This window comes from Aliikangiella sp. G2MR2-5 (assembly GCF_015687155.1).
Classification (GTDB): domain Bacteria; phylum Pseudomonadota; class Gammaproteobacteria; order Enterobacterales; family Kangiellaceae; genus Aliikangiella.
This window is the reverse complement of the sequence record NZ_JADPQF010000002.1, coordinates 634,387-692,057: the sequence shown is the minus strand read 5'-3', so window position 1 is coordinate 692,057 and position 57,671 is coordinate 634,387. Positions and strand designations below refer to the sequence as shown.

The 57,671-nt window shown below is 41.3% G+C and carries 50 protein-coding genes and 1 riboswitch (2 of these 51 only partly in view); of the genes, 26 read left to right on the top strand and 24 right to left on the bottom strand.

The features are described from left to right. Positions 1 to 961 carry the 5' portion of a ribonucleotide-diphosphate reductase subunit beta gene (locus IYN84_RS10310; protein WP_196139113.1) on the bottom strand. 176 nt of this gene lie to the left of the window's left edge, so the window shows 961 of its 1,137 coding nt (coding positions 1–961); it begins with the start codon at positions 959 to 961; its stop codon lies beyond the left edge, outside the window. Positions 962 to 972: 11 nt separating this feature from the next. Continuing rightward, positions 973 to 3,750, bottom strand: coding sequence for a ribonucleoside-diphosphate reductase subunit alpha (locus tag IYN84_RS10305; RefSeq protein WP_196139112.1), 2,778 nt, complete (start codon positions 3,748 to 3,750; stop codon positions 973 to 975). A 159-nt stretch (positions 3,751 to 3,909) separates the two neighbouring features. Beyond that, positions 3,910 to 4,177, bottom strand: a riboswitch (cobalamin riboswitch). A 336-nt stretch (positions 4,178 to 4,513) separates the two neighbouring features. Between IYN84_RS10305 and IYN84_RS10300 the strand changes: the two genes are divergently transcribed. The 6 genes from IYN84_RS10300 (at position 4,514) to IYN84_RS10275 (ending at position 14,315) form a co-directional block, all read left to right on the top strand. Continuing rightward, the gene (locus IYN84_RS10300) at positions 4,514 to 5,596 is read left to right on the top strand and encodes an efflux RND transporter periplasmic adaptor subunit (RefSeq protein ID WP_196139111.1); all 1,083 of its coding nucleotides are present in this window, start codon (positions 4,514 to 4,516) and stop codon (positions 5,594 to 5,596) included. Positions 5,597 to 5,787: 191 nt separating this feature from the next. Further along, entirely contained in the window at positions 5,788 to 8,868 is a 3,081-nt protein-coding gene (locus IYN84_RS10295; protein ID WP_196139110.1) for an efflux RND transporter permease subunit, read from the top strand. Between the two features lie 50 nt (positions 8,869 to 8,918). After that, positions 8,919 to 11,393, top strand: a complete 2,475-nt coding sequence (locus tag IYN84_RS10290) for a S9 family peptidase (protein ID WP_196139109.1) — start codon at positions 8,919 to 8,921, stop codon at positions 11,391 to 11,393. Between the two features lie 156 nt (positions 11,394 to 11,549). Next, positions 11,550 to 12,383: an SIMPL domain-containing protein gene (locus IYN84_RS10285; RefSeq protein ID WP_196139108.1), complete on the top strand. Its 834-nt coding sequence runs from the start codon at positions 11,550 to 11,552 to the stop codon at positions 12,381 to 12,383. 54 nt (positions 12,384 to 12,437) lie between these two features. After that, positions 12,438 to 13,562, top strand: a complete 1,125-nt coding sequence (locus IYN84_RS10280) for a serine hydrolase (protein ID WP_196139107.1) — start codon at positions 12,438 to 12,440, stop codon at positions 13,560 to 13,562. Between the two features lie 306 nt (positions 13,563 to 13,868). Next, positions 13,869 to 14,315, top strand: a complete 447-nt coding sequence (locus tag IYN84_RS10275; RefSeq protein WP_196139106.1) for a hypothetical protein — start codon at positions 13,869 to 13,871, stop codon at positions 14,313 to 14,315. A gap of 238 nt (positions 14,316 to 14,553) precedes the next feature. Here IYN84_RS10275 and rep read toward each other — a convergent pair whose 3' ends face one another. From rep to IYN84_RS10260, 3 genes are all read right to left on the bottom strand, one after another. Beyond that, positions 14,554 to 16,575 (bottom strand): DNA helicase Rep, encoded by a 2,022-nt coding sequence (gene rep / locus IYN84_RS10270; RefSeq protein ID WP_210330375.1) that lies wholly within the window; start codon positions 16,573 to 16,575, stop codon positions 14,554 to 14,556. Positions 16,576 to 16,776: 201 nt separating this feature from the next. Continuing rightward, positions 16,777 to 16,965, bottom strand: coding sequence for a hypothetical protein (locus IYN84_RS10265; RefSeq protein ID WP_196139105.1), 189 nt, complete (start codon positions 16,963 to 16,965; stop codon positions 16,777 to 16,779). Positions 16,966 to 17,154: 189 nt separating this feature from the next. Then, positions 17,155 to 18,678, bottom strand: a complete 1,524-nt coding sequence (locus tag IYN84_RS10260) for a YifB family Mg chelatase-like AAA ATPase (RefSeq protein WP_196139104.1) — start codon at positions 18,676 to 18,678, stop codon at positions 17,155 to 17,157. 167 nt (positions 18,679 to 18,845) lie between these two features. On the opposite strand from IYN84_RS10260, the gene IYN84_RS10255 reads away from it, so the two are divergent. Together IYN84_RS10255 and IYN84_RS10250 are read left to right on the top strand one after the other, a co-directional pair. Next, positions 18,846 to 19,058 (top strand): CPXCG motif-containing cysteine-rich protein, encoded by a 213-nt coding sequence (locus IYN84_RS10255; protein ID WP_196139103.1) that lies wholly within the window; start codon positions 18,846 to 18,848, stop codon positions 19,056 to 19,058. After that, on the top strand, positions 19,055 to 19,462 hold the full coding sequence (locus tag IYN84_RS10250; RefSeq protein ID WP_196139102.1) for a GFA family protein: 408 nt from the start codon (positions 19,055 to 19,057) through the stop codon (positions 19,460 to 19,462). The genes IYN84_RS10255 and IYN84_RS10250 overlap by 4 nt, the downstream gene beginning before the upstream one ends. A 4-nt stretch (positions 19,463 to 19,466) precedes the next feature. On the opposite strand, the gene IYN84_RS10245 is transcribed toward IYN84_RS10250, so the two are convergent. Genes IYN84_RS10245 through IYN84_RS10235 form a run of 3 tightly spaced genes read right to left on the bottom strand, consistent with a single transcriptional unit; the run spans position 19,467 to position 22,111 of the window. Beyond that, entirely contained in the window at positions 19,467 to 20,030 is a 564-nt protein-coding gene (locus IYN84_RS10245; protein WP_210330374.1) for a DUF1415 domain-containing protein, read from the bottom strand. Positions 20,031 to 20,053: 23 nt separating this feature from the next. Continuing rightward, entirely contained in the window at positions 20,054 to 20,671 is a 618-nt protein-coding gene (locus IYN84_RS10240; RefSeq protein WP_210330373.1) for a glutathione S-transferase family protein, read from the bottom strand. A gap of 51 nt (positions 20,672 to 20,722) precedes the next feature. Then, entirely contained in the window at positions 20,723 to 22,111 is a 1,389-nt protein-coding gene (locus IYN84_RS10235; RefSeq protein ID WP_196139101.1) for a DUF445 family protein, read from the bottom strand. Between the two features lie 255 nt (positions 22,112 to 22,366). On the opposite strand from IYN84_RS10235, the gene IYN84_RS10230 reads away from it, so the two are divergent. From IYN84_RS10230 to IYN84_RS10210, 5 genes are all read left to right on the top strand, one after another. Next, on the top strand, positions 22,367 to 22,879 hold the full coding sequence (locus IYN84_RS10230) for a thioesterase family protein (RefSeq protein WP_246722772.1): 513 nt from the start codon (positions 22,367 to 22,369) through the stop codon (positions 22,877 to 22,879). A gap of 126 nt (positions 22,880 to 23,005) precedes the next feature. Then, positions 23,006 to 23,584, top strand: coding sequence for a flavodoxin family protein (locus IYN84_RS10225; RefSeq protein WP_196139100.1), 579 nt, complete (start codon positions 23,006 to 23,008; stop codon positions 23,582 to 23,584). A 16-nt stretch (positions 23,585 to 23,600) separates the two neighbouring features. Then, positions 23,601 to 24,503: an EamA family transporter RarD gene (gene rarD / locus IYN84_RS10220; protein ID WP_196139099.1), complete on the top strand. Its 903-nt coding sequence runs from the start codon at positions 23,601 to 23,603 to the stop codon at positions 24,501 to 24,503. A gap of 85 nt (positions 24,504 to 24,588) precedes the next feature. Continuing rightward, positions 24,589 to 24,780 carry a DUF3185 family protein gene (locus IYN84_RS10215; protein WP_196139098.1) on the top strand — a complete coding sequence of 64 codons (192 nt, stop codon included), beginning with the start codon at positions 24,589 to 24,591 and terminating at the stop codon, positions 24,778 to 24,780. Between the two features lies 1 nt (position 24,781). Then, positions 24,782 to 24,940: a YqaE/Pmp3 family membrane protein gene (locus IYN84_RS10210; RefSeq protein ID WP_196139097.1), complete on the top strand. Its 159-nt coding sequence runs from the start codon at positions 24,782 to 24,784 to the stop codon at positions 24,938 to 24,940. A 120-nt stretch (positions 24,941 to 25,060) separates the two neighbouring features. On the opposite strand, the gene IYN84_RS10205 is transcribed toward IYN84_RS10210, so the two are convergent. The 6 genes from IYN84_RS10205 to IYN84_RS10180 all read right to left on the bottom strand — a co-directional run bounded on the left by IYN84_RS10205 (position 25,061) and on the right by IYN84_RS10180 (position 29,451). Beyond that, the gene (locus IYN84_RS10205; RefSeq protein WP_196139096.1) at positions 25,061 to 25,384 is read right to left on the bottom strand and encodes a hypothetical protein; all 324 of its coding nucleotides are present in this window, start codon (positions 25,382 to 25,384) and stop codon (positions 25,061 to 25,063) included. A gap of 109 nt (positions 25,385 to 25,493) precedes the next feature. Then, on the bottom strand, positions 25,494 to 26,276 hold the full coding sequence (locus IYN84_RS10200; protein ID WP_196139095.1) for a hypothetical protein: 783 nt from the start codon (positions 26,274 to 26,276) through the stop codon (positions 25,494 to 25,496). 67 nt (positions 26,277 to 26,343) lie between these two features. Next, a complete protein-coding gene (locus IYN84_RS10195; protein ID WP_196139094.1) occupies positions 26,344 to 26,646 on the bottom strand; it encodes a hypothetical protein in 303 nt (100 codons plus the stop codon). 216 nt (positions 26,647 to 26,862) lie between these two features. Then, positions 26,863 to 27,693: an acetylglutamate kinase gene (gene argB / locus IYN84_RS10190; protein WP_196139093.1), complete on the bottom strand. Its 831-nt coding sequence runs from the start codon at positions 27,691 to 27,693 to the stop codon at positions 26,863 to 26,865. 66 nt (positions 27,694 to 27,759) lie between these two features. Next, complete coding sequence (argC, locus tag IYN84_RS10185; protein ID WP_196139092.1) at positions 27,760 to 28,818, bottom strand: N-acetyl-gamma-glutamyl-phosphate reductase; 1,059 nt, start codon at positions 28,816 to 28,818, stop codon at positions 27,760 to 27,762. A 285-nt stretch (positions 28,819 to 29,103) separates the two neighbouring features. Continuing rightward, the gene (locus tag IYN84_RS10180; RefSeq protein ID WP_196139091.1) at positions 29,104 to 29,451 is read right to left on the bottom strand and encodes a TraR/DksA family transcriptional regulator; all 348 of its coding nucleotides are present in this window, start codon (positions 29,449 to 29,451) and stop codon (positions 29,104 to 29,106) included. A 269-nt stretch (positions 29,452 to 29,720) separates the two neighbouring features. Here IYN84_RS10180 and IYN84_RS10175 point away from each other — a divergent pair, with 269 nt between their 5' ends. Then, positions 29,721 to 30,446 carry a HisA/HisF-related TIM barrel protein gene (locus IYN84_RS10175; protein ID WP_196139090.1) on the top strand — a complete coding sequence of 242 codons (726 nt, stop codon included), beginning with the start codon at positions 29,721 to 29,723 and terminating at the stop codon, positions 30,444 to 30,446. A gap of 20 nt (positions 30,447 to 30,466) precedes the next feature. On the opposite strand, the gene IYN84_RS10170 is transcribed toward IYN84_RS10175, so the two are convergent. Beyond that, a complete protein-coding gene (locus IYN84_RS10170) occupies positions 30,467 to 31,117 on the bottom strand; it encodes a Crp/Fnr family transcriptional regulator (protein WP_196139089.1) in 651 nt (216 codons plus the stop codon). A gap of 222 nt (positions 31,118 to 31,339) precedes the next feature. Here IYN84_RS10170 and IYN84_RS10165 point away from each other — a divergent pair, with 222 nt between their 5' ends. Beyond that, positions 31,340 to 31,885, top strand: a complete 546-nt coding sequence (locus IYN84_RS10165; RefSeq protein WP_196139088.1) for a tetratricopeptide repeat protein — start codon at positions 31,340 to 31,342, stop codon at positions 31,883 to 31,885. Between the two features lie 145 nt (positions 31,886 to 32,030). Here IYN84_RS10165 and IYN84_RS10160 read toward each other — a convergent pair whose 3' ends face one another. Both IYN84_RS10160 and IYN84_RS10155 read right to left on the bottom strand, forming a co-directional pair. After that, positions 32,031 to 32,897, bottom strand: a complete 867-nt coding sequence (locus IYN84_RS10160; RefSeq protein WP_196139087.1) for a DMT family transporter — start codon at positions 32,895 to 32,897, stop codon at positions 32,031 to 32,033. Positions 32,898 to 33,048: 151 nt separating this feature from the next. After that, on the bottom strand, positions 33,049 to 33,408 hold the full coding sequence (locus IYN84_RS10155) for a DUF3192 domain-containing protein (RefSeq protein WP_196139086.1): 360 nt from the start codon (positions 33,406 to 33,408) through the stop codon (positions 33,049 to 33,051). 423 nt (positions 33,409 to 33,831) lie between these two features. Between IYN84_RS10155 and aroE the strand changes: the two genes are divergently transcribed. Next, the gene (gene aroE / locus IYN84_RS10150) at positions 33,832 to 34,620 is read left to right on the top strand and encodes a shikimate dehydrogenase (RefSeq protein ID WP_196139085.1); all 789 of its coding nucleotides are present in this window, start codon (positions 33,832 to 33,834) and stop codon (positions 34,618 to 34,620) included. Between the two features lie 31 nt (positions 34,621 to 34,651). Here the strand turns inward: aroE and IYN84_RS21170 are convergent, their stop codons facing one another. The 3 genes from IYN84_RS21170 to gorA all read right to left on the bottom strand — a co-directional run bounded on the left by IYN84_RS21170 (position 34,652) and on the right by gorA (position 38,127). Continuing rightward, a complete protein-coding gene (locus IYN84_RS21170; protein WP_305852096.1) occupies positions 34,652 to 35,827 on the bottom strand; it encodes a methyl-accepting chemotaxis protein in 1,176 nt (391 codons plus the stop codon). A gap of 146 nt (positions 35,828 to 35,973) precedes the next feature. Further along, positions 35,974 to 36,504 carry a gamma carbonic anhydrase family protein gene (locus tag IYN84_RS10140; RefSeq protein ID WP_196139083.1) on the bottom strand — a complete coding sequence of 177 codons (531 nt, stop codon included), beginning with the start codon at positions 36,502 to 36,504 and terminating at the stop codon, positions 35,974 to 35,976. 255 nt (positions 36,505 to 36,759) lie between these two features. Continuing rightward, a complete protein-coding gene (gorA, locus tag IYN84_RS10135; protein WP_196139082.1) occupies positions 36,760 to 38,127 on the bottom strand; it encodes a glutathione-disulfide reductase in 1,368 nt (455 codons plus the stop codon). Positions 38,128 to 38,249: 122 nt separating this feature from the next. Here gorA and IYN84_RS10130 point away from each other — a divergent pair, with 122 nt between their 5' ends. Then, positions 38,250 to 40,286 carry a M3 family metallopeptidase gene (locus IYN84_RS10130; RefSeq protein ID WP_196139081.1) on the top strand — a complete coding sequence of 679 codons (2,037 nt, stop codon included), beginning with the start codon at positions 38,250 to 38,252 and terminating at the stop codon, positions 40,284 to 40,286. Further along, on the top strand, positions 40,287 to 41,060 hold the full coding sequence (locus tag IYN84_RS10125) for a class I SAM-dependent methyltransferase (RefSeq protein WP_196139080.1): 774 nt from the start codon (positions 40,287 to 40,289) through the stop codon (positions 41,058 to 41,060). Positions 41,061 to 41,071: 11 nt separating this feature from the next. Here the strand turns inward: IYN84_RS10125 and IYN84_RS10120 are convergent, their stop codons facing one another. After that, the gene (locus tag IYN84_RS10120; RefSeq protein ID WP_196139079.1) at positions 41,072 to 41,572 is read right to left on the bottom strand and encodes a prolyl-tRNA synthetase associated domain-containing protein; all 501 of its coding nucleotides are present in this window, start codon (positions 41,570 to 41,572) and stop codon (positions 41,072 to 41,074) included. A gap of 243 nt (positions 41,573 to 41,815) precedes the next feature. Between IYN84_RS10120 and IYN84_RS10115 the strand changes: the two genes are divergently transcribed. Both IYN84_RS10115 and IYN84_RS10110 read left to right on the top strand, forming a co-directional pair. Further along, positions 41,816 to 43,657: a hypothetical protein gene (locus tag IYN84_RS10115; protein WP_196139078.1), complete on the top strand. Its 1,842-nt coding sequence runs from the start codon at positions 41,816 to 41,818 to the stop codon at positions 43,655 to 43,657. Between the two features lie 622 nt (positions 43,658 to 44,279). After that, entirely contained in the window at positions 44,280 to 44,654 is a 375-nt protein-coding gene (locus IYN84_RS10110) for a hypothetical protein (protein ID WP_196139077.1), read from the top strand. Positions 44,655 to 45,011: 357 nt separating this feature from the next. Here IYN84_RS10110 and IYN84_RS10105 read toward each other — a convergent pair whose 3' ends face one another. Then, positions 45,012 to 46,070 (bottom strand): DMT family transporter, encoded by a 1,059-nt coding sequence (locus tag IYN84_RS10105; RefSeq protein WP_196139076.1) that lies wholly within the window; start codon positions 46,068 to 46,070, stop codon positions 45,012 to 45,014. A gap of 95 nt (positions 46,071 to 46,165) precedes the next feature. On the opposite strand from IYN84_RS10105, the gene IYN84_RS10100 reads away from it, so the two are divergent. The 4 genes from IYN84_RS10100 to IYN84_RS10085 all read left to right on the top strand — a co-directional run bounded on the left by IYN84_RS10100 (position 46,166) and on the right by IYN84_RS10085 (position 49,499). Then, positions 46,166 to 47,080: a LysR substrate-binding domain-containing protein gene (locus tag IYN84_RS10100; RefSeq protein WP_196139075.1), complete on the top strand. Its 915-nt coding sequence runs from the start codon at positions 46,166 to 46,168 to the stop codon at positions 47,078 to 47,080. A 196-nt stretch (positions 47,081 to 47,276) separates the two neighbouring features. Continuing rightward, positions 47,277 to 47,861, top strand: coding sequence for an RNA polymerase sigma factor (locus IYN84_RS10095; protein ID WP_196139074.1), 585 nt, complete (start codon positions 47,277 to 47,279; stop codon positions 47,859 to 47,861). Then, the gene (locus IYN84_RS10090) at positions 47,848 to 48,507 is read left to right on the top strand and encodes a hypothetical protein (protein WP_196139073.1); all 660 of its coding nucleotides are present in this window, start codon (positions 47,848 to 47,850) and stop codon (positions 48,505 to 48,507) included. Before IYN84_RS10095 ends, IYN84_RS10090 begins: the two co-directional genes overlap by 14 nt. Before the next feature lie 41 nt (positions 48,508 to 48,548). After that, the gene (locus IYN84_RS10085; RefSeq protein ID WP_196139072.1) at positions 48,549 to 49,499 is read left to right on the top strand and encodes a PDZ domain-containing protein; all 951 of its coding nucleotides are present in this window, start codon (positions 48,549 to 48,551) and stop codon (positions 49,497 to 49,499) included. A gap of 2 nt (positions 49,500 to 49,501) precedes the next feature. Here the strand turns inward: IYN84_RS10085 and rsmD are convergent, their stop codons facing one another. Next, positions 49,502 to 50,110: a 16S rRNA (guanine(966)-N(2))-methyltransferase RsmD gene (rsmD, locus tag IYN84_RS10080; protein ID WP_196139071.1), complete on the bottom strand. Its 609-nt coding sequence runs from the start codon at positions 50,108 to 50,110 to the stop codon at positions 49,502 to 49,504. A 320-nt stretch (positions 50,111 to 50,430) separates the two neighbouring features. Between rsmD and IYN84_RS10075 the strand changes: the two genes are divergently transcribed. Together IYN84_RS10075 and IYN84_RS10070 are read left to right on the top strand one after the other, a co-directional pair. Beyond that, positions 50,431 to 56,595 carry a GAF domain-containing protein gene (locus tag IYN84_RS10075; protein ID WP_196139070.1) on the top strand — a complete coding sequence of 2,055 codons (6,165 nt, stop codon included), beginning with the start codon at positions 50,431 to 50,433 and terminating at the stop codon, positions 56,593 to 56,595. 394 nt (positions 56,596 to 56,989) lie between these two features. Then, a complete protein-coding gene (locus IYN84_RS10070; protein ID WP_196139069.1) occupies positions 56,990 to 57,376 on the top strand; it encodes a hypothetical protein in 387 nt (128 codons plus the stop codon). A gap of 156 nt (positions 57,377 to 57,532) precedes the next feature. Here the strand turns inward: IYN84_RS10070 and IYN84_RS10065 are convergent, their stop codons facing one another. Beyond that, positions 57,533 to 57,671: the 3' end of a hypothetical protein gene (locus IYN84_RS10065; protein WP_196139068.1), read on the bottom strand. 794 nt of this gene lie beyond the right edge of the window; 139 of the gene's 933 nt are visible here — the last part of the coding sequence; its start codon lies beyond the right edge, outside the window — the gene reads right to left on this strand; it ends in the stop codon at positions 57,533 to 57,535.

Sequence of the window (57,671 nt, the reverse complement as noted above, 5' to 3'; positions counted from 1 at the left end):
GCTCGTTATGATTTTTTGCTGAATAGCCGAGAACCGGCTCGGGTAATAAATATTCGGCATAGGCCGATTCAACTGCTTCTGCTTCCTGCCACATAAGTTGCACCCTGTTTTCATCGAGTCGGATATTTTCTTCTTGCAGAATATTTTTAACTACTTTGATTCCGAAGGATATATGCATCACTTCGTCACGCATAATATATTGAAGTTGTTCACCAGTTCCTTTCATTAAGCCTCGTCGTTGTAACGAAAAAATCGGGCTAAATCCGTTATAGAACCAGCAGCCTTCAAATACAGCGGCAAAAAACAGGTAGGACTCGATAAATTGTTCCAGATTATCTCGTTTATTAAGATCCAGATCACTACGCATGATGGCGTCGAGACGACGATTTGCCATTTTTATTTTTGCATGGATTTGCGGAACCACCCGATAGCGGTTATAGATTTCAGACTGCGTGAGTCCAATAGTCTCGATACAATGCTGATAAGTCCATGTATGTAGTGACTCTTCGTAAACTTGACGAGCTTGATATATTTGCAATTCAGGCGCGCTCATTTTCTCCATCACTGCCAGTCCAATATTGCGCATGGCAAGAATATCCGAGGTGGTCAGATAGGAGAGCACATTATCGTAAAGGTGTTTTTCCGCCCTGGATAATTTGTGATGATAATCCTGTACATCCTGAGTCATGTTTACATCTAATGGCGTCCAGTGGTTTTTGTTCGCATTGAGGAAGTAATTCCAGGCCCAGGGATATTTGAAAGGTGCGAGCTGATTGATATCGGCTGAGCCATTGACTATCCGTTTGTCATCAGCATTAACCGGTTTTAAGGCTGATAGCACCTCTGCTTTAATTTGAATTTGTGAAGCGCTTTTATTTTTTTTAATTTTAGCTTCAGCTTTTTCCATTTTTAATGGTTCGATCGCTACTTTCAGGGGATTATCCCAGTTCAGTTGATTCATTTATTTTTCTCCTACTGACAGGCTTCACATTCAGGTTCCAGAATTGAGCAGACTTTAGGTGCTTCGTCGGAAATCTGGGTTTTAGTTTTATCTTTTTCAGCGACAGTGACTTTTTCGACTTTGGTTGCGCCCAGAGAACGCAAGTAATAGGTCGTTTTCAATCCGCGCGACCAGGCCATTTTGTATAGGTTGTCGAGTGTCTTGCCGGAAGGTTCCGCCAGATAAAGGTTAAGACTTTGCGCCTGATCCAGCCATTTTTGTCGACGACTGGCGGCCTCCACCAACCAGCGCGAATCCATTTCAAAAGCAGTGGCGTAGACCGCTTTAATATACTCGGGGATGCGCTCGATCGGTTGAACTGAACCATCAAAATATTTTAGGTCATTGATCATCACCTGATCCCAAAGCCCTAATGCTTTTAGCTCATTGACCAAAGCCTGGTTGATCACCATAAACTCGCCGGAGAGATTAGATTTGACGTAGAGGTTCTGGTAGGTGGGCTCGATTGATTGGGAAACTCCTACTATGTTGGAGATTGTTGCGGTGGGTGCTATCGCCATGATATTGGAATTGCGAATTCCGAATTGTTTGAGCTGTTGCCGGATCGACTCCCAGTTGAGTTGGGAGATGAAATCAAAGCTACAAAAATCTTCACCACGTTCTTTTTGTAATGTTTTTAATGAGTCAATCGGTAATTGTCCCTTGTCCCACAGAGAGTTCTTAAAGCTGGGATAGTGGCCGCGTTCTTTGGCCAGGTTGATAGAGGCTTCAATCGCATAGAAAGAAATAAGCTCCATCGAATGATCGGCAAATTGAACTGCATCGACACTGGCATAGGGCATTCGTAGTTGATATAAAACATCCTGGAATCCCATTAGGCCCAAACCAATAGGGCGGTGTTTTAAATTAGATGTTTTTGCTTTTTCTACAGGGTAAAAATTCAAATCGATCACATTGTCAAGCAATCTGATTGCAGTCGATATTGTTTTCTGCAAATGTTCCTGATCGATTTGTCCATTCTTTATATGTCGTGCCAGGTTTACCGAACCAAGGTTACAAACGGCGATCTCATTTTCATTTGTATTTAAAGTAATTTCCGTACACAGATTCGAGGAATGAACCACACCACAGTGTTGTTGCGGAGAGCGAATATTGCACGGGTCTTTAAAAGTAATCCAGGGATGACCCGTTTCGTACAGCATGGAAAGCATTTTTTGCCATAGTTGCTTAGCTGGTATTTTTTTAAAGAGTTTGATTTCTCCAGTTTGAATTTTTTCTTCGTATGCCAGATAACGTTCCTCAAAAGCTTTACCGTAGATATCATGAAGGTCGGAAACATCATGTGGAGAAAAAAGAGTCCATTCCTGATCAGTGATGACGCGTTTCATAAAAAGATCCGGTATCCAGCTGGCCGAGTTCATATCATGGGTACGACGTCTTTCATCGCCGGTATTTTTTCTCAGCTCCAGAAAATCTTCAATGTCGATATGCCAGGACTCAAGATAAGCACACACTGCGCCTTTTCGCTTGCCGCCCTGGTTAACGGCAACAGCAGTATCATTAACAACCTTTAAAAATGGAATGACACCTTGTGATTTTCCTTTGGTGCCCTCTATTCGAGCCCCCAGCCCCCTCACTCTGGTCCAGTCGTTACCAAGGCCTCCGGCCCATTTTGAAAGTTGTGCATTGTCAGCAATGGATTGATAAATGGCAGCCAGATCATCATCAACCGTGGTTAAATAACAACTGGACAATTGTGGACGCAAGGTTCCTGAATTAAACAGAGTCGGAGTTGAACACATGTAATCAAAACTGGAGATCAGATGGTAGAACTCGATTGCTCGCTCGGTCGGATTATCCTCTAGTAAAGACAAGCCCATGGCGACCCGCATAAAAAAGATCTGCGGCATTTCGATGCGTTTTTCCTTATGCTGCAGGAAGTAACGATCAAAAAGCGTTTGCAACCCCAGATAGTTAAACTGGCGGTCACGTTCAGGTTTGATTGTTTTCGCTAGCACGGGCAAGTCGAACCTGGCCAGACGTTCATCGAGTAATTTAAGGCGAATTCCCTGCGCTATAGTTTTTTCAAAAGCATTAATATAGAAGTTTTTATCTTCAACGGACAGTTCCAGAAAATGGGAGACTTGGCGTTGCAGTTTTTTCAACAAGAGTTGGGCACAGACGAAAGCATAGTTGGGTTCTTGTTCAACCATAGGACGAACTGTCATTAACAATGCGGTATCAATATCTTCCAGCTGCATTCCCTGATATAAACTGTGTTTACATTGTTCAATAATCGACTCGGGGACAACCGAATCAAAACCGGTACATGCAGAATGAATGCGCCTGCTTAGCTCTGCGTAGCTAAAGAAAGTATCCTTTCCGTGAGGATCCAAAGTTATGATTCCGCTGGCATCATCAGCAACAAGCTTTTCCTGACGACGTTGTTTGGCGTGTTCTTCGCGGTACAAAACATATGCGTGGGCAACTTTTTGGTGACCTAGTCGCATTAATCCCAGTTCTACTTGATCTTGAATATCCTCGATAAATATTTTTCCTCCCTGGGGAAACTGACGGTGAAAACGTTGCAGTAAATCATCGGTAATGGTGTGGGCTATTTGCTGAATTCGCAACGAGCCACTAGCAGCGTCTCCTTCGACAGCAAGTATGGCCTTGCTAATGGCATCGAATATTTTGTTTGCTTCAAAGCTTACCGCTTGACCGTTGCGTTTAATGACATGCAAGGATGCGGTAAAAATATCGGGTACTGAATATGAAGTGGTTACCATTTTCTCTATCTCAAAATGAAAGTTTCCACTTCGCAGATCAAGGAGAAGGAGGTAACACCATCAACAAACTCCTAACTTCCAATGAAGCGGAATTTTGATGGTATTGTGACTCGAACATAACCTTAAATCGCGAAGGTGCCGATCCATAATCGCCGTTGGCTATTATGAAATTTCTCTGGCAGGTCTTCGGACTTAAGAGCAGGTTAATCCATAGAGGATTAACGCCTAGAGCGATTGCTTCCCACCCCTGTCAGGGCAGTGCATTGGTTGTTCGACAAATTCAGATTTTCTCGAAGTTGGTATCGCTTTCGTTCTCTCTTACCGCTGCGCGTCAGTTCTGGATTCTCACCAGATTCCCTCTTAGCAACATTTCTCAGACTGAAGTAAATCAATCTATGGTAGCTGAACCAAAGTTTGACTACTATATATAGTAAAATACTTCCAGGCAATCAGTATTTGCTTTATGAGCAGGAGGTTAAGACATTAAGCCGCGCTAAATGGTATAGAATACTGATAGAACTATTTCTTGTTGAGAAGCTAAACTATCAGTCATGCTAATCGATAAGAATCAAGAAGGCTGTTTCTTGATTGACCTTGTATATTATTAATCAATGGTAACAGATTGGCATTTGTAACAATCTTGTACACTGTTTAAAATACTTTTCGGCCGCACAAAATCTCGTAAAAACTAGTAGTCTGTGTTTTATCATTATTTCGATGAGAGGGGTGATATCACACACTAATAATGCAGAGTTCAGCAATCATGAAAATTAACTTTCACAGTCTTTCAAGTTTTTTTGTTGTGTTCCTCTTGTTATCTCAACAAGTTAAAGCACAACAAATGCCGCCTGCGAGTGTTAATGTTGAGAAGGCGCAAATGAAATTACTCGCCCCCGTTGCCTGGGTCTCGGGTAGTGTAGTTAGCCGAAATAACTCACAAATTGCTGCAGAGGTTAATGGTCGTCTGGTTGATCTGGCTGAGTTAGGTGAATTGGTCGAGCAGGGACAGGTGATCGCAAAAATTGATGACACGCGACTAAAAATTCAGCGACGCGAAGCCAGCGCCAATGTTGAGAATGCAATTTCACGACTAAGTTATCTAGAGTCGGAGGTTAACAGAAAATCTGCGCTTGCAAAGAGAAACCTATCTGCCAAAACAGATCTGGATGAAACAGTTTCTGATCGAGATGTTGCGAAAGGAGATCTGGCTGCTGCAAGAGCAAGGCTCGCACAGGTAGAGCAGCAGTTGGCTGATTCTCAAGTTAAAGCGCCTTTTTCGGGCATCGTAGCACAGCGCCTGAGTAGTCAGGGGGAAATGGTAAATTCAGGAACACCAATAATTCGTCTTGTAGAAACTGCTAACCTGGAGGCTTCTGTTTATGCACCGCTAACCGCCTACCAATTTTTGACCCGTAGTCAAACACTTAATGTTGAATCTGCGCTGGGTAAGGCAACGGTTCCAATCAAAACACTGGTTCCAATTGCGGATAGTCGTTCTCATCTGATGGAAGTTAGACTGGATATGTCCTCGATTAACTGGCCTGTCGGTTTGAGTATAAAAGCGGGAGTTGCCAGTGGCGAGCAGCGGGAAGTGCTGGCGGTACCAAGAGATGCTCTTGTATTACGCAGAGAAGGCACCAGTATTTTTAAAGTTAACGAGCAAAGTCTGGCGGAACAAATTCAGGTTGAACTTGGAATCGGAGCCGGTGCATGGATTCAGGTAATTGGTAAGGTTGAGGCTGGCGACAAAATAATTATACGAGGCGCCGAAAGATTGCGTAGTGGCCAGCCTGTGTTAATAAAGCCGGATAACAGGAACCTGATCTCAGGTGCGGCGACAGACTAGTATAGACAGCTACTCAAAAGAAAATTTGTCACTTTTAAGCTTTAAACAATTAACGATATTGAAGTATTTTTCGCAAGGTATAGTTCAAGTAGTGTGCCTGTCTTGAATAAATTGATTGCTACAAATCGATAGACTGCCGTAAGTCGATACACCGCAAGAAATAGATACTAAAAAATTATTCGGAACTTTATATGACGCTCACTTCGGCTTCACTCAAAAACCCCACTGCAGTTATCGTAGCGATTTTACTGGCAGGTTTGTTCGGCGTTATCAGTTTATTTAAACTCCCTGTTCAACTAACTCCAGATGTTAGCCAACCGATGATCCAGATTGCGACCAGCTGGCGCGGCGCTGCTCCTGAAGAAATGGAGTCAGAAATTATCGAGCGTCAGGAAGATGTTCTCAAAGGGCTTCAAGGACTAGTTTCGTTAGAATCAACTTCGAGTCAGGCGAACGGGCAAATTACCTTGCGCTATAAAACAGGAGTTAATCTGGAACGCGCATTAATCGATGTAATGAATGCACTTAATCAGGTTCCCAGCTACCCTGCTGATGCGAGTGAGCCGGTAATTGCGGTTGGTGGTGCCAGTGTTTTTAACGCAATCGCGTGGTTTGCATTAAAGCCCGCGGAAGGGAATGAAAGAGATATTGCCAGTTATCAGGATTTTGTAGAAGAAGCAGTGCAAACTAGGCTTGAACGGGTAGAAGGTATTTCTCAAACCAATGCCTTTGGTGGTTTGCAATCTGAATTGCGGATTACTTTCAATCCATATAAAGCCGCTGCGCTGGGCTTAAATATTCCTGCACTTGCTGCAACATTGAGCAATAACACAGACTCTTCCGGTGGTTTTAATGAAGTTGGACGACGCAAATATACCTTGCGTTTTTCCGGAAAGTACGGCGTTGAAGAGTTACAGCAAATGGTGCTCGATTGGAGAGATGGCCAGCCAGTGTTGTTGCGAGATGTAGCGATAGTGGAGCTACGTCACCAGGATAGAACCGGGATTTTAACGCTGGATGGCGAGCCTGCCATCGCAATGAATGCCCAGGCTGAACAGGGTGTTAATGTGGTAGAGGTTATGCAAAACCTTAAAGCGGCGGTTGAAGAATTAAATGCTGGCGTACTCAAACGAGAGAAATTGCGTTTATTTCAGATGTATGATCAATCGATTTATATTGATCGTTCCATGAGCTTGGTAAAAAATAATTTGATGCTCGGGATATTTTTGGCGATTGCTGTTCTTTGGTGGTTCTTGAGAAAGTTCCGTGCAACTTTAATTGTCGCAGTAGCCATTCCTATTTCAATAATTGTCACTCTAATCGTGATGTATGCCAGCGGTCGTACGCTCAATATTATTTCCATGGCGGGACTAGCGTTTGCGGTGGGAATGGTTCTCGATGCTGCTATCGTCGTGCTGGAAAATATCGTTCGATTACGAGAAAACGGTGAAACACCACACGATGCATCCTTTAAAGGTGCAGCACAGGTTTGGGGGGCATTGCTTGCCTCAACGGCTACTACCGTGGCGATTTTTTTGCCCATCGCCTTTCTGGAAGAAGTTTCAGGTCAGCTTTTTGCAGATTTGGCAATCACCATTGCCGTCGCCATTATTGCCTCTCTTTTGATCGCGGTAACTGTTTTACCGACGGCAGCACGAAAATTACTGACGAAAGTAAACGAAGAAGATCCACATGAACATTGGTGGCAAGGGATCACTGACGGCATAATGAAAATTACTTCGACGCCCGCCAAGCGTTATAGCTGGGTTCTCGGGCTAATGGCGGCATCATTTATTGGGAGTTGGTTACTATTTCCCAAAGTAGATTACCTGCCCAAAGGTAATCAAAATCAATTTCGAGCTTTTATAATGCCTCCGCCGGGACAAAGCTATCTCGCAGCACGTTTTGAAATGAGTGATGAAATCAATCGGCGTCTTATGCCTTATTTACAAGGCGAAAAAGAACCTAAAATTCGTCATACCTGGATGGGCTTTTTTGGTAACTTTGGTTTTATGGGGGGCAGAGCAGAGGATCCGAATGATATTCAAAAGGTGGTTGGCATAGTTAATAGTGATTTACTGCGCGGATTTCCTGATACCATGGCTTTTGCATCGCAAGCTCAACTATTTGAAAACCTCGGAGGAGGACGACGAATAGATGTAGATATTCAGGGCAATCAGGTTGAGGAAATTCTACAGGCCGCACGTGTTGGTTACGGGTTGATCAGTCAGGCTTTACCTGGAGCCAGTATTCAACCGACCCCTGGATTAACGCTAGCTGAGCCTGAGCTAAGAATGGTTCCCAACGAAAGACGAGTCGCTGAGGCTGGCTGGACACGACAACAGGTCGCAGCTTTATCAAGAGCATTGGGTACCGGTCTGTATGTTGGTGAATTCTTTAATGGTCAAAAGCGATTGAATGTTTTTCTTCGTTCTACAGACTGGGAATCGCCAGAGGAATTGGCTGCTATTCCTCTTTTTACTCCGCAAGCTGGCGTGCAACCGGTAGGAGAGCTGGTAGACATAGTGCGCACGGCCGGTCCAAGTTCAATTCGCCGGGTGGATCGCAAACGAACCATAACTTTGCAGGTGACACCTCCTGATAATCTTAGTCTTGAAGAAGCCATTGAGTTGATTCAGGAAAAAGCTGAGCCGGCCATTCTATCGAGTCTGACTGACAATGGAAGCATTGCCTATCGCGGCAGTGCTGAAGCATTAACTCAAGCGTTGGCTAATATGAGCCAGAGTTTTATTCTTGCGTTGGCTATTCTTTACTTGTTGATGTCCGCGCTATTTCGATCTTTCAAAGATAGCTTGCTTGTGGTTTTAACTATCCCTCTGGCGACCATCGGCGGATTTGGTATGCTGGGAATTACCAATGAAATTATTTTTCAACCACTCGATCTTCTGACGATGATCGGTTTTATTATTTTGTTGGGATTGGTCGTTAATAATGCCATCCTGCTGGTTTACCAAACACGTATTGGTGAAAGTGAAGGCTTATCCCGTCGTGAAGCCGTTCGACAGGCCGTACGTTTGAGGCTGCGGCCTATTTTAATGAGTACACTGACAAGTATCTGTGGCATGTTGCCTTTGTTATTAGTTCCTGGAGCGGGAGCAGAGCTTTATCGAGGTATCGCGGCGGTCATTGTTGGCGGTATGAGTGTTAGTACTATTTTTACATTAATCTTTTTACCGAGCCTTCTTCAGTTTGGCAAGACCAATGAAAATCAGATTATGTCAGATAAAACCTTGTTGACGAAAAACAGATAAAAGTTGAAAACAAACAAAAGATAACAAGACAAAAATATTTGGGAATAGAAATGAAAAAACGTTTTACCTGTATTGCTTCTCTATTGCTAGCAACTTCTCTGGTTAGTGCCGAACCCGTGGATGGTCGTTATATTCGAATTCTGGACGCATTTGATTCGGGAACTTCGATTCAACTTTCAGATAACAACTTTAAAGATTTAATCACTGATAACCTTGTTCGCCAAGTTAATCTGGCGCTTGAACAGCGATCTGATGTTGAAATATTTAATCAGAAAAAAGAATGGATTGATCTTGATGAAGTCGAATCTTCATCACAATCTCGACTGGTCCGCTTTGGTATGTCAACCTCAAAATTTGCTAAAGGAACGTTAATAATTGAAGGCGCTAACAACTCTTCTCTTTACTTAAATGGTACTCAAATCAAGGGCAATAATAAGTTCAAGCTGGAATTAGTTAATGGCGATTACCGAGTATTACTTTTAGTCGAAGGTGTTAAGGACTGGAAGCAATTTAAAGTCGACTGGAATCCTGATAATAAAGATTCAAAACTGATTTTTAATCGAGATAGTGAGAAAACTCGAGTATCAATGCAACAGTTTTTTGATGCAGAATCGGTTATGGCGTTAAATCTTTCTCCTGATGGCAAAAGAGTTTTATGGAGCAAGGCAAAATACTCGGAAGAAACAAAAGATAAGCGAGAGGTTGTTTCTGAAATATATGATCTGGATAAGCGGCAATTAGTCTATCGCTGGCAAGGTAGCGTTCCCAGTTCTGCCAGGTGGTCTCCCGATGGTCAATTTTTGGCATTTGTGGATAAGGATGCTATTTATAGCCTTTCAGTTGAAACATTGTTACTGAAAGAAATTGCGACCGGACTAAAAGATATTCGGGCTGTGGAGTGGAATGATAACAAGTCGTTGCTTCTTTCCTGGCAAAAACCAGAAAAGAAACCACATGAATTTACCAAGCGCTATCGAGCGCTTGAGGATCGTTGGAGTTACTGGCGCGGCAACAGCCAGATCTACTTGATGGACGTCGAATCAGGATATGTCAAGCAAGTGACTAATAATCGTTTGTCTACCGCTTTACTTGATCATGAGCAGGAGAAGGGCAAATTATTAGTTTCGCGTGAACCTGTTGACTATAAGAAAGCACCTCATCAGTTGACACAGTTGTTAGAGCTCGATATTGAAACTGGAAAGGAGAGTCAACTGGGTGAGTTTCGAACGTTTAATAACGCTCGGTACCATTCTATGGGAATAATCTTTTCTGCCGGACCAGACCTGTTAGCCAACGAAAGTAATGGCTTGGGCTCTGCCCTGGAAAATGGCAAAACTGCTAACAACTACGACGGGCAGTTATATCTAAGAAATTCGAAAGGAGAAATAGAAGCTCTGTCCAAAAATTTTGACCCTTCTATCGGACAGTTTGAAGTTCTTAAAAATGGTGATTTGCTGCTGCTTGCAGGTGTGCAAGATAAAAAGCAGCTTTATCTTTATAGTTTTAGCTCGAAGAAATTTAAAAAAATTAAGACGCAAGTCGAAGTGGTGGAGAGTTTTAGTGTTTCCAATGAGTCGCGTGCAACAATTGTCTATAAGGGAAGTAGTGCGACTGCACCACAAAAAATGATGCTATATCGAGTGGGTAAGTCAAAGCAACGTACTCTATTTGACTCAGCTAAAACTGAGTTTGCAAATAACAAATTTCCGCATCTAAAAGATTGGGATTATACGACAAAATCCGGCAATAAAATTGACGGTCGTATATATCTACCCACTACCTTTGAGGAAAACAAGAAATACCCCGCAATCGTGTATTATTACGGAGGTACATCGCCTGTGTCTCGATCTTTTACCGGGCGCTGGCCTTTTAGTCTTTGGGCTAACCATGGGTATGTGGTTTATGTATTACAGCCATCAGGCACGACCGGTTATGGACAGGATTTTTCTGCCAAACATGTTAATGCCTGGGGAAAGCAAACAGCCAACGATATTATCGAATCTACAAATGCGTTTTTGGCCGCGCACCAATTTGTCGATGAAAAGCGTGTCGGTAATATGGGAGCTTCCTACGGTGGATTTATGACTATGTATCTAGCGACTAAAACCGATATTTTTTCAGCTTCTATTTCTCATGCTGGCATTAGTAACCTGACTTCATATTGGGGATATGGATGGTGGGGTTACGCATACTCAGGCGTTGCGAGCAAAAATAGTTTTCCGTGGAATAACGCTGAGCTTTATACCGAGCAAAGCCCGGTTTTTAATGCGGATAAAGTAACAACACCTTTGTTGTTGTTACACGGTGATGCTGATACTAATGTTCCAGTAGGCGAGAGTCACCAGATGTATACAGCGCTTAAGCTTTTGGAGAAAGATGTAGAGCTTATTGAGTTTCAGGGGGATGATCACCATATTAACAAGCGCTCACATCGCATTCGTTGGTGGAAATCAATATTGGCCTATTTTGATTTTAAGCTAAAGCAGGAACCTGACTGGTGGTACTCGCTCTATCCTGAAAAGTAAGGCTGAAAATTTTGCAAAAGAGGAAGCTGTTAGCTTCCTTTTTTTATGAGAACACAATATGAATTTTATAAGTTTACAATAAATTAACAAAGCGCTTGCCTGTTTATCGATAGTATAGAGTGATTCACTCGTTCAGTTTAATAAAGGATATCGATAGTGACGAACTTCAATTCTGAAATTTCCCATTTTTACCTAAAAATTCTAAAGTCATCAAGGTTATTTTTTATTCTCTCCTGTTTGAGTTTTTCTATAAAAGCATCGCCACAATTAAAAGGAAGTCCTGAAGATTTAAAAAGTTTTCTTCATCCGCTTAAGAATACTGTGACCATCAGTGATACAGTGGTAGAAAAAGCTTTTACGGACAAAGCGATAGTTAGCTTGATTGTTACTACGGAAGGTAAAACCATGACATCTGCACTACAAGAAAACCGGAAAATTAGAGATGTAATATATAAAGCGCTTCACGCAGCGGGGGTGAGTGCTAGCAATATCAATAATGCAAGATTTTCTTCTTCTCCTCAATACGGTTGGTTTGGTGACGCCCCCAATAGTTTTGAGGTTTCTAATCGAGTACAAATTAACATATTTAACGAAAATCAGTTACAAGCTCTCGCAAAGCTTGCTGACAGCAGTGATGATGTGTTCTTTGCAGGTGCTGAATTTAAGCATACAGAAAGAGAGCAATTTCAAAGGATTATTAAACAGAAAGTTTTGCGTAGAATTAGCGAGCAAAAAAAAGACTATCAGGATATTCTGGGTATCAAGTTAAAAGCAATAGGTTTTCACGCTCCGAATATCCAGTATGGTGCGTCCTTTGGCGCGAAAGAGTACCGCCAGAAGAAGAGTACGATCGGCTCTCGGACACTCAAAGAAAGTCAATATGAAATTGAAATCTCTGATAGCCACTCAGAAAAAACCTTATCTACCGGATTCGATGAAGTCGAATATCGAATGAATATTTCCGTGATCTATGAGGTACTAGACCAATAAGGTTTGCTAAGTTTTTTAAAGTGCAGAAAGTAAAGTACTTCACGGAGTTTTTATATGTTGAACAAATATTCAAAAAGTCTATCTATATTGATATTCACTATTTTATCGGGTTGCGACTTAGTCAACAGCGATGTAGAAACTATAGAGAAAAGTAGGAATCATCTTTCCAGGCCAGAAAAATCGAATGATGGTTGGAATATTGGGACACTGGAGGGTGCTGGTGTTAATAGACAGCTTATGGTGGACCTGGTACATGATGTGAACAATGGAAAGTTTTCGGGAATTAGCAGTATTCTATTAGTTAAGGACGGCCAGCTTATAGTCGAAGAGTATTTTGGTGAAGCCAAAATGAATAAACTTCACACAATGCGTTCCGCTTCTAAAGCGGTTACTTCTGCTCTTGTAGGAATTGCTATTGAACAGGGCTATATTGAGTCAGAGGAAGCAAAGGTGTTGCCTTATTTTCCTGAATATGAAGGTTTGATTAAAAACTGGGATGAGCGCAAGCGCAGAATCAAATTAAAACATATTCTTTCAATGACTTCCGGAATAAAAGGAAATGAAGATGCCATGTATCCGACAAATGACTGGATCAAATTTTACTTTGACCAACCCGTCTCTTCTACTCCTGGAAAAGAGTTTTCCTACGCTACTAGTGGCGTAGTTGTTCTGGGAAGTGTGATAACTCGAACTTCAGGTCTACGCATCCCGGAATTTACCAATAAATACCTGTTTGAACCTTTAGGCATTCATGAGTATCGTTGGCCGATTACAAATTCATTAGGAAATCAAGGATTGGCAATGACTGGAGGAGGCTTAAAATTGAAGTCAAGAGACATGGCGAAGTTTGGTCAACTCTATTTGAATAACGGAATCTGGGAAGGACAACGGATTATTTCGCGCGATTGGGTCGAAAAGTCGACGACCAAGCAAGCTACCAGTGATTATCAAGATGAGGATTTTGGTTATCTCTGGAGAATGATTGATCGGAATATTAAAGGAACAAGTGTTCACTCCTTTGAAGCATGGGGAAATGGCGGACAATTTATAATGGTTTTTCCAGAGCTGAAATTGGTTGCTGTTTTTACTGGAGAAAATTACGGAAAATTTCCAGAGATGGAACAGCCGTTTAAGATGATTGATCGGTATATCTTACCGGCAATTATCCAAGAGAACTGACGCTCGTTCTTACAACATTCGAATTAAGTTTCTATTTTCAGTGACTCTACTGATCTCCACGGTTATTAAGCGTACAGTGCCAAAAGATTACGGGGTAGTAGTGATTTTTACAATGCCAGACATTATAAAGTAGCCAAAATTAATTGTTTTGACTCAATTGATTTTTTTTTAATATCAATACACAGCTATTGCGAAAGTTATGCTAATTGATAGTGCAGCTTCTTTAGTGTTGTTTTCTAAAATTGAAATAATACTGCTTTATTAGCGTTAGGCTATTGTATAATCAAGTGTGTTGAGAGAAATTCTTTGATTTGGGGTGATGTTATTAAGAGCAAGTCTAAAAAAGTAATCTTTGATGTGTACAATTTGATATTAGGAATAATTTTTATTCCTTCATTTTTTTTGGTTTCAATTATTACGTTATTCGCAGATATTCAGTTTGCTATTAAAATTAGTTTCGCTCTTACGATGTTTAGTCTTGGTTTGTATGGTTTTTTGAATTGCATATTCTTACTCGAAGTTCGCAAAAGTTATCCAAAGCTATATGAAAAGCATGGCTCTCCACAGCTGGTGTTTATTAGTAGTAGCGGTGCAAAAACTATGTTTGGACCAGGATTGATAGCGAAAGAAATAGTTAACGCTCCTAAAAGTTACCACAAAAGCCTTGTCTCTAAGGCTAGGATGAGAAGAATTTCAGCAATATTCTTATACACTAGCGCCGCCTCCTTAATTGCTTTGGCTTTTTATTACTAATAATATAAGTATGTAATTAGATAGCAAAAATCAAAGGGCCAGAGCAATTGATTTCAAGGTCCGTTTTAAGATATCAGGAGACTCGTACTAAGTTAATCCGATATGTCTTAGCATCGATGTTGGTTACCGTGTCAATAATAATCAGAACGAATAAAAAATAAGAAAAGCGAGAGTCAATTTCATTAGGAACCGCAACATGCTATTTAAGCAATAAGTGTCAGTTGATATTAATTGAGCTTTAAGAAGATAGCATTTTCTTCAAATCTGCCATTCTGTTTTTACCTTTTTCTCTTTTTTCATCATCCGATATGTTTAGTCTGTCAAGTTCCCAGTCCAGATCTTCCTGTGGCATTTCTTCAAGAAAGCGGCTGGGAACAGAATTGACCATTTCACCGTAACGCGCCCGTTTTTCAGCAACCATGATGGTTAGTGTTTCTTTGGCTCGGGTGACTCCTACATACGCGAGTCTTCGTTCTTCCTCGACGTTATCTTCTTCTATGGATGATTTATGGGGTAACAGTTCTTCTTCCACGCCGAGTAGATAAACATGGGGAAATTCCAGTCCTTTTGAAGCATGAAGTGTCATTAATTGAACTTCGTTTGTATCTTCATCTTCTTCACTATTTCTGTCGAGCATTTCTCTCAGACATATTTTTGAAACAGTACGAGCAAAAGGATCATCTGCATCGGCATTATCTTCTAATCCTTTTTCTATCCAGCTTAACAGTTCAGTTACATTGGACCAGCGAAACTCAGCCATTTTCGGTGAGCTGGAGGTTTCAAATAGATAACCGTGGTAGCCAACATAAGCCATCAACTCATTTAAAACTTCCATCGAATTACCTCGACGAATATTATCGCTCGCCCGGGACATTATTTCGCCAAATTTCCTGACTGCAGTGAGTCCTCGACCAGATAGGTGTTCTTCTAATCCTATCTCAAATATTGCCTCAAACATCCCGATTTTTCTTTCATTTGCATAAGTACCTAATGCTTCCAAAGTCGCTGCACCAATTTCTCTTCGTGGTACGTTTGCTATTCGGATAAACGCATTGTCATCATCCGGGTTAACAAGTAAGCGCAGGTAAGCAAGCACATCTTTAATTTCTGCTCGGGCAAAAAAAGATGTATTTCCGCTAATTTTATAAGGGACCTGCTTGTTAACTAAAGCACGTTCCAACAGCCGTGATTGGTGATTACCGCGGTATAAAATTGCAAAGTCCTGAAACTTCAAATTGTGTTTTATTTTTCTCGCTAGAATTTCTGCAACCACTCTTTCCGCTTCATGGTTATCTTCTTTTACAGAAAGAATTCGGATAGGCTCTCCATAGTCTTTATCAGACCAGAGACTCTTTTCAAACAAGTGTGGATTGTTAGCGATCAGCACATTTGCTGATTTTAGAATTCGTCCACAGGAGCGGTAATTCTGTTCCAGCTTAACGACTTTCAGATTGGGAAAATCGTGCTGCAGCATCTCCAGATTTTTCGGCTGCGCACCACGCCAGGAATAGATAGATTGGTCGTCATCGCCAACTACCGTGAAGCTACCAAGCTTTCCTGTGAGCAACTTGACCAGTTCATACTGACTGGTATTGGTATCTTGATACTCATCCACAAGTAAATAGCGTATTTTATTATGCCAGCGGACTCTGACGTCTTCGTTATGTTTGAGTAATAGCGTTGGTACCAGTATCAGGTCATCAAAATCAACCGCGTTATATGCTTTCAGACTTCTTGTGTAGGATTCATAAAGTTTTGCGGCCAGAAGCTCATCATTATCCTTCGCTTTTGCAATCGCATCCTGGGGTAGCATTAAGTCATTCTTCCACGAAGATATCTTTCGTAGAACTTCCAGCAACTCATTTTTATCGGCGTCGACACCTTTTTTGCAGAGTTCTCGCATAAGGGCGAGTGAATCCTGATCATCAAAGATGGTGAAGTTTTGTTTGATTCCCAGTACTTTGTGTTCACGACGTATTATGTTTAAACCAAGATTATGGAAGGTCGAAACGATCAGTCCCTTGGCAGCAGTTTCCCCCAGCATTTTGGTGACTCGAGCTTTCATTTCTTTGGCTGCTTTATTGGTGAAGGTTACCGCAGCAATTTGATCCGCACGATATCCGCACCTGATTATCAGATGCGCAATTTTTTGGGTAATTACCGCCGTTTTTCCACTACCAGCGCCGGCCAGTACCAGCAAAGGTGAAGTCGTTTGCTTTACTGCTAATTCTTGCTGTGGGTTGAGTTGAATACTTGCCAATGGCTACTACTGCTAATATTTATTATCGTGATGGTTGGAAAATTGCAATTGCTACAAAATTTGAGTTGTGTATCTTGCAAGCTGGCGCTTATTTTAGGGGATACTGAGAGCAAGATAAAATGAAAAAGCGACTATCAGGTCGCTTTTTCATTAAGATGATATATCGTAACCAATTAATTGCTTGAAAATTAATTAGTTAGATTAAATTTCTTTCCACTGGCCGTGTCTGATAAACATATCTGCATCGAGCTCGACTCCGGCGAAGCGTACGCTTAGCTTGTCCTGCTCTTGAGCTGACTGTTTGAAGACTCTAACATTCATCCATGGGAAAAACTGATTTGGACGATATTGGTAGTGACCAGGGTGAATAGCTTTTACGGTATTGTTCACTGTAATTCCCTCTTTTCCTTGTGCTCAAACTGCTAACCCGCCAATTCTCTATGGCAATCCCACCTTAGAAGGGTTCCTGTTTGATTCTATATTGAGAAAACATCTCAATAGGTTAATAATTATACACCAAAATCTCGAGTCTGGTATAAGTTTGATGTTATTAAAATTGGGTAATATTATTCATTTTTATTACGCCACCTGAAGTAACATTCTTTCTAACCGCCTGTAGTTTAACGCTTCACCCAGATGTTTCTGAGTTACTTTGAACGACTCTTCCAGATCTGCAATGGTTCTAGATACTCGAAGGATGCGGTGATAAGCCCGGGCTGAAAATTTTAGCCTCTCCAGTACTGCCAAAATAAAATCCTCGGCTCCGGAATCAAAGTTGACGACCTGCTCTAGCTCTCTGGGGTTCAGCAAGGCGTTGGATTTCCCTCTGTCTCTCACCTGGCGTTGCATTGCTGCGATAACTCGCTGGCGAACTATTTCCGATGGTTCAGATTGTGTATCCGGAATGGCTTTTAACTCTTCCTGTGACATGGCTGGGACATCAACATGCATGTCGATACGGTCGATAAATGGACCGGATAGCTTAAGCAGGTAACGTCTGATTTTGTCGCTTGTGCAGCGGCAGACCCCTTTGGGATTACCGAAATGACCACATGGGCAGGGATTCATTGCTGCAAGAAACTGGAACTTGGCCGGATATTCCGCCTGGCGTGTCGCTCTTGAAATTGTGACAGTTCCGGACTCCAGAGGCTCGCGTAGAACTTCAAGTACACGTCGGTCAAACTCTGGGAGTTCGTCCAGAAAAAGCACGCCATGGTGTGCTAGTGATATTTCACCCGGCTTGGGATTACTGCCTCCGCCGACTAGTGCAGCGGCAGATGCAGTATGATGTGGCGAACGAAATGGTCGGCGTTTCCAGTGGTTGGTATCTAGCCCCTGATGACTTACCGAAGTGATTGCAGCTGATTCGATAGCTTCTGATTCACTCATTTCGGGTAAAATTCCAGCCAGGCGAGTTGCCAGCATCGTTTTCCCTGTCCCGGGTGGGCCGATAAACAAAAGGTTGTGACGGCCAGCGGCGGCAACTTCCAGAGCTCTTTTGGCTGCATACTGGCCTTTGACTTCCAATAGGTCGGGTTGAGGGATAAATTTTGTGTCGACTGGTTTTATTTCTGGTTCCAGCTCGAGCTTTCTCTGGCCCTGTAGAAATGCACAGACTTCCAGTAAATGTTTTCCACCCAGCGCTTGAGTTTCACCGACCAGGCGCGCTTCGCTCAAATTTTCAGTTGGCACTATGAGCTTTCGTCCCTCTCTTTTCGCCGCCAATGAAGCAGGTAATATCCCGTTAACACTTCGCAACTCCCCTGAAAGAGCAAGCTCACCCATAAATTCGTATTGATGAATAGTATTTACATTGATTTGTCCAGACGCGACTAAAATCCCCAACGCTATTGGCAGGTCATAGCGACCGCCGTCTTTTGGCAAATCGGCCGGGGCAAGGTTGATGGTGATACGTCTGGCGGGAAATTCGAAGTTGGCATTGATAAGAGCGCTTCTTACGCGGTCTTTACTTTCTTTGACTGCGGCTTCAGGTAAACCAACAATATTCAGGCTGGGCAGTCCATTCGACAAGTGAGTTTCCACTGTTACCAATGGTGCTTCAATGCCTACTCCGGCTCGGGTATATATGATTGAAAGAGACATACATCAATCCTTGATGAGATGAAAATTCCTTTTATTGTCGACTTGTATATTTAATACAAAATATTGATTTGAAAATAGAGGTGATCTGACAAATAAGTTGTGCGATATTGACTACTTGCAACGTGCGTCAATTGTTAGCTGGAATTTATCGCAGTGAGTAGTATAACTTGAACCCAGTTGAGTATCACAATATCCAATGTCCTTATTGTTGGGAGAGCTTGGAGATATCTATTGATATTTCCAATTTTGGAGTTGAAGAGGCGGCATCTTCGATAAATTTCATAGAAGATTGTCAGATCTGTTGTCAACCGATTGCTATCGATGTTTCAATAGGTTTTGATGAGAAGTTGATTTTACAGGCGAGAAAGGAAAATTTATGACTTCAAGTGATCCTGAATTGAAGACTTATCATGGGAGTTGTCACTGTGGCTCGGTCCAGTTTTCTGTCGAGTTACCTGATGCTGTGGAAGTTGAAGATTGTAACTGTTCTATATGCAGCAAAGCTGGTTTTCTACACCTGATAGTACCCCTGACACGCTTTCACTTGTTATCCGGCCAGGATAACTTGAGTACCTATACATTTAATACTGGTATCGCCAGGCATACGTTTTGTAAAACTTGCGGAGTTAAGCCGTTTTATACGCCTCGCTCTAATCCCGATGGGATTGATATTAATTTTCGGTGCCTGGATCAAAAGCCGGGAGAAGTTTCGATTGTCGCATTTGATGGTCAGAACTGGGAAGACAATGCTGCAACTCTGGCACATAAAAGTATCGAACAGTAGCAGGCTACTGGTCACGACTTTTCTGTAAAATATCTTTAAATATTTGTATGCCTTTACTGCGTGCTAATTCTATATTTCTTTCGGGAATTGTTTCTGGCGAAGGGTATTTCTCAAGAACTTTTTCAAGGCTAGCTTCTCTGATGATATGAATCATTGGATAAGGTGAACGATTTGTGAAATTTGAGACATCTTCCTGGGTAACATCTTCAAAGCAGTAATCTGGATGGAATGACGCTAGCTGGTAAATTCCTTCATAGTTTTGTTCCGCCAATAGCTCATTGGCCAGCTCTACAAAATCCAGATAATCAAAAAAGCTTTCCAGGCCTTGCGGGAAAATAATTATCGAAGTTTCGATCGCCGGGCATTTGTCGAGTCGTGTAAACTCATGAACTAATGAGTGTAATTGCTCTTCAGGGAGGATCTCATTGACGACTTCATAATGAATCGAATCTCGATCAAATTCGCGTTTGGCGAAAGGACAGAAATTAAATCCTATTATGGTATTCAGAATCCAGAACTTCACCGAACTGATAATTTTCTGATTCATTAGCTCTTGGTCAAATACCATGTTTATTCCTTTGAAATTAGTGATTATTGGTGTTCAGGTTTTAATGACATTCCAATATATTTTGGAAGAGAGCGAATTCTTTCAATCCAGGCATTGATTCCCGAGTAGGGGGTCAGATCAAATCCACCTTCATGCGCAACATGAGTATAGGCATACAAAGATATATCTGCAGTGGTTAGTTGATCGCTCACAAGATAATCACTTTTTTGAAGTTGTTTATCCATTATCGACAATGCTTTGTGGCCACCTGCTTGCTTACTCTCATATTCGGCTTTTCTTTCGGCAGGTAAACCCTGATATTTATTGATAAAGCGTGCAACAGCTATAAAAGGTTCGTGACTGTACTGTTCGAAAAATTGCCACTCGAGCACTTTAGCTTTCAAAAACTGATCTTGTGGTATTAGAGCAGAGCCATCAGCCAGATAGTTAATGATCGCGTTTGACTCTGAAAGGAGGCGGCCATCTTCGAGCTCTAGCAGAGGTATCTTTGCGTTCGGATTTTTTTGTTGGAATTTTGCTGTTTGGGCTTCTCCTGCCATGATATCGACATTGACCCAATGAACAGGTATATCGAGCAGGTTCGCGATCAGGTAGGTTTTATAACAATTCCCGGAGATAATATCGCCGTATAACGTGATCATGGACAGGTCTCATCATTCGTTACTGGTAGAGAGCTGCAAGTTTATGCGACTTTACTTCAAGTTGCTATCCTGAATTTGCTTAAAGGGATTGTTGTTTCGAGAAGTAAGCCAGAGATCGAGTAGATAAAATCCTGAAAAACCTGATGCAAGTGCGGCAAACCACCTAAGATCGATTAACGCCAAACCTGACAGTGCGCCTAAAAACGCACCCAGCAACTCAATAAAAACAAGCTGATCGGCGATCATATTGTGAAAGATAGACTCCATTTTAGCAGGAGAAAATCCTGAAGCTTTCTCTTCGATGACTTCTTTCAAATCAATATCTTCTATGATGGCTGAAAGTTTGCGGTAAAGTGAGGCGGCAAACTCAGGTGATGAGGCTTTACTTTTTATTACCGGCAATAGTTGGTTTATGACCCGATCAACAGCATCAGCTAGCAGTACTTTGTTGTCGTCTTTTTGCAGGTAGCTAATAAGTAACTCGGGAGTAACAAGTTTTTTCAGCTTTCCTTTTATCAAATCGCCAAAAAGTTGCTTAACATCCAGCGGACTTTCAGCTGTATCTGTATTTCGGTCAATCCCTGTTTTTTCACTGTTAACAAGTCCTCGTCTTTTGTACTCTTTTACAAGAGATTCCAGTCCTTCAAACAGGGTGTGTCTGAATTCAGTACTGGCGATCAGGCGAAAAAGATAGTTCTTTATGTCTTCTTCGCTAAAGTTAGCCGACCACCTGGCTGCTTTGGCGACACTTCTTCTAAGCGTATCCTGCTTCTCGATATGCTGGTCGATTGCGTTGACTAATCTGGAAGCGATCAGTGGGACATTACCGGCTATTGTGTTGATAACCGGTTCGATCACAAAGGTCATTTTCTCTGGTTGAGTTTCAAATTGTTGCTCAATCCACTCGAACCCTTGTTCGAGAAAAGATTCAGGATCGAATTCTTCGAGTGCTTGCTGAACAAAGTTACTTTGCAGTCTGTTGATAAACCTGGCCACGGAATCTCTATTCTGCCGCAAGGCTTCAGTCATCATTTCTAATAGAAGGAGGCGGTTAGATTGGACAGCAAGCCACTTTTTGATAAAGCTGTCAGTAGAGTCGATTAATTGCGGCAGTAAATTGGCCTTATGCAAATACTCTTCCCAGTGCTCGCTAGCAAGAAAGTGATCGCTCAAAGTTGCTGACAATGAAGCTGCCAGTTTCTTCTGGTTCCTGGGAATCAGCCCCTGGCGTCCGAGTGCCGATTTATCATAGGGTCGAAAGAGCATTTTTATCGCAATAAAATTGGTAAAATAACCAATGTTGGCGGTCAGGCAGACGGTAAAGAAGGCTTCACCGATCATGCGTTGCTCTGGAGGGAGCATAAGTTTGGCGGCGATCGCAACCGCGAGAAAAAGTGGAAGTCCTAAAAGGCAGAAGTTTCTAAGAAAATGTAGTGACATAAGTACATCTTATGGTTATTTGCGCACACTTTGCTTAATGCGAGGTTTGTGTTTACTTTACAGCACTGACTCTACAGCAGCTTTAAATGCTGAGCTGATTGTTAGCTATATACAGCAAGAAATTTGCCAATAGTTAAGTTATTGAATTTATAGATATTTCAATTGGACTTGGTTGATTCATGTGATTAAACTGGCCAAAGGTTTGTCTTTTTAACATTTAATTTCTATCAGCTACAGCGATGCGGAATAGTCACTATGACAACTGAAAATATTGGTAATGATAAGAGCCTTAACTCTAGTTCGGATGATGAAGCTAAATATCAGGTCTTAATGGAAAGGGTCAGGGACGTTTTTACCCATAAAATTCCTTTTAATCAGGTTGTGGGCTTTCGTTTTAATGAGCTGAGCCGAGAGAGCTGCCGTATCAGTTTCGAGCACAAGCCGGAACTCGTCGGAAATTTTGTTCATGGTATGTTGCACGGCGGTGTGACAGCAACGGCTCTGGATGTTGTGGGTGGGGCAATGGCTGCGGCAGGTATGATGCAAAAAAATATCAATGCCAGTCAGGAAGAAATTGGAAAAAAATTGGCAAAAATAGGAACTATAGACTTGAGAGTAGATTATCTCAGGCCGGGGAAAGGAAAGTCCTTTTATGCAACAGCGAGACTTCTTAGAAGTGGAAACAAAGTTGCTGTAGTTCGAATGGAGCTTCACAACGATGATGATACCTTAATCGCGCTGGGAACCGGCACCTATATGGCGGGCTAGCAAGCCCTGTCAGCCGCTTCATGCCATAGTTAACGCTTATTGCAACCAGCGAAATAGTTCTTTACTTGAAGTTAACTTAAGGTTTTATGATGCTCGCAAGTTTAAATCTTGTGGGGAGAAAAAATATTGAAACCGTCAGTTGCTATTCTATTAGGTTCGGCAAGAAGTGAGGGGAATACAGCAAAGCTGGTATCGGCACTTACACAGAACATTGGTGCAAAAGTTTACGATCTGAGGCGTTACCAGATAAAAGCTTTCGATTATGATTTTGCGAATCAAGAAGATGACTTTCAATTACTAATGAATCAGTTACTGGAATATCCCATTATTCTTTTTGCTTCACCGGTCTATTGGTATGCTCCCAGTGCGCAGGTCAAAATATTTATCGACCGATTATCAGATTTTCTTAAGCTTGACGCTTTGAAAGATAAAGGGCGAATTTTGCGAAGTAAATATACTGGTGTAATCGCAACCAGTGCAAGTCCAGAGCTTGAGCCGAGCTTTGCTAGTATCTTTGATAATACTTTTCGTTATCTTGGAATGACTAATATTGGTAGTTTATTTCGCTACTGTGAAAATGAACCGGAGATATCTCCTAAAGAACCTGCAATAGTAGAATTTTCAGATAAAATAGAGAAAGTTGTTCAACATATATCTGGGCTGCGCTCGTCAAAAATACAAGTCGCAGAAAACACAGCAACATAGTAAAAGTGAAGAATTGATGGAAAAAGTAGCCCAACAAAACGCGACTGATTCAAGTGGCTGGTTTTTTGGCATTGGCGCATTTGTATGGTGGGGATTGGTTCCTCTATATTTCAAGGCTGTCGCCAATGTTTCAGCTGAAGAGATCCTTGCTCATCGAATAGCCTGGTGTGTACCTGTGACTCTGTTCTTTATCTGGGCGTTGAGAAAACCTTTTAAACTGTTAAATGTTTTTCGCAATAGAAAGTTATTGCTTGGACTGGCTACATCGACAGCTCTGGTTTCTTGCAACTGGTTCATTTTTACCTGGGCTGTTACCCATGAGCAAATCTTAGCAACTAGTCTGGGTTATTTTATCAATCCTATTATGTCGATAATACTGGGCGTGATCTTTTTCGCAGAAAGGCTTTCCAGGTTGCAGTGGGGAGCCGTTTTTTTTGCTTGCGTTGGAGTCGGCAATCAAATAATCAACTACGGTGAATTTCCGTGGATTGCTTTGAGTCTGGCTACCAGCTTTGCGCTTTATGGTTTTATACGCAAAAAACTTGATGTCGACTCATTGAATGGATTACTGGTAGAAACGACTCTAGCATTGCCAATTGCCCTGGGATATATATTATGGATTCTGTCTACTGAGCAGGCAGTATTTTTAAATAGTACAATCGAGACCGATCTTCTGCTTGCGCTGGGTGGAGTGATTACCGCGATCCCTTTGATAATGTTTGCCGCCGCAGCCAAGAAGATCCCACTGAACAGCGTTGGCTTTTTGCAGTTTATTGCACCTTCATTATCATTTTTACTGGCAACCCAGTATTATCAAGAACCCTTGGGAAGTGAACAGTTGTTGAGTTTTGTTTTTATCTGGTTTGGATTATTGCTATATCTTATTAAACCTTTTCGGCAGCTACTGAGCCGCAGATAACTACAATAAATTTTCCAAAATTTGACATGGCTATCTGCTCTGTGTGAAAGTTAATCAAACGCTAATAATAATTACAGGATATCGCATGAACAATAAAATTATCGGAATCATTCTGATCATCGCCGGTGTCGCTTTAATTGCCTGGGGGTATAACGTTTACGATTCTGTCGGCTCGCAATTTAGTAGAACTTTTAGCGGAGATACGCCAATTGAAGCCTGGATTGGATTAGTCGGTGGTGCTGTCTGCGTTGTTATTGGTGTTTTTAGGGTGAAATGATATGAATAAAGTAGTGCTTATCCTTATTGCGATATTTCTTCCTCCTCTAGCCGTATTCCTAAAAAAAAGTGTTGGCAAAGATCTGGTTATAAACATCTTGTTGTGCCTGCTCTTTTTTCTGCCGGGTATGATCCATGCGCTGTGGTTAGTCACCAAGTAACCATTTTTTTATTTTGTAGATGATATTTTCAGCTGTCGGTAAGAATCAACAGCTGAAAATACGGTGCTTTTAACAATGGCAGTTTGAAAGATTGCTGGCCAATGTTTTATCAATAGCAGTTTAAGGTTTTCTATCCTGACGATCATGTTTGATTTTCGCTATTTTGGCAGATTCAATATTCGCTTTGTGCTGGAGTTTGGCTCTTTCTTTTTGAGTTACAACGCCATCTGATTTTGCTTTGAGTTCCATCTTTTGTAGCTGTCTTTGCCCTTGAATCAGTTTTTTTGCTTCCTTGTTGGTTAGTTCGCCGTTTTTAACACCCTGCTTAATACGGGCTTTTTGATTATCCTGTCGATTATCAAGAACCGGTGTACCAGCCAAAATAGGTCCTGAAAATAGTGCGATAAAGGTTAATGCCGATATTTTTGTTGTCAGACTTTTCATTGTTCTCTCCACTTTCAAGTTGTTTCACTTGTTATAACGGAGTAGTGACTGATTGGTTGACCGTGTGGTAAGTAAAATGGTTGAAACTATCCGGCATGAACTGGTTTGGCTAGAAATCGCGTCCTTTTTCAAATGCTTTTTTGTCTCTAGCGGCGCGGCTAAAGTCTAGCTTTTTTTTCTTTCCACATTTGCCAATATATACCCATGGACGATACTCCGGTTCCATTCCTAAATTAATCGGTACAATAAAGCAGTGTCCGTTTCGTCGAACGACTTGAGTATCTCCGGTCGCTTTGAATTGATAGAACTCGTTGTCTTTACGAAACTGTCTGGCCTCTTCAATATCTTTCTTTCGAGTTAGTTCTTGTTCGTGTTTTTCTAAGTGGGGTTCTAAACGTGGATCAAATCTAGAGGAAGGAGAATCATTTAATTCTATCAGACCATCCCTTTCCAATTGTTGAACTTGCTCTCGAATTGAAGAAAAGGAAGGGGGAGTTGAAGGTTTTTTCGATTGCTTACTAGTGGCTCGTTCATGAGCTGGACTAGTCGTGGTTTGTTTCTCGCTTTTATCTATAGGATTATTTTTTGGTTTGGTCAAAGGTTTTATTTTTGTTCCAGTTTTCTTGATGTTTTGAGGCACTGTTATCTCTTGAGAGAGGTCTGCTTTTTCAGATTTTTCGAGCTTGACTTCTTCCGACAAGATTTCAATATTAAATGATGTCTGACCAAAAGTAAAAGGTTGAATAGAACTCTGATTTTTACGATTGCCGATAACTTGCAGAATGAGAGCATGAATTAATATTGAAGTAAAAAGTGCTATTAACAGAAATTTGTTGGCAATGAATTTTGGCTTTGCGCTTTCATCTAAAAGCTCAAAATAACTTAGTTCCATAAGTTGCAAGTTGCAAGTTGCATGTTCATTGACGGGGAGGTGTTAACTTCGACTGGAATTATTTAATTTAGTTCAGCTCAAAAGTTAATGTGTTTAGCTTTAGTAAACTTCTCAGCTTGTTATCAATTAACCTTATAGTCCTACCTTCATGCTCACAAATAGTGTCACCAGAAATATCACCAACGCATAGCCATTTAATCTCTACGACCAGTCGGGACAGACCTTTTGGAAAGTCTTCGCAGGATTTTTCATCGGATTGGTCATAAACAAAAGTAGCTTCTTCGCTAAGTCCCTTTTGATGATTTACTACTTCGAAAGAATTGAAATTTTCGACTTCCAGTTTTCCTGTAATCTTTCCGTTGATAATCAAGAGTCTCTCTTGAATCAGGCTGCCGATTTTTTTAAATTTGGGTTTTCTAACTTCTTTGCAGTCAATTGTTTCGAGTTCGATAATAATGCTTCTTGAATCACAGCATACGCAAAGGCCTCTCTCGGCAGTTGCAGGTTGAATAATAACTACAAGTGAGACAAGTAAGTAGGCGAGCTTTTGAAAAGCTCGCCGGAAGTACTCAGCAAACAGTTGGCTCTAGGAAACGATTTTCGTTCCATATTCACCTGTACCATTAGCAACGGCTTCAAATGCCCCTGCATGGCGGCCTGAAACAATAGCTATTGAGCCGACACCTTCATCGAGCAGGGTCATAGCTTCTTCCACTTTCGGGATCATTCCACCTTGAATAACACCTTCATCGATCAAAGCTTTTGCCTGCTCGCGATTTACTTCTTTAATTCGAGAGTCAGGATCATCAAGATCGCGGAATACAGCTCCCACACCGGTTGTTAGCAGCAACAAATCGGCTTTAAGCGAACGTGCGACTTGCACCACCGTGGTATCGGCGTTGATGTTGAAAATGCGACCTTCTTTAGAGACGCCCAGAGTTGCAATAACCGGAATGACGTTCAACGCCAGAAGACCTTGGAGTAGCTCTCTGTTAATCGCCTGCACATCACCCACTTCTCCAAAATCGATGGGATCTGGACCTGCGCCGGTAACGACCACTGGAGGTCGTTTAGTCGCCTCAATTAGCTGACCGGAAGCACCGTGACAGCCGAATGCTGGAAGGCCTGCTTTGATCAATTCGGAGGTTAAGTTAACGTTTACTTCGCCTGCAATAGCTTGCTTTACTACAGTCAGATCGGCTTCAGAAGTAATACGACGACCGGCGACCTTGTTTGGAGTCAGGCCATGTTTTTCCTGAAGTGTGTTGGTTTGAGGGCCGCCGCCGTGTAGCAGGACAACACTCCAGCCTTGTTCGGTCAGTGATTTGATGTTTTGTGCCAGACCCTCGCGTTCGGCCTGATCTAGTAGAACATCTCCGCCGACTTTGATGACGGCGGTTGGTTTGGATTGTGTCATGATAATTCTCCGTTCAGAAAAGCCATAGTTGTCAGAAAGACTATGCTTGTCAAAAAAGACTGCGGCTTAAGGCCACAGTCCTGGATTATCAAGACCAAAATGAGCGGGCTTACCTGTCATCAGGTTGAAGCTTTGGATTGCCTGTCCAGCACCGCCTTTAATCAGATTATCAATTGCGCTGGTCAGGCAAAGAGTACGTGTGCCTGTGTCAGGGTCGATTCGAGTATCAATACCAATTTCAACACGAGCTGTTCCCGATACAGCCGCAACTTCTGCTGGGGCTCCAGCTGGACGTACTGTTGTTAGCAGGTGATCGGCATAGTAGTCCTCGTAGATTTTCTGGATATCTGCTTGTTCCATCCCTTCCGGAAGGTCCATTTGAGATACCGCAAGAATACCACGAACCAATGGCGCAGATACCGGTACAAAATCAAGAGAAATACCCTCGGCACCCCCATGAGAAAGTGTTTGTACAATTTCTGCACGGTGCTGATGGTGCAAGGTTTTGTATGCTTTCAGATTGTTAACACGGACAGCGTGGTGAGTACCCGCTTGCGGCTTAACACCTGAGCCTGATGAGCCGGTCATAGCAACAGTACGGATATTGGTGCCTTTTAAAAGGCCTGCTTTAGCCATAGGCAATAATCCCATCGCAATACCAGTGGCAAAACAGCCCGGACTTGCAACATGCTGAGCACTTTTGATGGCTTCACTATTAAGTTCAGGCATGCCGTAAGTAAAGGTACCCAGTCTTTCTGGACACGGATGTTCGGGGGCATAATCGCGAACATAGTCTTCAAGCTTTTCCAGACGGAAGTCTCCGGATAGATCGATAATTTTTACGTCAAGATCGAATAACTCCATAGCTACCTTGGCGGTAATGATATGTGGCATTGCCAGGAAAACGATATCGGCGCCTTCGGCACATTCTTGCGGACTAATATCTTGCAATTTGACATGATCAAATCCTGGCAGATTTCTGTGAACCTGGCTAACAGACTGACCAATATAATCTTTACTGGAAATTCGAAGGAGTTCAACGTCCTCTCGCACTAATACATGACGAAGAATTTCAGCTGCGCCATAGCCGGCGCCACCAATGATGGAAACTTTGATTTTACTCATGAATGAGGTTCCTAATAAGTTGATTTATCCACTGAAGCCAAAGACCAAACGGTTTTGGTCTTCACATGAGTACCGCGTCAGAAAGTCTAGCTGACTTTTTAAGAAAAAGCCTTTTGCCATAACCTGCCGTCATTCCCGCGGCCATCATTCGCATCAACTTGGAGTGATGTGAACTTATCGGAGATGGAATTATGCCTAAAGCCCTTGAATCTTGCCAGATCAATATGGAATTAGATCCTGTCCAGATTAGTCGTTCTAGCTTGTAGTAAGAAGAAATAACTGGTTTTATGCTTCAGCAGCTTCCAGCTCTTCGGCACAACGGTCACAGTGAGAGGTGTGTGGCAATACCTCGAGCCGTTCTAGCGGAATACAGTCCTCACAAATTGTGCAACGCTGGTAACAGCCCTGCTCAATTCTTTTAAGAGCTGACTTTATCTGAACAAGCTCAGCAACTGATGCATTACCTAACGCGTTGAGTACTTCATCGTTTTCTTTTTCAGTTGCCTGCTCTTCCCAGTCTGCTGACAAAGGTTTATCAGTATGGGAAATATCAGTTTTAATGGCTTCCAAACGCTTTTCCAGCTCTTGTTGCCTGTAAATAAGTTGCTGTTTTAATTGATCGACTTTACTCATCTGCTTGGCTCTTGATTGTTTTAAAAAGTGTTAAGGGTAACCAAAATAGATCAATAGCTAAGTGTCTCGAGTTAGCCAACAACATGACTATATTTTAATCATAGCGCAACTCCATCAATCGTTATCAATAATTTTGAGATAAGCACTGCAGAAGAGATAATTCCCTCCTATAGTTATATAAGAGCTGTCGACAAGGGTGGAATTTAAAACGAAAATAAAGGAGGATAGGTGGCTCTGGTGGGCGATGTCTATTTTGAGGTTAAATGAGCATGCAACTGATTCCAGTATTAGAAATTCGTCATGGTAAGTGTGTACACACTGAACCCAAAAATAGTGCTAATGACAAAGTGATAAAAGAAAGCGTTCTGGATAAGGTCGCAGACTGGGTAAGCAAAGGTGTTGAGCGAATTCATGTAGTGGATGTTGATGCTATTGAGTCTGGTGAGCCAGAGAATGTAACCCTTCTTAGAAAACTCAAACAGGAACATCCAAATCTTATTATTCAGGTTCTCGGCGGAGTAAAATGTTTAGAGTCGGCCTATATCTGGATTGATGCTTTGGTCGATTATATTGTTTTAAATGGAAAAGCTATCCGACAACGCAACCTGCTCGATGATATCTGTGTAGAGTTCCCTAACCAGATATTGGTGGAGCTTGATACACTCGATGGAAAAGTGGCTATGGGAGCTGGAGAACCTCACTTCGGACTGGCTTCGATCGCACGTCAGTTGGAGGAAGATGGTGTCGCTGGTCTGGTTATTAACCAGATTCGCACCAATGGGCAATCTCCTCTGGTAGGGCTTGAATCAATCCTGTCAATTTCTAACGAGTTGGAAATGGAAATTTTTACCCATGGTGGAATTGAAACCGCGAATGATTTAGCGCCGTTAATAGCAAGTCGCCAAAAGCCGGTTAGCGGAGTACTTATCGGCAAAGCATTATACAACGGCTTCTGTTTAAACGAAGCCGCAAAATTGCTAGCTAAAGCCAGTTAAAGTTCCGATTATTTTTAAAATTACCAGGAGTGTGGTAGCGGCTTGTGCAGGATAATTCGGTTACTTTCCTGTGAAATATATCCTCCCGCGCGTAAATCCTTCAATATTCGGGCGACCATTTCCCGAGAAGCTCCGACTCGATTGGCAATATTTTGCTGGGTGAGCTTTTCGTTAATGACTCTCACTCCGCCTTCTTCTTCGGAAAGATTAAGGAAAGTTACCGCAATACGTCGATAGACGTCCATCAGGCCGAGTTTTCGAATCGTTTCCGTCGCTTCAATGAGACGAGAAGATAAATTTTCAATCAAGCTCATTGAAAAAGCAGGGTAATTAGCAATGCAACGCTTAAAATCTGCCTCAGGCATGATACCAAGGCGAGAGTCTTCCAAAGTCAGAACCGATGCTGTTCTCGGAATAGATTTAATAAGCCCAAGTTCGCCGAAAAAGTCACCTTCTTCGTGAATATTCATAATAATTTCTTTTCCGGTATCATCGTCCAGATAGATTTTTACCCGCCCTTCAAGAAGAAAATAGAGGCTATGTGAGTCGTCTCCCTCGGTCACTATTTGCGTCTTCTTGGGAAAGCTTCGGCAGTGTATATGTGACAAAATGTCGTTGACAATTTCTTCATCAAGTTGCTTGAATAGCTCAAAGTTTTTCAGTTGCATCATTCCCAAACCTCTAATAGAGATACATTTCCATACATAGTTTACGCCAAAAAACTGGATTCGTAGCGCAAAAGCATGTAAATATTACACAACAAAAGGCCATTAAAATCACCTATTTAGGTAGCCATCTTATCTTATAATTAGCCCTATGAGTGTAATTTTCCAAGGGAATTGTGAGAAAATAACAAATTAATGACAATAGACCCCTTGTTTTAAGGATTTTTTTTGCAGCATTTAGAGAAAGTTCTGATAACTCTATTCCTGCTCGCAGTCGTGCCTTTCCTTCCAGTCAGTGAGGCAAGTAGCAGAGAGTTAGGTAGTCAGAAGAACGTTTACGTTACAGAGTGGTCGAAACTCAAGCACAAGGCAGAGCTGGGAGACCCTCAAGCCCTGTTTTTATTGGGCAACTTCTATTTTGAACCTCCGAAAGGGAGTAGTTTTCGTCGCAACTATAAAAAAGCTGCGGAGCTATATTTCCAATCCAGTATTCGTGAATACCCTTCTGCACAGTTCAATACAGCAATCATGCTTCATCGGGGCTTAGGGTTCAAAGCCGATAAAGTAGAATCCTATGTGTGGTTTTATTTTGCTTCAACTAACGATAGTCCGGTCGCCAAACACATCAATAAGAAAACCAGGGATATTGTGGAACAGCTGAAAACAGAGCTTTCCAGTGATGAACTGAAACAGGCGGATGAACGAATCGCTTTTTATAAGAAGATATTTGAAAACAAGCGTTATCGTGACGCAAGAATCCCTCCTCGCCAGTAGTACTCAGTACAACGATACTGCTTCAGATATTCACTGGAACATTTTCTGCTTTTTTATTTACCAATTTTTTCGCAATCAAAAGGCCTGGCTTTGCGGAGATGGCCGAAGTTTCATTCATAGTGCTGAATCTACTCTTTCTTCTCGTTCATTTCTTTTTGTGAAGCAGGGCGACCATGATATTGGCAAGAATAATTAACCCCGCTCCAACAAGCTTTTCCCAGTTTAGTGGCTCACCCAGGAAGAAATAGCCTAGAATTATTGCCATGGGAATATAGCTGTAATAGAGCACTGCAGTGTAGGATGTCGGTAGTTCTGTACTCGCTTTGATCCATAAGGTGTGAGCTATCAGGGTACTGAGCACGCCCAAAAAGATCAGTCCCCACCAGTCATTGGTTGAAAGAGAAAAGTTACTCTGAGGCAATAAAAACAAAAAGCCCACAAGTGCGAACCCAAATTGGCCCAATGCCCGGGTGTTAGTCGACAGATGGTTTAGTTGTCGGTTAATGAGTGGCAGGCAGGCATAGAGGAACCCACTAAGAATAGCGATTAAAAAGCCATCCAGCTTACCTTGTTCAAGATCCATCGGTGGCGATGCCAAAAAAATACCTGCGAAAGCGATAATAACCGCTATAAAATCACTGCCAATGAGCTTTTCGCGGTAAAAAATCAAATTCAAAAATAGAAGATGTAGGCCAAAAGTGGCAACGCCGATGGCCGCCAATGAGGCATCAGAGAGCTTAATACTCTTAAAGTAAGTGAACCAGTGAAGTGCAAATACCAGTCCGAGAAGAATCAACCACCTTAGGTCTCTTCTAGTTAATTTGAGCGATCTTCTTTTGAAGAACAATAGTATGGATATGCCTAAGGTTCCGATGCTGAGTCTAACAATTCCAATCGTAGCTTCATTCGCACTAATCCATTTTATGATGACAGGAACGAAGCCCATCAGGAGTATTGCACTCATTGCAACCATTAATAGGTAACGAATAGAAGCTTGAGAAGAGTTTGACATTGGCTATTGGAAAACAGGGGACACAGACCTTAGGGTACTGAAACGTCTGGCTGGTCTGCAACTAAAATATCAGTATAAGAGTACTCTTTGCTTTAGATAAGAGTGGAGAGTGTCGACTTCCATCAACACCCTTCACAACAGCAATGAACCATCATCTATTTCTGGCCAAAGCTTCGTTTCCCCACCCGACCAGTCTATCATTTTTAAAAACCAGTGGAGTGGTTTCGTCTATAGTTGTATCACCGTCGGAGTGGCGGTGTTGAGTGCGATAATAGAGTACCCGGTATTCATCGTTACCTTTAGCAAATGCTTCGGAAAATGCAGGAGCCCCCATGAGCTCGAGCACCTGGCTGCGACTTGTCTCGAGGGAAAGATTACTAATGATTTGTCTATTTTCTTTTTGCTCGACTTTCCAGTGCTCTTTATGGTCATCGTGCCCATCGACAACGATACATCCGGTAAGACCAAAGGTAAGTGCACTTGCAGCGATAAGGTTAGCCCAGTTTTTCATTCATTTTCTCCATCAGGGTTCTTTATTTACATATGTTAAGAGAGACTATTTTAATGGTATACAAGTAACCTTAACCTTCCCTTAACTTCAATCGCTATATTTGAGTAGATAAGCGAATTAATGACTGTGAAGTTTGCTAAAGCAGCTACTGTGCCAATTCTCAATTGAACAACAAGCAAAATGAAAAGTCAGGTTTCTTGCCTGGTTTCAAGCTAATCAGTGAGCAGATGACAGCTTTTTGGATCTTCGATCAAATAAAGTAATGTCGAGATTGACTAACAAATAGGAAAAATAGACAATTTTTAAGGTATTTGAAAAACAAAGAAATGAACAATAATTGGGGTTTAATATAAAAAATTCTTTGTTCAGATTGGGACGGAGTGATAAGTTGCCTTGAATGATGAGAGGCCTTGTATATTGTCCATGAGTATTGATTTTAAGTTAGGTGTTGTCGGTGATCCTGTCGAGCACAGTTTATCTCCTAAGATCCACAATCAATTTGCTGAGCAGTTCGGTCACAAAATTGATTACCAGAAATATCATATCTCCGAACAAGAGTTTGAATCGTTTGTTTATGACTTTTTTAACAGTGGTGGGCGAGGACTCAATGTTACTTTGCCGCACAAGCATTCTGCAGCAACGATCGTAGATGAATTGACTGAGCAAGCCAGGCTGACTGGTTCGGTTAATACTATTTCACGCGATAATACTGGACGATTAATTGGCGATACGACCGATGGCAAAGGTTTGGTCATTGATCTGTTACAAAAAGGTGTCGATGTACAAGGTAAAACGGTATTGGTAATCGGAGCTGGAGGTGCCGCTGCGTCTATTATTTATGCATTGCTACAGGCGGGCGCCAATCTGAAATTATTTAATAGAACGGAATCAAAGGCAAAGGCCCTGGTTAAAACTTACAGTGACTTTGGCAATATTGCGTTATTGGAACCTGCTATGAGCTATGAGATTCTAATTAGTTCGGTTACTGAACTTGATAAAAAGCTTTTTAGCCAAGTTACTCAGCCACTCATGTCAGGCACGCTTGTTTATGACCTCAACTATGGACAAAGGGCCGAAAGTCTTAAGGTGCTCTCCCATGAAGCTGGATGTACTAACTTTATTGATGGCATAGGAATGTTAATCGGACAGGCGGCGCAATCATACAAAATCTGGACGGGATGTTTTCCTGATGTAAGCAAGGTCATGCTCTAGTTGTATAGCGCGCATCTGCATTCACCACAAGCTAAAAAAGATCGACTGTCCCTGAGTCCATATTGCGCTGTTCGACTGAATTGTGTAGCTTTTCCAGGCTATCGACTTGCTCGTCAATTAATTGTGTTAGTTTGTTCAGACGATGACTGTCTAGCTCGCCTTTGATTAATTCTTTTGCCTGGGTTGCAAAGTTGTTGAGTAGCTGTAATCGATTTTTTAACTGAGACATCAGTTGTTGGGTCATATCTTCGAACTGCAAAGAGACAACTCCGCTCGACACGTGTCGGCGTATAGATTCAGCTATATCGTTAATACTTTCACTATCGTGACAGGCCTGTGCCACAATATCTTTCATACCTTGCCACATATTTTCGATATCTTGCTTATCGGACCTGCTTTGCTCCAGATCAACTCTGGCCAGTTCATGGATTTGGGTTGAAACGCCTTCGACGCTATTCTTGATTGTATTAACCTGGTTTGCAATTTCCAAATTAAAAGATTGGGAGCGCTGTGAAAGTGCTCTTACTTCGTCAGCCACGACAGCAAATCCACGACCAACATCTCCTGCTCTTGCTGCTTCAATGGCAGCATTTAGCGCGAGTAGATTTGTTTGCTCGGTAATGCTATTTAAATCATCAAGTGTTTTGTTGATATGATTCATTTGTTCGGAAACAGTACTGAACTCTATTTCGAGAGAGTCACAGGAGGATTTTATGGATTCAATGGAATCAAGCATGCGCTGATATATTTGTCGGCTTTGGCTTGAATAGCTTTCAGTCTGACGGTTTATATCCTGCTCTTCGTTCACCAGTACTGCCAGCTTCTTCAGTAGCTCATCAACCAGTTCCTGTTGGTTGGTTGTTTCTCCGTGGAGTCCGGTAAAATTTCCTGCGAGAGACTTTCCTGCGTGGGAGACAATTTCAGCTATTTTTTCCAACTCTTCGTTCACCAGGACAAATTCAGCTTCTGTCATAGATATGATTTGAGAGAGAATTTTGGTGGGTTCCTGTAGTGAAAGTGGAGAGGAAATATCGGTAAGGGCGGTATTTGCTTCCCCTTTATTTGCCTGAATAAAGAGGTATATAGATGCTGGCAATGTCAGTGAGAGCGTCACTATGCTAATGACGGAAAAGTCGAGCAATAAAGCGAGCAGTGACACTGTTAGCAGAACAATCGCTATTCCGCTGACTACTCTGACCTTAGACATGAACATTTCTCAAGTTAAGTGTTTTGTTTAAGAATAGTTCACAAACAGAGATAACGCAGGCAATTGGACTCTAATAAACTCCTATTGCCTGCGGAATATTGAAATGATCGGGTTACAGTAAAATTGCTAACGGAAGGTTTGAACTACTAGCCTGCAAGATACCTGTCTTTAAGTTTGACGTAGTTTTCAGCAGAATATTTAAAAAACGCAATCTCGTCATCATTCAAAGGACGAATTTTACGAGCTGGAGAGCCAACCCATAGATAACCGCCTTCGAGTTCGCGTCCTGGAGGAACCAGGCTGTTGGCACCAAGGACAACATTTTTCCTTATGATCGCGTTATCCATAACAACTGACCCCATTCCTATGAGGCATTCGTCTTCAATGACGCAGCCGTGAATCATGGCTTTATGTCCAACGGTAACATCATTTCCAATATCCAGATCATGCCCTTCAGGATCATAAGGACCTGCGTGTGTTACGTGCAAAACGCACCCATCTTGAATACTTGTTCTATCGCCGATACGAATAGAGTGAACATCGCCTCGAACAGTTGCCATTGGCCAAATAGAGCTATCGTTACCAATTTCTACATCACCAACAACCAAAGCTGTAGGATCGACAAAAACCTTATCACCTAACTTAGGGTGCTTTTTTTCAAATGATCTAACACTCATTAAGGTCTATCTTCTTTATTTCGATTTTGTTATTTCAGGATCGCCAATCTAAACTACGAAGCAATTTCCTGCCTGGAACAGGGAGTGAGTTTCATTCCCGACTACTAATTTTGAGTATTTTAGCCTAATTTAAGCCAAACCCGTAGCATTAGTTGTCTATCGAACAGATAGGGAAAACTGTTACCGGTTCAGCTTTGTTGATAGATTCAGGCGTTTTCTACAGTGATTCCAAATCAAGTTTAGCGCAAATCAAGTCTAACGCATGGTAACCAGTTCTTCGGCGGATGTCGGATGAATCGCTACTGTATTGTCAAAGTCAGCTTTAGTCGCCCCCATTTTTACGGCAACGGCAAATCCCTGAAGCATTTCATCAGCACCCAGCCCAATGATATGGACACCTACAACCTTTTCATCATCTCCAACACATACAAGCTTCATCTTTGTCGGTTGACGATGCTGGGTAATTGCGGTGTACATGGCGGTGAAGCTAGAGGTATAAACTTTGACCTGAGGCTCTCCAAACTTCTCGACTGCCTGGGCTTCGGTCAAACCAATCGTCCCTATTGCTGGATGGGAAAAAACGACTGTAGGAATATTTGAATAGTCGAGTTTTTCATCGGGTTTGTTATTGAATAGCCGTTCCGAAAGTCGTCTGCCTGCAGCAACGGCTACCGGAGTTAGCTGGGCACGCCCGGTATTATCTCCGACAGCGTAAATACCAGCAACACTGGTGTTTTGATATTCGTCAGTAACAATGTAGCCTCCGGAATCAAGTTCGATGCCCACGTTTTCCAACCCAAGTCCCTGAGTCGCCGGGCTACGACCGATTGCATAGATTACGGCGTCAACATCTGGTAATTCTTTTCCCTGAGTTGATAGTCGAAGGCTACCATTTTCATTCTTGTTGATTTCTGTAATCTGAGTATGGTTATGGAGTTTTATCCCTTCAGCCTGTAATTGCTCTGTTAGTGTCGAGTGTATTATCTCGTCAAACTCCCTGAGCGGATGTTCTTTACGAACCACCAGATGAGTTTCTGAGCCTAACGCATTTAATACGCCAGCTATCTCAACTGCAATATATCCGGCCCCAACAACTACAACTTTTTCTGGTTTGGACTCGAGAGCAAAAAAGCCGTCAGAGTCAAGAATATGCTCCTTACCGGGAATTTCTGGAATCATAGGCTGACCGCCGGTTGCGATCAGAATGTGCTCAGCGGTATAGGTCTTATCGCCAACCTTGACGGTATTATTATCTAGCAGAGTTGCATAACCAGATATCACTTCAACCTGATTGTTACCGAGCACCCGATCATAGGACTGGTGAATTCTCTTTATGTAAGCTTCTCTATTATCAATCAATGTCTGCCAGTCAAGTACAGGCATTTCGACATCAAAACCATAATCAGGAGCAAGCTTGAATGCGTCAGCTATTTGTCCTGCAAACCACATTACTTTTTTGGGAACACATCCGACATTGACGCAGGTTCCACCGAGAGCTTTTGCTTCGACTATGGCACATTTTTTACCGTACATAGCTGCCCTGTTTGCTGAGGCAATACCGCCGCTGCCCCCTCCGATTGCCAGGTAATCAAAATCAAATTGTTGTCGAGTCGAATCTGTCATAGTTTCATCCAAATCAGTTCTTAGTTATCTTCTTTACCGAATGTTAAATCGTGTACCTTAAAGAGACATGAGGTTAAACTAGCCATAGTTTGCAATTTAATTTCAGTGAATGCTATTTCAATATGACTATAACCAATCCTTTGTTATTACAAAATCCTATACAGTTAGTGGATAAAATAGAACCAGACTATGTTGTCTCCGCAATTTCACAAATTATCGAGGACAACAAAAAAGCCATCGCAAAGCTTAGTGAGCAATCAGAGCCTGACTGGAATTCTTTTATGCGGCCAATGGAGACGATTGATAACCGGTTATCCAAAGCCTGGTCGCCAGTTTCTCATCTTAACAGTGTTTGCAATAGCGAACCCTTGCGTGATGCTTATAACAAGGCATTAGGTTTGATTACAGAATATTCTACAGAGCTTGGGCAGGACAAGACTCTCTATCAGGCAACGCAAAGCCTGTATGATAGAGGTGAAGCACTGGGTCTTTCTTCGACACAAATGCATATCCTTAAACATTCTCTCATCGGATTTAAGCTATCTGGCGTTGATCTTCCGAAAGACAAGCAGGAAATCTATTCGAAAATTCAGAGTCAGCTTTCTGAACTGACGACTAAATTTGAGCAAAATATTCTTGATGCAACTATGAGCTGGACTAAACAGGTTGGCAAAGATGAACTTGGTGGACTGCCTGAAACGGAACTCTCTTTGTTAAAAGCAAACGCACAAAATCGCGATATGGAAGGTTACTTAATTACGCTGGAGATTCCGAGTTATCTGGCTGTGATGATGTATGCGGATAACCGGGAACTTAGAGAAGCGGTTTATTATGCGTATAGTACCAGAGCTTCGGAGGTTGGCGCTGATAAAGGTAAGTTTGATAATAGTTCCGTTATGGTTGATATTCTAAAACTGAAAAATGAAAAGGCACAATTGCTGGGATTTAAAAACTATGCCGAACTGTCGCTGGAAAGCAAAATGGCTGATACACCCGCGAAAGTTCTTGAGTTTTTGGAAGCTCTTGGTAAGGCAAGTTATGGCCAGGCGAAAGAAGAGTTTGCCCAGTTACAGAGCTTTGCCAAAGAAGAAGGCTTAGATAAGCTGGAAGCATGGGATATCGCCTATTACAGTGAAAAGCTGAAACAAGCTCATTATCAGATTTCTCAATCTGAATTGCGACCCTATTTTCCGGTTGATAAAGTGATCAAAGGCTTATTTGAGATAACGAGTCATCATTTTGATGTTGAGTTTGAGTCGGTAGAAAACAGCGCGCGCTGGCATGATGATGTTAAGCACTTTGCACTTATTCGCGATGGAAAAAAACTGGCTGAATTCTACCTCGATCTATACGCACGCAGCCATAAGCGAGGCGGCGCCTGGATGGATGAATGCCAGGGAAGATATATTGATAGTGGCAACCAGTTACAATTACCTATCGCTTACCTGACCTGTAATTTTGCTCCACCGGTTGACGGTAAGCCTGCTTTGTTAACTCACGATGAAGTGGTGACATTGTTTCACGAGTTTGGCCACGGTTTACATCATATGTTGACCAAAGTCGATGAGCTCTCTGCTTCGGGAATTTCCAATGTACCTTGGGATGCGGTGGAGTTACCCAGTCAGTTTATGGAAAATTTTTGCTATCAACCAGAGGTGATTGCTATGCTTAGCGGTCATTTTGAAAGTGGTGAACCGCTACCAAAAAGCTTGCTCGATAAATTAATCAAAGCGAAAAATTTTCAGTCTGCCATGATGATGGTTCGTCAGCTCGAATTTGCTTTATTTGATATGCGTATCCACTTGAGTGAACCGCTGGATATTGACGGTATTCAGCGAGTTCTTGACGAAACTCGCGCGGAATTTGCAGTGATCCCGACGCCAAAATTCAACAGATTTCAACACAGCTTCTCCCATATTTTCGCCGGTGGCTATGCCGCAGGATATTACAGTTATAAATGGGCTGAAGTCCTGTCTGCAGATGCATTTTCGCTTTTTGAAGAAGTGGGGGTAATGAATAAAGAAGCTGGAAGAAAGTTCCTGGAAAATATTCTGGAAAAGGGTGGCTCACAAGAGCCTCAGGATCTCTTTAGAAATTTCAGAGGGCGGGAGCCAGAAATTGAACCTTTGCTAAGACATTCAGGTATCAAAGCACAATAGATGATTGAATCTCTTGTTATATATATAGCACCGGAAATCAAAGAACCAGATCGAGGGTTTGCACTGAATCTGAAGCAAGCCCTCGATCTCGAGAGCACTTCAGACAATGAGCCTTCTGACTCAAAAAGAGCTGTCTTTGAGTATGCCGATGGCATTCTTTGTCTACACCTTCTGCTCGATAACAAGCCCACGTCTCTCAGCTTTGATTTTGATGATGGAGAAGTCGGCTATCGGGCCAGGCGAGTTAGTAAGTCTAACGAGCTGGTAGCCAGGGCGCTGGGGGTAAAACCCAATTACAGACCAAAAGTGCTGGATGCTACTGCCGGGATGGGACGTGATAGTTTGATTATGGCAATGCTCGGTTGTAATGTAGTGATGTATGAGAGGCAGGTAGCAATTCACGCATTGTTGGCCAATGCTCTGGAGCGCTTTAAGTTAAGTGGCCATAATCAGCAAGTTGCTGAGCGTCTTTTTCTTGCTCAAAATGATAGCAAAGAGTTTGTCAAAGGGGCTGAAGGCTTTGATGTCATTTATCTGGATCCCATGTTCCCTGAAAGGAAAAAGTCTGCATTGGTTAAAAAAGAAATGCGGCTTTTTAAGATGCTTGCCGGGGAGGACAAAGACGCTGATGAGCTGTTGCTAGGCGCTTTGCAAAGCCCTGTTCCTCGCATTGTGGTAAAAAGACCAAAAGGTGCACCAGTGTTAGCAAACAAAAAACCTTCGCACGAAATTGTCGCTAAAAAATTTCGCTATGATGTTTACTTGAATAGCTGATTTTTGGCTATTTAACCGTTAAGCAACGGTACATCAATTACGGTGATTGAATGACCAGTTAAACCGACAAATGTTTGCACTGATTTTTTGCTAAGTACCAGGGTGGCGGTATTTATCAAAGGGTGACATTGAAATGCTTCTCCGCACCAACACTCGTTATCAATTAACAACTCCACACAATTATCTTTATCATTTAATAGAGCCAGTAAAGAAACACTGCCGGGTTTAACTTCTAAGTACCTATCCAGCCTCTCTGCTGATGCAAATCCTAAGCGAGAAACTTTGAGTTGTTTTGACAATTGCTTTAAATCGACTGACTTTTCCGGGGGAACCAATAACAGAAAGTGACGACGACCATAGTTATCTCTTAAAAAAAGGTTTTTTAGTCGAGTACCGGGTCTATGAATTGCAAGCCTGTCGGCTTCTTTGCTGTCATGCAATGGAGGGTGGTCGAAAGAGCTGTAGGCTATTTGATTGTCATCGAGATATTTGATTACCGGGTTAGATTGCATTTTAAGCTTTATAGGGTTGAACTTGATGTGAAAATTAGTATTTCGCGCAGAATCTGTCAATAGTGAAGGGGGCAACGGGTTGGAAAGACAAGACTTGTAAAACTGGGAGAAAGCTATTTTCTGACTACCTATATTAAGCGAAGAATGAACTGCTATGCTATGGTTGAAATGATGTAATGATAAATAATATTGATACTCGACGGACATAGACTTAAATATCACTAGCGTACGGGAGCTGACTGCTTGTCAATTTTTCAGCGATTAGAACAACTCTTTCCAAAAGCATTGGCTTTTTATCGCTTGAAGTACCAGGTTCTCGATAGAGATTCAGGTTTCCAGCCGCCTATCGCTAGTGAGCAAGATATTTCTCAGGCAATTGCTGCTCATGCCAGAGCATATATCTCTGGTGACAAAAGTATAATGACCGACCTGGAACACCGTCAATTACTCGGAAGCATACTGAAGCTGTTGAACGGAAAACGACTTCCGGTGAAACTAAAGGCAAACCTTTTTATAATTGAGCGGCTTAATGCTAGCTTAATTAATAGCTACGAGTTGAGCAGACCAATCAAGCAGCTCTTTTATCTGCTAACTTTGGTATGGTTTAAATTTTCGATAGAGTCTCCGGAAAGTACACTCAAACAAGCCAGCCCTGTCGCCAAGTTATTTGAGCTAATGCTAAAAAATAGCCGTCGAATTGACCACTATTCCGGTGCTGATTCGCGGACTTATTGCCATGACTTATTAAAAGCTTTTGTTGAGTATATTGAAAGTTCACAGGCGACTTATCCTGCTGAAAAGCTTACTTTGAAAATTGTAAAGATAACTGGCCTTTTGACTGCGAAAGCTAAAGTCAATTTGAAGGAAAGCATAGCAAAACTCAGAGGTGTACAAGCCTATCGCAGAGCTCGAGCTGCAACTTCAGAAAAAGTTCGAGATACCATTGGTGATGGTATTTATCCGGTTATCTTACTCGACTTTGTTGAAAGCTATATCAACCTTTATCTGGAAGATTATTATACTCAACATGGACCAAAAGGTGACGGCTGGCGGCAAACTATGAAGGACTTGAGCTATCTGATCTGGGCATTTCGAGCGAGCGTCGACAAAAACTATCGTCAATATTACCCTTCAAAAATTCCACCTGCAATGCAAAGGTTACTGCTGAAGGTCGAGCCTTATGTTGAAGACAGGGAGAGGCTCTACCAGGAATTTATCGGATTGGAAGATATTTTACATGCGAAATATCTGGGTGAATTTATTAAATTAGAAAGCGTCTTTAACGCTCCTTACTTTAATGCAGATTCTCTTTTTGCAGATCAAGCCGCGCTCTGGTATCGAGAAAATAAATACGACGTTCACTGGTTTCATGTGATCTACAAACAAAAAACAGTTATTGGTCGCTTACTCGGACCTGACATAGTTCGCAATCATATTGTTTTTATTAACTATTCAGGAAATCCCGTCATCATTCATGATACAGCCAAGCCCGGATTTATGGCTGAAGATATTCAAGTGATACCATTGCACGAAATCAAAGACTGGGAATATATCGCCATAACTATAGAGCATGAGCTTAGTTTGGTTGAGGCCAAGTTTTGCGAAAGTTATCACAACACTATCAATGAAATTGACAGTGAAGTTGCGGCTCGAATTAAAGCTCAACAAAGGAAAGAAGCAGAGCTTGAAAGGAGAAATTTTGAATTAAAAGAAAAGATGCTTTTAAGGCAACAGCAGCGACTGGAAAAAATTAGAAAAGCAGAAGAGAGAGAGCGAGAAAAGCAGCTCATCGAGGAGCAGAAGCGCGCAGAAGCTGAAAAACAAATTGTAAAAATAAAAATAGGTGCTGAAATAAAGGCCGAACTCAACCAAGCTTCAAAAATAAAACTTCAACTGAACATTATCACCTCAACTACCGGACGCTTCATATTTAATGACAGAAGTTGTCAATACAAACTGGCTGTTAAGAGAGACGAGCTGATGGATATGATCGTTGCAGGAAAAGTTGAAGTAGTTTCATACGGTAGGGGAGAGCAATATCATCAAACCTTGGCGAACGTTATTGCTGCTCGAAGAGCTATGTAGTTACTGCAGGTTGATAATCCTTCCAGAGGTTTATTGTCGTTGCTCAAAACTACAGTTTTTATCGACACCAGTGACTCTTTCTACTAGCAGGTCAGTCGATGGCGACATTCTGTAGTAAATGGATACCATTCTAAAGAAGAAATTTCACAATAATATACGAATAGAAATGCCAAACCTCCCGAGCATTCTTTGAAAGTGTAAGCGATAAAGCTTTTATTCGTCTTTCCAGGTTAAGCAATGTCCAGTTAAAAAGTCGTTTTCAAGTTAGCGAAATATTATTTTTTAAAAATATCGAATTGAGATTTCTGGTGTTGGATGGGTAGGCAAACTAAACATTAAATAGTTGTACTCGTTCAATAGCAACATAAATGATAACAATAAATTAAAAAATCTATAATAATCTTACTGCATTTGATCTAAGTCAATCGAAAAAAATCAAAAATAAAATTCTGATTTTCATGCTTTTTAAATTAAAAATTAGTCTTTGTCAAACATGATATTTTCTAATCTTTGTAATTAGATAATATCGTTTGTTTATAAAGAAGAGAGGCATAAACTGAGTTCATCAAGTAATTACTTATTTACTTGATAAAAATTTATAGATTGATGAGGAGAAATGGAAATGCGCTACTTAACTAATGCCGCTGCTGCTTTATTCGTCGTTACTACCTCTGCTTATGCTGTCAGTCCTTCTTCTGTATATTTTTCACCTGATGAAGTGATGCAGAAAGGCAAAACCCTTGGTCGAATTGAGAGAAATCTGAAAAGGGATGGCTTTATTGCCCAAGACTGCCAGATTCATTCAATTTACTATATTATGGAACCAGATCAACAGCAGTACTTGTCAAACACTGCCGATTGCCGTTGGTACAAGCCTCATGATGGAATCGGGTTTGAAACAGACTATGCTTTTATCAAACAGGAAATAATGTATGACAAAGTTCTGAACGCCTATTATGAAGGGCAGGTCGATGTAACTTACACTACAGTCTACTAAATTGTATTTGAACCGGAAAAGGCCTGGAAAATTCCGGGCCTTTGATTGATATAGTGCTCGAAGGTTTGCACATCGGTTTTGTGAAGAAGCCGAACTAACAGCATGCATCAAAAATAACCCCATGGTATAGTGTTTGCCGTTAACAGTTTTTTTCACTGAAGCCTCCATATATTATGAAAACTGCCATTAGTGCCATTCTTTCATTATTGCTATTAGTCGTCATTGTCATGTTGCCACTCATTTTAGGTATGGCAATTTACCGAATTTATCGTTACATAAAGCCTCTCGAAGAAGTACAGGTAAATCATATTACCGAAATTGATAAAGTGGGTGATCGCTTCTTTTTAAAGAGTCTGGTTATTGGTTGGCTAGTCTGTGGGCCGGCTTATTACTGGATGTATCAAAGCGGCATTTTCTTTTAAAAACCGCCTTACAGTCTTTTTCTTGTTTCACTTTAACTGGGCGCATTTGACTGACTCCCCAGATGACAGCTGTCATTCCTAAAAATTGTAGACCGGACATAGACTCTCCCAGTATGACGTTGGCTAATAATATTGTAATAACCGGTCCTAAAGCTCCAATATTGGCTGTTAACGCAGGTCCTATCTTAGTAATGGCTTTCACTAGTAGCAAGCTGGGTAAGACAGTACAGACAATAGCCATAACCGCAATAAGAAACCAGCTGTCAGGTGTTAAAGCAAGGATTCTGGTTAGCTCTCCTCCGCTAATTGCGAAGTGAATAAGGGTAAACAGAGAAGCAGTTAGTCCGGCTAGACCGGTGAGTCTGGTAACCCCGAAATAATATACTCCACGGTTTGTGCTCATATAGTAGAGGGAAAAAGTAAAACCGCTTAAAACCACCCAGGCGACACCTTTCCAGGTAGCAGACAGGTTGGTTCCAAGAGTCAAATCATGCGCGAACGCTAGCGAAAGGCCCAGATAGCAGATAAGCACTGCTAAAATAATTTTTCCCGAAGGTAGGGCGCGCTTGTTAATTGACTCAAATAGGAGAACGAAGGTTGGGTAGGTGAACAGGACCAGTCGCTCCAGTCCAGCGCTAATATAGGTAAGCCCGATAAAATCTGTGAGACTGGCAAAATAGTAACCACTGAAACCGAGCCAGGCTACCAGTAACCAGGAACTAAATCTTGTCTCGCCATTACTATCTGCACGGACGGGCTGCTTTCCGGCAAATGCAAGTATTGTAAATAATGGTGCGGCTAATACCAGGCGCAGCGTTAGAAGCTCCAGTGGTGTTAGTGCTGCCTGTTGATAAATTAATTTGACCAACACTGCTTTGGAAGAAGAGGTTAATGCCGCTACGATAGCCAGTGCAAAACCGCTTGTAGTCAACAGTACAAATCTACTACCGATAAGCAATGATTTGCTTTCTGTTTTTGCGAAGCTTTTATTCAATTTATTTAATCTCCTTGCAGAAATTACTCAGTAATTAGATTATATTTAGCGTTAATGTTTTTAACCTTACTTTATAATTTAAAGAGGTTTCTCTAATGGCGAAGGCTTTGAGGTTTGAGCTTATTGATTTACGGTTGTTTGTACTGGTCGTACAAACAGGTAGCATTAGTAAAGCGGCGGAGGCCATGCCTATTGCTCTTTCTGCTGCGAGTACAAGAATCAAGGGGCTTGAAGAAAGGTTGCAAACCCGGCTATTTAAGAGAATGCCCAGAGGAGTGGAGTTAACTCATTCCGGGAAAGTCTTTCTTGACTATGCTAACCGGTTGCTGACTACTGCAAAAGAAGCACAGCAGGACATGGATGCTCTGGGTGGAAGAGGGAGGGAGCGGTTAAGAGTATTAAGCAATACAACAGGTTTGAGCACCAATTTGACGCGAGCACTCGGTCGTTATCTGGCGAATAACCCTCAAATTGACCTGGCTGTGGAACGTTTTTCAAGTAAAAAGATAATATCTGCGGTGTCGGCTGGACAAGCTGATATTGGGATTGTGGATGGTGATTATCAGCACCATGATTTAATCACTCTTGTATATCAAAGGAACCAACTGGTTGTTCTGACTAACGGAGAGTCAGAGATCGCACCACTAGAGAGCTGTCGTTTTGTCGACTACCTTAAACATCCAATGATCGGATATGAAGAAGAGAGTTCTTTGCAGCAGTTTATACAGCGCATGTCTCTGTTAAGTCATCGAACGGCTTCTTTTCGGGCTACGGCTCCTGATTTTGAAAGTGTTGCCTCTTTGGTTTCTGCTAAAGTCGGAAATGCCATCATGCCCAAACCGGTAGCTGAAAACTACTCAAACGCTCTTGGACTTAAAATAATACGTCTTGATGAGTCCTGGGCAAATCGAGAGTTAAAAATCTGTATCAATTCAAGGCTGGATAGCAATGTTCAAGCCCAGCGTCTGGCCAAGTATCTAGCCGGCTGGGATTCTGAACAACAATTGTAGAATTTATATGTCTAGCGGACGGCTCTTTGCTTTTACAGGAAAATCGGCTTTAACTATCCGGCAGACTGTAACCATTTCGATCTTTAGGCTGTCTTAGAGTATGAGTAGCGAAACTAGCTACTTTCAAGGTGCAATATTGATTAGGAAAAGTAAATGATATAGGAAGTTGAATGACATTTATAACAAGAGCAATAAAATGAGTTCTGGCTTTTCGCAAACATTGCCAGAAGAACTGATTGAACGAGCAAAGCTAGGGGACAGATCTGCTTTCGAACAGATTTATTGTACTTATGCCAAGGCTTGTTACAACTTGGCGTATAGGGTTTGTCAGCAGCCTGCATTGGCACAGGATATTGTTCAGGATTGCTTTGTTAAGCTTATGCAAAAAATTGGACAATATAAAGGTGAGGGATATTTTTCAGGTTGGTTGAGGCGTATTGTCGCGAATGAAACAATCAACAGAGTAAGAAAACAAAATCGTTTAACTTTGGTTGGGGATGATGAAAGCGGCATGCTTGATAGTGCGGTGACTGTATTTGATAGCCGCTGGGTATTATCAGAAGACAGGCTTACAGAACTACTAGGGAAACTGTCACTTAATGCCAGAGCCGTTTTATGGTTACATGAAGTTGAAGGATATAGTCATCAGGAAATTGCAGAAATGTTTGGGAAATCTGAAAGTTTTTCAAAAGTTACTCTAAGTCGTGCTTATAGCCAGCTTAGAAAAATGTTTGACCAATTACCGCAAGCTTTGGAGAGAGATAACAATGCATCCAAGTGATGAGCTTTTACTTGAACTAAGTGCTGCTCAAACTAATTTTAAAAGTTCGCAAAATGCTAAGAAAGAGCCAGTTTGTAGTGTCGTATTGCACATTGAAAATTGTCATGAATGTAAAGCTCGTTTAAGTCGTCTTGAAGATTTCAGGGGGAATTTGAAAGCACTACCCGAGGTTGAGCCTTCCGAACAGCTTTGGTTGCAGGTTTCACAACAATTTGAACATTTTCATTCAGAAAAAAATCTGGAGAAGCAAAAGCTTGTAAGTCGCAACTGGAAAATAACAAGTATCGCTCTAGCCGCGAGTCTGATTGTCGCCTTAGGAGCCAATATTTATTTTATTGATAGAGAAGATAGTTCAAATAACCTCAATCTTCAAATTGCTCTTTTAATCGATGAAAACCAAAAACTACAGATGGAATTGAGTAATAAGAAGGACGTTGATGGATTGCAGGCTACGCTTGTGTTCTCCCAACAATTGAGACTGGAAGAAATAGATAGTGCTTTACAAAAGGCTTATCTTGGAAAATTTAGTCTGGAGGAAACATTGATTCTCTGGAAAGAACGAGAGTCTGTTTTGAAAAAAATGTTAGACCAGAAATTGATACCTGAAAGCAGAAAGTCCAAAGCTAACAGGGAAGTCAGGATATAAGAAGTTAAGCTATGAGAGGTTTAGCTATGAGAGGATTTAATATGAATACGTACAGTAGTTTTTTTATTTTTAGTTTACTGCTGATTTTTAATATCGGTTTTGTTGATAATGTAAAAGCAGCAGAAAATCTGACCCTGGATTTAGCTAATGATTCCGAGCTTTCTTCGGAATCACAAACGCTATTAGCTGATTTGGAGAAACAAATTAGAGGAACTATATTAGCAATCAAAGAAGCTGAAACTCGAGCTGGCAATACGCAAACGCCAATACATATTGCGTTATCTGTTCCTTCTCAACAAAAAACTAACCTTGGTCTTATTCTTGATTTTGACAATCTTGCCGTTGATGGTGCAAAAGTGGTTTCTGTAACTCCCGGAAGTCAGGCTGAATCCTTGGGAATTCGGCCAGGAGATAAGTTAACTGCATTCAATCAAGTGAGGCTATCGGACAATAACTCTGATCGTATTATAGAGGACTTTCAAAATCTAATCCCTGGAGATAGTGTCTCTCTTGAGTTGAAGCAGAAACAGAGTAATAGAAAGCTCGAGTTTCGCATTGCCGGTTTGTCTTTACCGGGGTTCAACCTGGAAGTTGGAGAAAGTAGTCAAATTGATAGCGATGTCGATAGTAGTGGCACGTCGCCGCAAGCCTGTGGAAGAGTGTCGATATTTTTCAGGCCACCTGAAACAAAAGATCTCTATCCCGTGTTAATCAACTCAATTGATGATGATTATATACACCGTTTTAGAGAAACTATCCGTTTGCCTGTTGGTAAGCACAAAATCAAAGTACATGAACTTATTACCGATCCATTTTTGCAAAGACATCGTCGAACGAGTAGTAAGGCAAAAGTTATTGAAATCGACGTTAAAGCTAATACTACCTACCACCTGGCTGCGAAGTTTGATAGGAGTAAGAGAATGAAAGTTTTTCGTAATGAGTACTGGCAGCCTGAGGTTTGGCGGAGAACAGAAAAATCATGTGAGTTTTAAAATTACTTATCCTGTTGGCAGGCGGGTCTTTGGTACAGTGCATAACTAAAACTACCTGTTTGTTTGAATTTTAGTGTTTGCCAGGGAGTCGGGGGAACGAATGCTTGCTCACTTCGCTCCTGCTCAATATAGACGATAGCATCTGGAGAAAGGTGAGGGACCAATGCGTTGAATGTTTCAGACAGCAAACCTTGGTTAAAAGGAGGATCAAGAAATACAAGGTTAAACTCCTCTTTATTCCGCTTCAAAAAATCCGAAGCATCATCTTGTACTACATAAACTGTATTTGTCTGGAGCTTGCTGGCGTTTTCTTTTAATTGACTAACCACTTTACGATGTTTCTCAACAAGAGTGACCTTCTTCGCTCCCCTTGAAGCCGCTTCGAATCCAATGGCTCCGCTCCCGGCAAACAAGTCGAGACAGGTGGCGCCATGAATTGAATGAGCTAACCAGTTAAAAAGGGTCTCACGTATACGATCTAATGTTGGTCTGAGCCCGGACACCTGACTGAAGTGTATTTTTCGTCCTCTCATCTCTCCACCGATGATTCTTACCACACCCTTCTGGTGTTTGCTTTGGCTCGTTGAGGTTTTATTTTTTGACTGGTGCATTGATAGCCTATCAATTAAAAGCGCTTGATAACGGGTCTTTATCGTGAATGAGAGTATCTTAACATGATAAATGCATAGATTATTGTCACATTATTAAAAATACTGTAATTGCATCAAAATATTTGATGCTCATCTACTTCTCTGCTTCGGAAATATGAAAGGGGCTATCGATGCCTGCGCCATTTCATAGGCTGCATTGGCTAACTTCTTATTAACTAAAGGAATTATAAATAATTTCCAGGCTATCAGTTGGCAATATTTTGGTCAATGCACCATACTTTAGTATTACGCAAGCAACGATGTTGAAGAAAGATTAATCAATGCCGCCTCCAGGTAAGAACAAGAATATTGAGAATAAAAAGCAATCAGCAGATATTTCACAAACTGCTATTCAAACAAGCTCAAAATTGGAAGCAAAGTTAGCTCAAAAAGAACAGGAGCTGGAAGCTCTGAAGCTGAATCTGGTAAAGCAGCAGGAGGAAAGCACTAAGGCAGAACATATTCAGAGTGCAATATTCAAAATCTCCCAGCTAGCGTCCGGCGCAGAGTCGATGCAAGATTTCTATTCTTCTTTGCACCATACGATCTCTTCGCTGGTGTATGCCGAAAATTTCTATATTGCTCTCTTGGATCAGGAGAAACAGGTACTACGCATCGTCTATTTTATCGATTCAGAAGATAAGGACTATGAGGAAAGCAGTCTGACTATTCCACTCAATGCCAACAGCCTGTCTTCCTATGTAATACGCAAGGGAAAAACGATACTGCTGTCTGAAAGGGATATTCGGGCACTCGAAACAGAAGGACAAATAAAAAGGATTGGTCCAGCGTCCAAGTCCTGGCTAGGTTCTCCATTAATATCTGAAAATAAAACCCTTGGGCTAATTGTTGTTCAGAGCTATAAGGAAAATATTCTGTTTGAGCAGTGGCATAAGGAGCTTTTTGACTATGTATCTTATGTGATTGCATCGACCTTAGATAGAAAGCAAAGTAAAGTTAGCCTTGAGAAGGAAGTTGCTGAAAGAACGAGAAAGCTTTCGGAAGAAATAGAACAAAAGAACTATCGCCAAAAAATAGAAAGTGCACTGTTTCAACTATCAGAGCTAGCCAACTCGCAAATAAGTCTGGATGACTTCTATTCAGAATTGCACAGTATCATTAGTGATTTTATTTACGCCGAAAACTTTTACATTGTACTAAAGTCGAATATTTCAAATGACGTATCTTTTGTTTATTTTTCGGATACAAAAGATGAAATGACTATTGACGAGTTGAAGAAAATTCCTATGGAGGTCGTCAGGCAAAGCTTGACAGGTCATCTTCTTAAGACTGGAAAAGCTATTTTGTGTGACGGCAATCAACTCGCGGCTTTGTGTGATGCTAACCATATCCAATATCATGGTCCTTTGGCAAACTCCTGGTTAGGTACACCTCTTATTATTGACAATGAAGTGTTTGGTGTTATGACGCTCCAGTCGTATAAAGACGGTGTTTTCTTTACTGAGCGAGATAAACAGCTAATGGAATATGCTGCAAAACCTGTTGCTACTGCGATTCAACGAAAACGCAAGCAGCTCGCTTTGGAAGAGCTGGTTGATCAAAGAACAAATCAGTTAACACAGGTAAACGAGACCTTAACAAATCAGTTAGAAGAAATAACAAAAGCTAAGAAATTACAAACTGCACTATATGAGCTTGCCAGTCTGGCCTCTGGCGCAGAAGATATGCATGAATTCTATCAAGGTGTTTATCAGGTGATTAGCGAGCTCTTCTTTATAGATAGTTTATATATTGCACTTGTAGACCAGGAAAAAAACTCTCTGGAATTTAAATATTTCTCAGAATATAGTCGTTCTGTCAATTTAACTGGACAGTCTATCTCTCTGTCGGAAAAGCGACTGGCAACAAAGCTAGTAAGAGAAGGTCACTCTTTACTCATTGGCTCGGCTGAATTTGAGCGGCTCAGAGAGCGTGAAGGAATCGAACTTGTTAGTGAACCATTTTACTCCTGGCTAGGTGTTCCACTAAAATTTGCCGGAAAAGTAATTGGTGTCGTGGTTATACAGAGTTTCAAGAAAGACACAATATATGAAAATTGGCACCTCGAATTATTAGAATACGTATCCAGTCAAATAGCACAGGCATTGACAAGAAAGCAGTCACAAGCGGGATTAGAGCTTCTTATTAAGGAGCGTACATACGAACTTGAAAAAGAAATTGAAACGAGAAAGAAAACAGAGGCTACTCAATCAGTTCTCTATCAGATTGCAAACCTCGCGAACATGGACCTTAATCTTAATTCTTTTTATCAGGAGCTGCATCGAATCATTAGTTCACTAATGTATTGTGAGAATTTTTATATTGCTCTAAAAGACGAAGAAAGCAATACCATTAGAATGGTTTATTATGTTGATACCATGGATGATTATGATGTTGAAGCAATCGCTGCGTTGCCTTTAGATACATTAAATAAAAGTTTTACTAGTCATGTTATGACAAACGGAATGCCCATACTTGCTTCTGGAGAAGAAATTAGTCAGATAGCAGTTAAGCATGGATTGTCTTTGATGGGGCAGCAAACCGAGTCTTATCTTGGTATTCCGCTGTCAATTGATGGTGCAATCATCGGGATTATGGCTCTTCAGAGTTATCTCCCGAAAAAGCGCTTTTCAAATTCTGATAAAGAGTTAATGATATTTGTTGGGCAGCATGTTGCTACCGCACTGCAAAGAAAGCGCTCTAAGGACTATCTAAAACTTCTGGTTGCACAACGTACTGAGGAACTAAGAGAACAAGTTGAGAAGACTGAGCGGGCGAAGCGCTTGCAGACCGCATTATATCAGATTACTGATCTTGCTTCGTCAGCTGAAGATATGAACGAATTATATCGCTCTTTGCATGCTATTATTTCTGAACTAATTTATGCAGAAAATTTTTATATTTGCCTCTATGATGAGAGCGAAAGTAAATTGAGATTTGTCTACTTTGTGGATACCAAAGATAGTATCAATCGTACTGAGCTAGAAAGAATTCCTTTTGAAGACATCAAAAAAACAGCTACCGGTCAGGTTTTGACATCAGGGAAGTCTCTACTAAGAACGCCTGATAATCGAGAAAAGATATTTCAATCGACAGGGAAAAAAATTGGTAAAAAGTCCCTTTACTGGATAGGTGTTCCACTAATTTTAGATAATAAAATTATTGGTGTACTTACAATCCAGAGCTATGACGAGAAGCATGTTCTTGGACAGGAGGAACTAGGGTTGCTGGAATTCGTTTCTCAGCATATTGCAATTACTCTTGAAAGAAAAAGAGCACAAAGTGAACTTGAGGAGCGAGTAAAAGAACGTACTGCTAAGCTCGCCGAAACAAACGCCTCTCTTGAACAACAAGTGAAGGTAAGGCAACGAAGTGAGGCTACCCAGGCTGCACTTTACTATATCGCAAACTTAGCGAACAAAAACCTTCCGATGAATTCAATGTTCGAAAAAATACATCGGGAAATATCGCGATTGATTTACGCAGAAAATTTCTATATTGCACTTTGGGAGCCACAAAATGATGACATGGACTGGACATACTTTGTGGACTCGGATCAAACTTATGATTACAGTTTTGTCAAAAATCTTTCGAAGGAAAAACGTAAGAAAACTCTTGCCAGAATGGTCGTCATGTCTGGTAAGTCATTGCTAGTTAACAAAGAGCAAATACTAGAGATGGAAGAGGATGGGAAAATATGTCTTATAGGCCCTGCTTCCGAATATTATCTGGGAGTGCCATTGATTGGAAGTGACGGGCCAATGGGCGTTATGGCTGTTCAGTCGTATGATGAAGCGATTAAGTTTACAAGTGCTGACCAAGAGCTTCTTAACTTTGTTGCGCAATCGATTGTTTCAACTATTGAAAAAAGAGAGTATCACCTTCGACTCGAAGAGCAGGTCAAACAGAGGACACAGGAACTTACTATAACCAATGAACGTCTCCAGGAAGAAATTCGAAACCGCAGAGATTCAGAAGAGTTACAAAAGGCACTTTTTGAAATTTCTGAGACACCACAGCAGTGTGATACAGAGTTAGAGCTATATATACAGTTGCACAAGATATTTTCAAGATTAATGTACGTGAAGAGTTTTTATATTGCATTGGTTGATGAAGAAAATAAGGTCTTTAATTTTGACTATGTGGTGGATGAAATCGACAAAGATGTTCCTGATGTTATTCCGATTGGGAGAAGTTTAACCGGTTATGTCTATCGTCGAAAATCAATTGTTCATGTTAATCAGAAACAAATAAGAGAGCTGGAGGCGAAAGGCGAGATAACTCACCTTGGAAGTTATGCGGTTGATTGGGTAGGTGTACCATTGATGTCCTCAGGTCATGTGCTCGGAATTATGGTTTTACAAAGTTATGATGAATCTTATTTCTATGGTGATAGAGAAATTGGAATTTTGAGCTTTGTGTCTACTCATATTGCTGATGCTCTGCAGCGAAAACAAGCAGAAAGGGAGTTGCGTCGAGCCTACTCTGAATTAGCAATAAAGACTCGAAAAGCGGAGGAAGCAAACAAGGCAAAGTCGGCTTTCCTTGCGACCGTTAGTCACGAAATTAGAACGCCCATGAATGGGATTCTTGGCATGCTCTCGTTACTCGGAGATACAACGCTAACAGCGCAGCAGAGAGACTATATTAATAAAATTTCAAAGTCCTCGACCTCTCTTTTGGAAATTATCAACGATATTCTAGATTTTTCGAAAATCGAGCGTGGAAAGCTTGAGTTGGAAAACAGACGCTTCAGTTTGATCGAGGTTCTGGATAATGTTGTTGACGTTTTTTCCAGCAGGGTTAATGAGAAGAATTTAAAACTGATTGTTGATGTCGAGCCAAATGTGGCACTTGAACGATTTGGAGATTCTTTGAGGCTCTCACAAATTTTGATAAACCTTATCGGTAACGCAATTAAGTTTACTGAAGAGGGTTTGATTAGATTACAAGTAATTGCAATCGGCAATCAAAGAGTGAAATTTTCAGTAATTGATACAGGAATAGGTATACCAGAAGAGAAGAGAGAGCTTATATTTGCATCATTTACCCAGGCAGATGATACTACGACCAGAAAGTTTGGAGGGTCCGGGCTTGGCCTGAGTATTTGTCAGCAACTGGTCACTCTGATGAACGGCTGGATTAGAGTTGAGGGAGAAAATGATTTAGGTAGCTGCTTTACTTTTGAAATTGACCTGCCGGAAGAAAAGGAACAAGCTGCTGATGAGTACGACTTTTCGGGAACTCATATGTTACTCGTTACCGATGATAGTTACTATGCAAAAGCATGGCAAGATTTCGCGAGTTTGTTCAAGGTAGATTTTTCATTGCTCAGCTACGATGAACTCATCCTCAAAACACAAAATAAAAAGCCAATTGCCAGAGATGTGTCTCATATTTTTCTTGATAATGAAAAAGACACCAATAAGGGATTGGAATTACTTGAGGCCGTATCCAGATTGCTTGAAGTTAATACTCCTGTTTTTCTGTTGGTGCAACCTGGTGAACAGATTAGGATTTCTCAAAATCTGGATGCTAATACCAAGCTAATTGATAAGCCAACCAAAATGGGGTTTGTACTAGATCTGATAAGATATGACTACGATGCCATAGAGCAAATGATACAAGCATCAGAATCAACCGGTCGAATTCGACCACTACTGGTTGGCAAACACATTTTGCTTGCGGAAGACAACCCAATCAATCAACAAGTTGCTAGTGAAATACTGAAAAAAGCAGGCGTTAAGGTAACTATTGTCGACAATGGTCAAAAAGCTGTTGAAGCATGTCGCTGCAAGGATTTTGATCTGGTATTAATGGATATGCAAATGCCAGTGATGGATGGTTACCAAGCTGCCGAAGCAATTAGAGAATTTAAGGCCATGGATTCTTTTCCTATCGTTGCAATGACCGCAAATGTGATGAAAGGTGACAAGGAAAAATGTCTGGAACATGGAATGAATGATTATATCGCCAAGCCAATTAATCGCACGGTATTTTTTTCGACTTTAGAACAGTTAATTGGAAATAAGCGAAACTTTTCAAAATTTAGCAGCGACGAAGATAAAGAAGCGAATAGCCAGAGAGATGTCAAGGACCTACATGTTTCTGGTGCCAATTTGCGGCGTTTAACTGAAAAGTTTGATGACGGTGAGTTAGCCAGAGAATTGCTGACAATTTTTGTTAACAATCACTGTATCGACCATATCCGAATTCCTGAGCTTCTCGCAGCAAATGATCTGGAAACGGCAGAAGTTATTTTACATAAGCTTAAAGGTTCTCTCGGTGAGTTGGGTTTTTCAGAGTTGAATTTGCTCGCCCAAAAGCTAAATGAAAAACTGAAATCCGGATATGTGCCCGCAGAGCGAGAATTGATGCAATTTTTGAAATCTCTTGAACAGACGATCTTAATCTCAAAAAAAGAAATTGACGCTTTGAATAGCTGAAGTTTTCAGAATGCGAAAATACTTATTCCGGTTTGAAAATAGTCGTATTTAATGTCAATGACTACTAGATTAACTAGTAGTCATGCTAGTCGAACCAATTTTTCTGAAGATCACTTAGTTGTATCAGTTCATATTCAAACTAACACTTCTGCTTATTAGTACCAAAAAGATCTGACAAATACTGAGAGGCCAACTAATATTTCAAAGTGGACGTTGGCTGAGCAAATGACCTGCTTCTCTTGATCCTTAAGCCTTGAATATGTGTCTTCTAGGAGTAGGGTTTAAGATTAAATCTGAGGGAGTTAAAGATGTTGTTCAAAATGTGTTGCGTTAGGCATCATAGCTATAGTTAGTACCGTATTTTTGGCGGGAATCCATTGATAGGGGAAAATTTATGCCATATCAAATATCAACTAAAGATGACGAAATTATTTCTGTGAAATTTTTTGGAAATACTGATTATGAAGAAAGTGTAAGCGCAAGAGAAGAAGCCTTAAACATAAATCTGGATAAAAATTATTTTAAGATTCTAGCTGATTGGCGGGAACCTGTTTTAGATCAGAATGTTTCAATGAAGAACTTAGACGATTTTGGGAATTCCTGGCCAATGACTAGTAATTCACAGTCATTTGTTGTTGCGATAGTTTTGTCTCAAGCGAATGTAGATAAAAATGTCCGCTTTGCCACTGATTTTTCAAGGACCGTAGCAGCTGCTAATGGGCTTATAAGTAAAACATTTTGGGACCTTAGAGAGGCGTTAGATTGGTTGAAAAGTATGTAATTGTTAATTTAGCCAATTAGCAGTGGGCTGGACGATACTGATATACATAGAGTAGTGAAATTAAATTAAATACTTGTCAGTAGGAGGACGCGACACAAATAGCTACTATATAACCAACTCTATCTAATAACGGTCGTTCAGAACTTTCTCAACTTTCTAAATCTTTGACTGGCTGTAATCAATAAAAGCTGTAAGACTTTGCCGATCATCTTCTGTCAATGTGTTCGATTCAATTTTTTGTTTGAGCTTTTCGACTAACCTATCTAGCTCCCACTGTCCGAGTTTTTCTTCAATT

Coding starts and splice junctions, on each gene's coding strand:
- IYN84_RS10305 (WP_196139112.1), bottom strand. CDS start 3,750: ATGGTAACCACTTCATATTCAGTACCCGATATTTTTACCGCATCCTTG.
- IYN84_RS10300 (WP_196139111.1), top strand. CDS start 4,514: ATGAAAATTAACTTTCACAGTCTTTCAAGTTTTTTTGTTGTGTTCCTC.
- IYN84_RS10295 (WP_196139110.1), top strand. CDS start 5,788: ATGACGCTCACTTCGGCTTCACTCAAAAACCCCACTGCAGTTATCGTA.
- IYN84_RS10290 (WP_196139109.1), top strand. CDS start 8,919: ATGAAAAAACGTTTTACCTGTATTGCTTCTCTATTGCTAGCAACTTCT.
- IYN84_RS10280 (WP_196139107.1), top strand. CDS start 12,438: ATGTTGAACAAATATTCAAAAAGTCTATCTATATTGATATTCACTATT.
- IYN84_RS10260 (WP_196139104.1), bottom strand. CDS start 18,678: ATGTCTCTTTCAATCATATATACCCGAGCCGGAGTAGGCATTGAAGCA.
- IYN84_RS10250 (WP_196139102.1), top strand. CDS start 19,055: ATGACTTCAAGTGATCCTGAATTGAAGACTTATCATGGGAGTTGTCAC.
- IYN84_RS10245 (WP_210330374.1), bottom strand. CDS start 20,030: ATGGTATTTGACCAAGAGCTAATGAATCAGAAAATTATCAGTTCGGTG.
- IYN84_RS10240 (WP_210330373.1), bottom strand. CDS start 20,671: ATGATCACGTTATACGGCGATATTATCTCCGGGAATTGTTATAAAACC.
- IYN84_RS10235 (WP_196139101.1), bottom strand. CDS start 22,111: ATGTCACTACATTTTCTTAGAAACTTCTGCCTTTTAGGACTTCCACTT.
- IYN84_RS10230 (WP_246722772.1), top strand. CDS start 22,367: ATGACAACTGAAAATATTGGTAATGATAAGAGCCTTAACTCTAGTTCG.
- rarD (WP_196139099.1), top strand. CDS start 23,601: ATGGAAAAAGTAGCCCAACAAAACGCGACTGATTCAAGTGGCTGGTTT.
- IYN84_RS10215 (WP_196139098.1), top strand. CDS start 24,589: ATGAACAATAAAATTATCGGAATCATTCTGATCATCGCCGGTGTCGCT.
- IYN84_RS10210 (WP_196139097.1), top strand. CDS start 24,782: ATGAATAAAGTAGTGCTTATCCTTATTGCGATATTTCTTCCTCCTCTA.
- IYN84_RS10205 (WP_196139096.1), bottom strand. CDS start 25,384: ATGAAAAGTCTGACAACAAAAATATCGGCATTAACCTTTATCGCACTA.
- IYN84_RS10200 (WP_196139095.1), bottom strand. CDS start 26,276: ATGGAACTAAGTTATTTTGAGCTTTTAGATGAAAGCGCAAAGCCAAAA.
- argB (WP_196139093.1), bottom strand. CDS start 27,693: ATGACACAATCCAAACCAACCGCCGTCATCAAAGTCGGCGGAGATGTT.
- argC (WP_196139092.1), bottom strand. CDS start 28,818: ATGAGTAAAATCAAAGTTTCCATCATTGGTGGCGCCGGCTATGGCGCA.
- IYN84_RS10180 (WP_196139091.1), bottom strand. CDS start 29,451: ATGAGTAAAGTCGATCAATTAAAACAGCAACTTATTTACAGGCAACAA.
- IYN84_RS10175 (WP_196139090.1), top strand. CDS start 29,721: ATGCAACTGATTCCAGTATTAGAAATTCGTCATGGTAAGTGTGTACAC.
- IYN84_RS10170 (WP_196139089.1), bottom strand. CDS start 31,117: ATGATGCAACTGAAAAACTTTGAGCTATTCAAGCAACTTGATGAAGAA.
- IYN84_RS10160 (WP_196139087.1), bottom strand. CDS start 32,897: ATGTCAAACTCTTCTCAAGCTTCTATTCGTTACCTATTAATGGTTGCA.
- IYN84_RS10155 (WP_196139086.1), bottom strand. CDS start 33,408: ATGAAAAACTGGGCTAACCTTATCGCTGCAAGTGCACTTACCTTTGGT.
- aroE (WP_196139085.1), top strand. CDS start 33,832: ATGAGTATTGATTTTAAGTTAGGTGTTGTCGGTGATCCTGTCGAGCAC.
- IYN84_RS21170 (WP_305852096.1), bottom strand. CDS start 35,827: ATGTCTAAGGTCAGAGTAGTCAGCGGAATAGCGATTGTTCTGCTAACA.
- IYN84_RS10140 (WP_196139083.1), bottom strand. CDS start 36,504: ATGAGTGTTAGATCATTTGAAAAAAAGCACCCTAAGTTAGGTGATAAG.
- gorA (WP_196139082.1), bottom strand. CDS start 38,127: ATGACAGATTCGACTCGACAACAATTTGATTTTGATTACCTGGCAATC.
- IYN84_RS10130 (WP_196139081.1), top strand. CDS start 38,250: ATGACTATAACCAATCCTTTGTTATTACAAAATCCTATACAGTTAGTG.
- IYN84_RS10125 (WP_196139080.1), top strand. CDS start 40,287: ATGATTGAATCTCTTGTTATATATATAGCACCGGAAATCAAAGAACCA.
- IYN84_RS10120 (WP_196139079.1), bottom strand. CDS start 41,572: ATGCAATCTAACCCGGTAATCAAATATCTCGATGACAATCAAATAGCC.
- IYN84_RS10110 (WP_196139077.1), top strand. CDS start 44,280: ATGCGCTACTTAACTAATGCCGCTGCTGCTTTATTCGTCGTTACTACC.
- IYN84_RS10100 (WP_196139075.1), top strand. CDS start 46,166: ATGGCGAAGGCTTTGAGGTTTGAGCTTATTGATTTACGGTTGTTTGTA.
- IYN84_RS10095 (WP_196139074.1), top strand. CDS start 47,277: ATGAGTTCTGGCTTTTCGCAAACATTGCCAGAAGAACTGATTGAACGA.
- IYN84_RS10090 (WP_196139073.1), top strand. CDS start 47,848: ATGCATCCAAGTGATGAGCTTTTACTTGAACTAAGTGCTGCTCAAACT.
- IYN84_RS10085 (WP_196139072.1), top strand. CDS start 48,549: ATGAATACGTACAGTAGTTTTTTTATTTTTAGTTTACTGCTGATTTTT.
- rsmD (WP_196139071.1), bottom strand. CDS start 50,110: ATGCACCAGTCAAAAAATAAAACCTCAACGAGCCAAAGCAAACACCAG.
- IYN84_RS10075 (WP_196139070.1), top strand. CDS start 50,431: ATGCCGCCTCCAGGTAAGAACAAGAATATTGAGAATAAAAAGCAATCA.
- IYN84_RS10070 (WP_196139069.1), top strand. CDS start 56,990: ATGCCATATCAAATATCAACTAAAGATGACGAAATTATTTCTGTGAAA.